The organism is Sphingobacterium sp. UBA6320 (assembly GCF_002440335.1).
GTDB lineage: Bacteria > Bacteroidota > Bacteroidia > Sphingobacteriales > Sphingobacteriaceae > Sphingobacterium.
On sequence record NZ_DJTA01000022.1, the window covers coordinates 57,672 to 100,973 of the forward strand.

The following is a 43,302-nucleotide window of genomic DNA, read 5'->3' on the forward strand; positions in this document are numbered from 1 at the left end:
TATGGTCTAAAAAAACGTAATGCCGAAAGTGGAATTTAGATGGATATGCCCGATAAAATATTGGGCATATCCATCTAAATTAAAAATGAACGTTGTTTAACTTTTCGGGTGAAGTCAGATTTTGTATCTGAACCCGTATTTTTCTTTAATTCTTATTGGTGATGAGATCTTTAATTTCTTCTAAACTTTGCAGCACGGATTCTATGACTGTTGGTGTTTCTGGCAAGGATGTAGTGTGATAGCTATGGAATTCCCATACTTCTAATACCTGTTCAAAGGGGATGGAAAAGATTTCGTAAATCTGATTTAATGATCGACACTGTAAAAAGCCGCCTTCTAGTATGCTGATGGATTTGAAGACAATATCTTGCCCCTTGAGGACGACGACGGCCAATGTTTCGGGCTTAACCTGATCCCAGTTTTCGATAAACTTACCCGTGACATCCATTTTTTGTGGAAAAGGCAACATGGAATCCCCATGGATGGGAAAGGTGCGATAGGTGCGATGTTTAGGAAGATTTGGAATCTGATATTTTGGAAGTTCAGCTAGATAGAGCGGGTCTGCATATCCTCCTGTGATATATCCTGCCTTTCCTTGTAAGGGTACGTAATCTGCATTTTCATGATCCGTCTTGTCGACAGTGATGGCAAGTACTCGTAAATTTCCACCTTTAATATAGATATCATTTCCGGCCTGTAGATCGCGAATTTTCAATTCTCCAAGTTTACTGATATCGACCGTCAATAAGGTGTCTAAGCTGATCTTAAAATAATTGGATATGGACAATAGGAAATGCGGTTCCATCGCCTTGGTTTTTCCAATTTCGATCAGCGCAAGTTTGGTGCGCGTTACATTGATGGCATCTGCAAGTACCGTCTGACTCACTTTTTTACGCTCACGAAGGAACTTGAGGTTATTAGTGAAAAATATTTTTGGTTCTTTATGTTTCATTTGTTATTATTAGAAACATATGATTGTTTCTAATGGAAACAAATATAGTGTAAAATATTGAGAAATATTGGATTGGGTTTAGCGTTATAAGGTAGAGAGATGCGTTGAAGGAGATCTCTTTCTTATAGTGAAATAATAGGGGATTCATACCGTGTCAACTCATTTAATTGGATGAAGGTGAATAAATTTAAAAATATGGAATACGCCATTGTCGATATCGAAACTACGGGCGGACATGCGCGAAGTAGCCGAATGACAGAAATTGCTATTTTGATACACGATGGTCATCATGTTGTCGAGCGTTGGGAATCATTGATCAATCCTGAGCAGGATATTCCACTGGCGATTTTTGCATTGACGGGTATTGATAATGATCTGGTCGCAAATGCTCCGGTATTTGGTGATATTGCCCAGCACGTATTTGATCTGCTTGAGGGGCGCATATTTGTTGCTCATAATGTCAATTTTGATTACTCCTTTATTCGTCATCAATTGGAAGAGGAGGGTTTTAAATGGGGGGCTAGAAAATTGTGTACTGTCAGGCTGAGCCGAAAAATCAAACCTGGTTTTCCATCCTACAGTTTAGGCAAGCTGTGTGATGATTTAGGCATTCCAATTTCCAATCGTCACCGTGCTGGTGGTGATGCTGAAGCAACTGCTTTATTATTTGCATCTCTTCTAGAATCAGACCATGAAGGAGTGCTGGAGGAGATGCTGAAAAAAACTTCAACGGACCAACGTTTTCCTCCTAATCTTGCTATCGAGGATTTTGAAGCGCTTCCAGCAGAGCCCGGGGTTTATTATTTTTTGAATCAGCAGGGTAAGGTCATTTATGTAGGAAAGGCAGTTCATCTTAAAAAACGCGTCGCTTCTCATTTTACAGGACATAGTATCCATAAGCAAAGACAACATTTCTTAAAGGAAATTTACCATATCACTTTTGAAGTCTGTGCGACCGAATTGATGGCCTTATTGCTCGAATGTACTGAAATAAAAAGGCTATGGCCGGCGTATAATCGTGCTTTAAAGCGTTTTGAACCAAAATTTGGTTTGTTCAGATATGAAGCACAAAATGGATATCACTACCTTGCTGTCGGGAAATTGAAAAAGCATTGTCCATGTTTGCAAACCTTTAATGTGGAATATGAAGGAATTCATGTCTTACGCCAGTTGATGATCAACTTTGAATTGGACCCGCGCATGTGTATGTTTGCGGCATCTGATACGCCGTACGCCAATAGAATTAAAGAGACTGATGTCTCTCTTCCTAATATCGAAGCGCATAATGCGCAAGTTGATTTGGCGGTCGATCATCTTTTGGGTCAGCAGCAGACTTTTGTAATCGTGGACAAAGGTAGAACGTTGGATGAAAAGAGTTACGTCTGGGTGGAACAGGGTAATTTTTACGCCATGGGTTATCTCGATCACGATGCACAGCTAGCCTCAATGGAAGATATCCGCTCGAGTTTAAAGCGTTATTATGGTAATCATTATATGATGCAGCTGATCAATTCATATGTCAGTAAATACCCCAGAAAGGTGACATATCTGAATGATTGTCACAAAGCTGTCGTTTTACCCGAAGTGACCGATGATTGCGATGGAGAATCTTTGATCTTGTTTTAAGTATACCTATTATTGAATTAAAATAAAAATGAACGGATGGATTACATATTATCAATAGCGAATAGTGTTATTTTCTTATTTCTGGCATTGATGCATTTATATTGGGTCTGTAATGGCCAAGTGGGTATCGCAGCAACAATTCCAACCAAGTTGAATGGGAAGCGCGTCTTTACTCCCAGTCGTTTTGGTACTTTTGTCGTGGCCGCAGGATTGTTTATGTTTGCGGTCACCAACTTGATTTTTGGAGGAATGATTGAATCGCCTATAGGGCTTTCTTATATAAATTATGCCATGTGGGGTATTGCTGGTATCTTTCTGATCCGTTTTATTGGTGATTTTAAATATGTCGGTATTACCAAAAGGTTCCGACAATCTGTTTTCGCTCAGAAAGATACTTTTTTCTATAGTCCGTTATGTTTTTTACTGGCCGTATCTCATGCTATTTTGCTTATGGATTAGCTAGATCTGATCAATTCCACCTTTAAATTGTGGTACAAAGTCTACTTTACTGTAAATATGAGGGGCGTTCATTTCAATACCAGCAGCTAGGAAGTCGTTCAGGATCAACTGAAATATTTCAGATTTGGCGAGCTCAATTTCCCCAGATTGGGTGATGTAGACATTCAATTCATATAATACATAAAAATCATCTAATTTCTTTTGTAATACAAAAGGAGCTGGGGTTGTATTGACTCGAGCGACGCGGGGTGGTATACTCAGTAATAGCTCATGGATCCGCTCCCAGGGTTCTTCATATCCCACAGATAATTCGACTTGAAAGCAAATACCTTGATCTGAAAAAGTGGAATAGTTAACCGTGTTGCCCGATAATATAGATGAATTAGGGATTGTAATTTCTTCGTTTTTAATGGTTCGAAGCCGTGTTACTAGTGGAGACTTTTCAATGACGACTCCTGTTTTATCGGCTATGGTGATTCGATCTCCTATGCGGAAGGGTCTCATGTAAGTGATAACAAGACCGGCAATAATGTTGGATATCGCAGATGAAGATCCTAACGAAAACAATACCCCGATAAATACCGATATACCTTTGAAAATATCGGAGTTTGATCCTGGTAGATAGGGAAATATGAGAACGAGTGTGAAAGCCTGTAATAGAAAGCGGACAATGGTAAAAGTGGGCATGGCAAATTCTCGGTGAAAACCATTGATCTCTAATTTTCCTTTATCGATTTCAGTGAAAATATACTTCACAAAACGTACCGCATAGCGCATGACAAATAGGATCACAAATACCGTAATCAGATTGGGAATGTAAGCCCAGATCGCTAAGATTGCTTTTTTTAAGGGTTTGGTGAAAAGGCCTATTAAACTGTTTGCCCAGCTTTGTGTAAACGGAAATACACTGAATATAATAGGTAGCATGATAAAAGCCATCACAACGATCAATATCCAGCGCAACATGTCGATGCTGCTGATGAGTATGCGTGTTTTCTGAACGGAACTGATCAGGACATAGTTTTTAATTTTTACATCCTTGATCCGTTGGGTACGCTCGGTCATGATCCGTTGAATGCTGTAATTTTTAATTCTGTTGATCAACAGAATTAAAAGATAAAATACAAATAAAATGAGGATAATAAGTCCGATACGGATCATTACTTTGGTGATGCTGTTTTCTTCTTTTTCTTGGGAAATGGCTTGTTGAATGCTTTTTAAATATTGGTTGGCTACTTCTTCTTTGCTTTTCCCTTCCAATAGGGCATCGAGTTCTGTAATTGAAGTAATGATCAAATCTTTGTATACAATATCGGAGCTGATTTCATTGTTTTCTATCTTAAAGGAATCAACACGAACAAAGTCATCTTCGTACAGATTATGAATACGATTGACCACGTTGGCAGCACGGTCTTTTGCTAAAGATGAACCTAGTTTATTGTAAACGTAAAAAAGGGTATCCTGAAAAGGAGCAACGGCATAGCCTTTGGTATTTTTCTTAATGGAATCGACTTTAAGCTTTGCCTGTTGGTTGCGGATGAGATTTTCTTCATCCAAATTATTCAATTGCTGTTTGAGATTTTCTTTTTTAGTGCTGTTTTGAGTCTTTAGATTGGTAATCTCATTTTGAAGCTTCACGCGCTCTAAGGAATCGTTGATCTGCTGTTGTCTAATACCGTTTAATAGGGAGCTCAATCCGAGTTCTTTTGCATCTACGGAGTCTATCTCTTGCGCCGACAGTGGGTTAAGGGCGGTAAAACAGAGTAAAGAAAAAAGGAAACATATGTAAAGTCTTTTCATGTGTACGGGCTTTTTGATGATACTTCCATCTGGATGGTTGTCGATCGGGCTGTTTTAGAAAAATCAAACATAGATAAATTTGCTTGTAAACGCAATCAAATAACCTGATAAAATTTTGAAAGGTATCGCCTTTTCTGAGTTTTTTGGGTTGCACTGATTCCGTTTAGGGAATATTGGCTACTAATAAGATAAGTGATTGAGTTTGGTTCTTGTTATAGCTGGAGAAACAAGTTCAGAAAAGGCGAATAAGATGATATGTCTTTACTTTTTTAATTTCGATAACACAAGATCAAGATGAAGAATGATTAGTATAATGGCCGATAAGATGATGATCGGTATGGCCGAAGTATACAGCGTACAATAGATTTCGCCTTTTAAATCATAAGTACTCCAAGAAGATTCGCGATCCACAAAAATCGTGTAATCCCAGAAAAACCATCCAGCCATTAATAATATCCATTTTGCTGCGACCTTAACGCTATTTTTCTTGATGAGATCCAGCAGTACAAATAGAACAGTCAAAATCAGAGTGGAAAATAAAGAAATGAAAAAAGCATCATGAAAGAAGCTACAGTCCAAACATCCGCTTGATGTGTTATCTGTCAGTACACCCATGGACCAATATATCTGGATGAAGGTGCAGATCCAGATCAGGATGGCAGTTCGTGCTGTGTTTGTCAGTAAGTTGATCATCAGTCCTTATTTAGCAGTCTTTATCAGTTGATGTATTCCTTTTTTTTAACATCTCATGTTGTGTCCGATTTTTTGAACAGGCTAAAATAATGAATAATTAATGAATATCTACTGAGTTGATGACATAAACCCGCAGGATTGCTGAGCAATACTCTGCGGGTGGCAACCGCTAAGTTACAGTTCGTTTTCCTCAAACATCTTGGCGTCGCGGGTATTTTTTTGAACAGCAATAGCTGAAAACATACTTAAGCAAAATGACATGGCATAAAATCCTTTTTCACTAAGCAATAAATCTGCATTCCATAGACCTACAGTGAGTAGGATCATAGCAGCTATGGTAGCAAACCAACTTAATCCATAATAAAGGTCGGTCACGACAATACCTTCAGATCGATCTCTCACACTTTTTTGCACCGAGATCACGGCAAATAATCCAAAGAGTAGGATGGTGAAGTAATATCCTTTTTCGTTGAGTTCCATCGTGGCATTCCATAAACCTATACAGAATCCCACTGTCCCTGTAAGTAAGGCAAACCAAGATGCACCGATAAAAGCACCTGTGGGTTTAAATGGGTTTTTTACTTTTTCATCATGTTTTGTAAGTGGAGCATGCTCCTCAGTTTTGTTTTTTAGCGGTTCCATATTTGTAGTTTTTAGTGTTTTACTGATAGCAAATGTCTGATGTAAGTGAGTATTGCACAAATGAATTATTGTTAAATACTGACGATATAAGTTGTCAATGATGCGTATATTTATTATCAAATTAAAATTGTATGGATACACTTTCTGCATTGGTAAATTTGTTATTAGATGATGATAAAAAGGCTTTTAGGTTATTTTTACAAAAAAGAAATAAGCGAGATGATGTCCGGAATATTATCTTATTTGATTTGATAAATACTGATGATATAAATGGTTTAGATAAGCTGTATAAAAAAGCTAAAAATAGAGATTCTTATCATGCTTTACGTAAGAGACTGCAGGATAACCTGCTATTGTTTCTTTCACAGAAAATATTTGAAAGGAACAGTAGTCAATCTGCAGAAGTGATGCGTCTGATCGTCGTAAGCCGTTACTTATTGGAAAACAATTTGGATAAAACGGCTTTCAAGTCTTTGGCAAAGGCAGAACAGCTAGCCGTAAAATTAGAGGAATATAACCTATTGAACGATGTTTTGCTGCTGAAGATACAATATGCACATAGTGCAGCTGCTGAAAACCTTGAACTGTTGACCGCCCGTTTAGTGACTAATCAGCAGCATATGCAACGTGAGACAAAATTAAATCTCGCTTATGCCTTCTTACGGCAAGAACTGCGGGATGTGAATCTGAATGGTAAAGTTGTTAATCTGACAACACTGATGATGACGACTATTCGTAAATATCAAATCGCTGTCAGTGATCTCATGACTTATAAGTCAATCTATCAGATTCTTTTTATTGCAAATGAGTATGCCGCTATTTATCATGATTATCGTTTTATAGAACGCTATATCAAGCGTATTCATCATTTTTTGAAGAAGCAAACGAAAACTAATGAGCAGCAGTTGTTTTATCATCTTTATGTACTCTATTTTTTAGCCAATTTTCATTTCCGTAATAAAGATTTTGCTCAGAGTGATAAATATATTGCAGAAATGCAACTCTGCATGGATGGCAAAAGCGTTTATAGCGTTCAATTTTATGCAAGGCAACAATTAATGTCAGCACTCAATCTTTATTTTACAGGAAATGATGGGAAAGCTATTTTGCTGTTGCAGCACATGTTGACAGGTGCAACCCAAAAGTATAAGCAGGAGGATGTGGAAGATCTGAGGATCTGTCTGACCATGTTCTTGTCTTTGCGGCAGGATAAAAATTGTCTGCGGCAGCTGGCCATGTTTCAACATACAGATCAATGGTACGAAAAGAAAATGGGTATGCTCTGGACGATCCGAAAGAATCTAATGGAAATCTTGATCCATGCACAGTTTGAACATCTGGATCTTGCTATGTCGAGATTGAATAGTTTTAAGCGTAGGTATAGTGCATATCTTGCAAGCACCCATGAAGAAAGGGTTTTGAAGTTTGTGAGTTTCGTTGAAAAATATTTGATTAAGCCTGATGTTGTATTTCATCCAGCATTTCAACAGGATGTTCATCAGCTCTTAAAAGCTAATCAGGATATTTTCCACCTTTGTTTTCTCTCTTGGCTGATGGCGACTTGGAAGAAGAAGTCTGCCTATCAAATTGTATTGGAACATCTTGCAGTTCATTAATGCTTTCTTAAACTATCTTTCATGATTTTGAAATACCAGTTTTAATTGAGGTTGTGCTGTTTTTATATGGATCTGTTTAGCTTGTGACAACTTATTGTGATATTGCTTGTTTTATAGTTATGGATGCATGGTATTATTCTGGAACAAGCGGTATTCTATTACCGTATAAAAACAAAAACTTTTATCCCGAGAGTTTTCAGGGTAAAAGCAGGCTTACGGTTTGTAGTCACCTTTTCAATTCTTTGGAGGTAAATAGTTCTTTTTATAAAATACCACGTCAAGAAACTGTACAGCGGTGGTCGGAAGAAGTGACTGCCGATTTTCGCTTTACCTTTAAATTATGGCGTGGCATTACGCATGCTAAAGGATTGAGTTTTGATCCTCAGGATGTGCATCAATTTATGGATGTCATTGCTGCGGTTGGAGACAAGAAGGGATGCCTGCTCGTCCAATTGCCGCCATCAATTTCATTGAGTTACAACACTCAGGTAAATCATTTGTTGGAGACGATCATAAAAAATGATCAAAGTAATGGTTGGAGGGTGTGTGTTGAATTTAGACATGAGTCGTGGTATCGGGAGGAAACATACCAACTGTTGGAGGACTATGGAATTGCTTCTGTGATACATGATAAACATGGTCGTGGTATACACCTACAGGATACCGTAACTCCATTTGTCTATGTGCGTTTTCATGGACCTGATGGGAATTATAAAGGTTCTTACGAAGATGCATTTTTGCAAGAATACAGTTATTACATTAAAGATTGGCTTGACGCTAAAAAAGAAGTATATGTCTATTTCAATAATACCATTGGAGCTGCTATTGATAACTTAAATACTTTGTCTGCATATGTTGCGGAAAGTGATTGATTGCTTGTTGCGTCACTTTTTATGAACAGATGAAGTGCTGAAATGCGAGTAGCGCAGATGCTAATTTTTTGCGGAGTAAAGAGGAGCAAAACTTATAGCTCTTAATCAGGCTTTCATGCCATAGGTTTTCGAATTGACCTAAAAACATCTCTTAAAAAGCAATCAATTGTAAGAGATGTTTTTAGTTTATCTATTTTAAGAAATCAGCATACCAATGTCCTGATGATTTAATAATGCGTTGCTGCGTTTCAAAGTCAACATAAACCAAACCAAATCGTGGTTCATAACCCTCTGCCCATTCGAAGTTATCAAGAAAAGTCCATGCAAAATAACCGTTTACTTGAACACCTTCTTGTTTCGCTCGATATACTTGTTCAATAATCGCTTGTAAATACTGTACTCTTTTGGGATCATCTACCCTGTTATTTTCTACTTGATCAGGAAAAGCAGCGCCATTTTCTGTGATAATCAAAGGCGGCATATTTTCGTAGGCATGGAATTTTTTAAGGATGTGATACATGGACTCTGGATAGACTTCCCATTTCATGGCTGTCATGGAGACTTTACGATCCTTGGCACTTACAATTTTTGCTTGTAGGTAGGGGACAAATAAGGAATGGCGGATAATCTCTCGAGTATAGTTTTGTACACCAATGAAATCCATATCAAATTTTAGATCTTGCTCATCGTTTTGTTTGATGTACTTCTCGATTCTTTTTAGAATTTTGATTTCACTAGTCGGATAGCCCTTGCCCAGTAACGGTTCTATAAAGAGTCTATTCAATAGTACGTCTGCTCGTTGTGCAGCACGGATATCTTTTTCCCGCGCCGAGAAAGGTTCTACATGCGAACATGAGAAGGTCGTGCCTACAAAACTGTCTTTTTGTAACGATTTAATGATTCTGGCACCATGTGCCTGTGCTAAAGTGGCATGATGTGCAGCGGCTAAGAAATAATCAATTCCTTTCTTTCCAGGGGCATGTACTCCAAAGAAATATCCTGCTGCGGTAAATACGGCAGGTTCATTGAGCACCATCCAGTTTTTTACCCGATCACCAAATGATCTGACACAGACTGCTACGTAATTGCCAAACCATTCTTTAACATCGCGGTTGAGCCAGCCCCCTTTTTTTTCAAGGGCATGGGGTAGGTCCCAATGGTATAAGGTCACCCAGGGCGTAATACCTAACTCCAAAGACAGGTCGATAAGCCGATTGTAAAAATCGATTCCTAATGGATTGATTGTTACGGTACCTTCTGGAACTATGCGGCTCCATGAAATGGAAAATCTATAGTTTCGAATATTTAAACTGTACATCAAATACAGATCTTGGGTATATTGATTGTAAAAATCGCAAGCTATATCTCCGCTATGGTTTTTGAATATTTTATTTCTTTTCTGAACAAAAACGTCCCATATGGAAAGTCCTTTTCCATCTAGATTATGTGCTCCTTCGATTTGGTAAGCTGCGGTTGAGACACCCCAGATAAAATCTTCACCAAAGGATTTTTTAGTTAAAGGCATTTACTCGTATAAATTTTCAGGTGCAGTAAAAAATGTTCTATTATATCTTCTAGTTTTTATGGAATCTAAGAGGTGAATAGAATGAACTAAACTGTACAAGAAAGAGACGAAATATCATCCTTTGAAATAAATGAGTGATCGTTTTCATAATTCAAATGTTTTAAACCACAGGCTATGTAAATTTACTTGTCTAAATATACATCGTCAGTGTGAACTGTAGGTTAATAACCTATTAATTTTCAAAACATGATGATGGTGGCTTTCTTGTCCTCTATATTAGATCTTATTTTGATTTTAGATCATGCCATAAAGCTTAAAGATACCTTTTTATTTTCCTATTTGCTATGTGTTTGATTTTTTTGATCTTTTGAATAATTTTTATTTCCTAAATGGGCATTAAACTCTGGGCTTAGAGCAGTCCTTGTCTATATCTTTGAGGGCTGATTCCTATTAATTCTTTGAATAGGTTTGAAAAAGTGGGAATACTGTCGTAACCGATTTTGTAAACAATTTCACTAATATGCAATGATTGGTCTTCTAATAATTCTAATGCGAGCTGCATACGGCTTAATTTTATAAACTGAAAAATGGTTATATCTGTTTCTTTCTTGAATTGTCTTGACAAGGTCCGCTCGGGAATATTTACGTGTTGCGATAAGGATGCTATTGTAATCTGTTCACTAATGGATTGGGTAATATATTCAACAACTTTTAAGAGTGATTCGGACTTTGGTGGTTGTGCATGAAGTTTTAGAGGGCTGATTAATATATGTGCTAACATTTTTTTTAAAGACGCTAGCCCAACTTCTTTCAGTTCTTTATCGGACCAATGTTGTACGCCAAATGCTAAAAGATGATCAAGTAAGTTTGATGGAGAGAAAATAGCGATATTTCCCCAATGAGCAGTAGGATACTTTTCCTTATTCAAATCAAGAAAGATCGTCTTGAGTTTTAAATTGGGCGATCTTGATATTAATTTATGTTTGACATGTGCGTCAACATAAGCATAGTGTCGGGCAGGAATACAAAAACTTCCCTTTTCTGAGTAAAGATATACAGCACTCATTTCAGGGGAGATCAGCTGTGCTTTTTCGTGATGATGTATTTCGGTATTAAATTGACCAAAATACCGGATCTCAATATCTCCATCTTCAATAACTTTTGTACAATCTAGTGTTGATATGTAAGCTTTTGGCATAATTAGATAAGTATTGCTTTATTTTCAAATATAACAAAATAAAAACGCTCATTATTTTTGATAAAACAAAAGATCATGAATAAGAAAAAAATAGATATTTTAGATACCACTCTCCGTGATGGTGAGCAGGGGCCTGGGTGCTTGCTGACTCTTCAATCAAAACTAGAAATAGCCGAACAGCTTGAATTTCTCGGTGTTGATATTATAGAAGCGGGTTTCCCTGTGAGTTCTCCTGCAGATTTTAAGGCGGTACAGGAAGTTTCAAAATTAATTAAAAATGCTAAAGTGTGCGCATTGGCCAGAGCCCGTGAGCTAGATATTGACACTGCGGTTAATGCGCTCAAAAATGCGGTGTGTCCTAGAGTACAACTTGGAATCGGGACTTCGGATATTCATATTAAAAATAAATTTAATAGTACCAGAGATGATATTTTAGCTGTAGCATTTAAAATGGTGCGGTATGCCTCTAATAAAATTGAGGAGGTGCAATTTTTTGCTGAAGATGCGGGTAGAGCCGATAATTTATTCTTAGCAAAAATGGTTGAAAATGTGATTGAGGCAGGTGCAACTATTGTTAATCTACCTGATACCAATGGTTTTTGTACTCCTTTTGAATATTATGAAAAGATCAAATTTGTTATAGAAAATGTCCCGAATATGGACAAAGCTAAAATTTCGGTACACTGTCATAACGATCTAGGCATGGCAACCGCAAATACAATTGCGGGGTTGCTGGCTGGTGCAAGTCAGGCGGAAGGAACGATAAATGGTGTCGGGGAGCGGGCTGGTAATGCGGCATTGGAAGAAATTGTGATGACTCTTATTATTAAAGATTTACCCATATTTACTACTGTTGATCCTCGTTATATAAGCAAGTTGAGTAAAATGGTTGAAATAGCCATGTCCAATCCTGTGCAAGCGAATAAGGCTATCGTGGGACGGAATGCTTTTGCCCATTCGTCTGGAATACACCAAGACGGTGTTCTGAAGGATAGGAGCAATTATGAAATTATTGATCCTGCGATGATCGGTTTCGAGTTACCGGATCTTATACTGACTGCCCGCAGTGGTCGTGCAGCTTTACGACATCGGATGGAAATACTTGATATTCAATTTCAGGAAAATGAATTTGAACAGTACTATGCCTATTTTTTGCAAGTAGCAGATACCAAATCTATCGTGGCGGATAGCGATCTTATTGACTTATGCAAATCGCGCTCAAGAAAGGTCTTCTAAGTATCATCAAGCAATTATAGGGCTTTTGTAATTGAATCGTGTTTTTAATCCTATTTTCATCGCGCCGATATATGGAGGAGAAAGAAAGTTTCCATCTTTCCCCTCTATAATCGCTCTCTTTAGGTATTAGGGGGGATCTAAAATTTACATCAGTCCAAATTTTAATCCTAAGAAAAATGTTCTTGGCCTACTCGGACCATAAATATAATTGCTGTCTCTATTTTTGCCCGTATCAAAATCGCGTTGATATTGATTGAACATATTTTGAATACCAATATGGAATTGTAAATCTTGCTTGATTTGTTTTAGTGTACATGTATAAGATAGCTTAATATTGTTTTCAAGGAATGTAGGGGAGGTGTAGAGAACATCCTTATCGATACCTGGAGCACCTGCAAAATGAGGAACTTGCATGGGACCGGTCAAGACACCGGACAATACAGCATTGAATGGATTTTGAGGCCAAAAACTAAGGGTATAATAACCATAAAGATCAGGAGAGCGCAGATATTGTTTCGTGCTAGGAAGATCCGAAGACCAGGATACAGCTTGATCATAGGTGGATTTTTGTAAGGTCAAACCGGTCTCCAGTTGTATTTTTTGATCATAATTTAATCTACCTTCCACTGTTACCCCTCGTACGGATGAGTTTCCTCCGTTTTTTCGTAAGAGTTGCTGATTGTTATTTTGATCAATACCGATTTCTTCCAAAACGAATGTGTTGTACAAGCGGGTGAAAAATCCATCTACTGTAAACCCATAAATCATGTGTTCACTGGCTCTGTTAAAGTCCAAAGAACTATTCAAACTATTGGACGTTTCTGCTATCAAATTTGCATCGGTGCGAATGACGGAAACGCCACCTCCGGCAAAAGCCATATGCATATCGGTTTCTAACGCTTGTGGGGCTTTAAATCCTCTTGCATATGATGTTCTCCATTGGGTTTCATAGCCAATTTTATATAACGCGCTGAGTCTCGGTGTGAGAACCATGTTGTCCATACGGTTGGATTTGTTTAAGCGAAGTCCGGATAGTAATGTTAATTTACGGTTTACTTCCCAGTCACTCTGTAAAAAAGCTGCAAGTAAATTGACCTGTTGGTCAATCAGGTAATCGTATGCTTTAATTTCATCAAACGTGTATTCGTATTGATTTTCTACTCCAGCAGTAAAGGTGTTTTTTCCATTTAGGAATTCCGAACTGATATAATTGTATTGAACTCCGTTTTGTACCGAATAATTTTTTGTATGTCCCCATGCATCGATTTGGTCTATACCTGTGTAATGTGTTCTTTTTGTATTTTGGGCAGAACTATAGATACTGAATGAACTTGATTTGTCTTTTGCCTGACGTTCGTAATTGAAGCCTGCTACCAGAATATGATGTAAGCGGTATTCAGATTGATCGGCTTTGTCGGCTTGAAGATCTAATTTATTTCCGCCTTTTCTTTCTTCATTGATACTCCATCCATTGATCTCCAGTTTATCTTGCGGAGATAACTTAAAAAATGAATTGAAACCGAAAGAGTTGTTTAGTAAGATGGGCATTTCAGAAAATCCATCGCCATTTGCATCATAGGAGTCAAGATTGCGATGAGATGCGAAAAGAGAAACTCCAGCATTCTGCTCATCATTAATTGCTGTTAGATTGGCATTAAAAAAATGATCCCAGGTTTTGTTCCCGATTAATGAGCTGTTATTGGAAAGTGTGAACGAGCTTTTTCGCGGTTCCTTTGTTAAGATATTGACCGTTCCAGCAATGGATGAGGAACCATATAAAACCGAACCACCACCTTTTACAATTTCGACGCGGTCAATCATATTGGCAGGTATCTGTTCCAGTCCATACAGACTCATCAATGAACTGAATACGGGGCGGTTATTAATTAGGATCTGGGAATAGGAGCCCCCAAGCCCATTCATCCTTAACTGAGAATAGTTACACGTCTGACAGTCTGTTTCCATACGCAATCCCGGTTGAAAACATAGACCATCTGCTAAGGTGTTGGATTGCGTGATATCGAAAGTCCTACTGTCTAGAATATGGACTGCTATAGGACTTTCGGATTTTCGGCGCGCTGTTCGGGTGCCGGTAACGACAACGCTATTTAATCGGTTTGAGCTAGCGTTAAGTTCTAGATTTTTTACTTGAACTACCCTCTCTACTATGGTTACAGATAAGAGCCTGGTTTCAAAACCAATAAAACTGACCTTTAATTGATAGGATCCTGCTGGAATAGGAGGTAATTCATAATTTCCAATGCTATCCGCTTTTGTAGCCATACCTAATCGTGGAATGCTTATAGTAGCCCACTCAATGGGGGCTCCTTCGGGATCGGTTATCTTACCTTTTAATTGCCCTGTCTGTGCAGAAAGGGTCAAACTCGATAAGATGAGGGTACCCATTATTAGAAAATGATTGATCTTCATTATGTAAATGTTATTTGTTAGTGTTACAAATCTATAAAGTTTGCATAAACTAACAAATTATTTATAACAATATTGTTAGATTGTACTAATAATTTGTATTTTTGTTATCATGATATCACAGACGGAAGAAAATTATCTGAAAGCATTATTTGCTTTGACGAGTACAAAAGGTGAAGCTAGTGTAAATGAATTAAGTAAAATGCTGGACATTAAAATGCCTACCGTAAATGGTATGATGAAACGTCTTAGTGAAAAAGATTTTGTTATTTATGAAAGTTATAAACCTTTGAAACTAACGGAAAAGGGAAGAAAAGAAGCATCATTAATTATTCGGAAACATCGTCTGACAGAAATGTATCTGGTGGAAAAAATGGGATTTGGTTGGGAGGAAGTACATGACATTGCTGAACAAATTGAACATATACAGTCTCCGGCTTTTTTTGCTAAAATGGATGAAATCTTAGGTTTTCCTGAGGTGGATCCACATGGTTCGCCTATACCTGATGAAAATGGTAAAGTGATCGTTAAAGATTTTGATAGGTTGAGTGATTGTGAAAGTGGCGATGTTGTAAAATTTATGGCAGTGAAACCGTCTTCGGAAGAATTGCTTAAATTTTTAAATAGCCGCGAATTGGTACTGGGAGCTGTGATTACTATACAATCTGTTGAATTGTTTGATAAAAGCATGTCGGTCAATTATGCGCATAGAGAGATGGAGGTCTTGAGCAATATGGTTTGTGAAAAATTACTTGTGGAGCATGTTGCTAAATAAATGATTTAATTTCCAGCAGCCCTTGATTGATTTGAATAGCTGCTGGAAATGTTTATTTATTGTTTCTCTAAGACCCACCTTTGATTGTTGCTGCCAAGATTATTATTGATACTGTATAATACGACTTGCGTATTGTCGCTTATACTGCTTCCAGGGTTGTCTATGATCAATCCTTTGCTCAGTATACTTCTTATAAAGACTGTATTGCTGATATCTAAAAAGTTAAAGGTCCATTGTTGATTTTGATTTGTTGAGCTACTGTACTGAATCAATCCGGTATTGAGATCATCTGTACTGGCCGGCATATCGACGGATTTGGAACTTCCAACATTAACTAATGCATATCCGGAACTGCCACTGACAATTTTCCATTTTTGAAAATCGCTTGTATGAGCACTGTATTGTACAATTTGAGCAGAATTGGCTGTACTATTATCCCGAACTGTGAGATACTTACCGCTACTGACATTTTTAATCTTATACGTATCATTAGTATTGAAAACTGTTATAGGAACTAATTTTGCCGGAGCTTGTTGATTAAAAATATCTGTCAATGTGATCCTAATGGTATAATTTCCATTTGCTAAAGTACTGGAAAGGGTATCTATTCTTTTCTCTGGTTGTATTTTTTCTTGTGTCTGTAAAACGGAACCTGAAGCATTTAATAGTTCAAGTTTATAGCGTAGTTGTGGAGATTTGTTCTCGTTGATTCCCCAAGAAACAATAACTTTAGTATTATGATAGCGGGCGGTACTATAGCTATTTTCGATAGTTGTCAATACGGGAGCAGTTCCTTGTCCTGCCTGTTCTGGTAAGTTTAATACACGACCAGTACCAAAAGCGGGATCTGGAGTCGTGGAACCTCCATGCTCCATAAAATACGCGTCCTCGGCACTATTGTAACCGACATTAAATGCTCGATCAAATTGCCCATTTCGTGCAGCATCATTATCATTGGCCGAGAAATAACGACTACTCGATTTTTCCCAAACATTATTCACACTGAGGTTCCAATTATCTTTCAACAATGCTTTTCTATGGAATCTGCCATCATAGCTCGGATTGTCGCCTACCCAGTTTTCTAAAAATGTACCACTGCCCGAACCTAAATATCCTGCGCTAGCTTCTCTACCGATGGTGGAGGTGTGTAACCATTTTCCCGTTGAGAGGTCTTGAACGAAATTGGCAATGTATATTTTTCCGTTTTCTTTCCAAGAACGGATGACCATATTGTACCACGTATTGATGCTCCAATGATATGGATTTAATGTTTTTTGACCATCTCCTTCACCTCCGAAACGACTAGCAACTGTTTTGCTATCTAAATATGAATAGAAAGCGAGATTATTTGTTGCGGTATTTTTATCCCACAGCGAAGCAAGCATAATGTTGGATGTTCCATAACGCAGATCTGGTGTGTCTTGTAAACCCATATATCCACCATCATAATTGAGCACCGAGAAATATTCCGTTTTAGCTGTATTTGTAATCTTTATTTTGCCCATCTTCAATACCGCATCATTTGGAAAACTATAGACGAGATGCTGTGAGGGTGCAGCATTACTTCCTGTTAATATCAGATTGGGTAGATCTTTATCATTCTGTGAGATAGTCGCAGAGGGTTTTTCTAATCTTGATTTTACAATTTCTTTTGAGCAGGAAATCGTAGCGAGTGTTGCGAATAGTACGCCTGTGAGATGTGTTTTTTTCATAACTGGAATGGATTCATAAGGGTTTATTATTGATTTTGGTTAACATAATAGTATTAAGTTAGCCGTTTTGTTTGGATAATTTATGGGCTTATTAAATGAAATCGATTGCGTAATTTTTATTGTTCATGATATCTATTGTAAGGGGTAACTGATTGATAGCTAGATTTGAGCGTGATGTATGCTTCACATTGCTTATCTCTTAAAATCAAGCTGGTTGGAAATTACTTTCGATAGGGCATTTTTATCTTGCTTCTGGTGGATTAATTATTTTACGTTATCTGGATTGATCAAAAACATTAAAAGCTGCTGTGTCTGTACGCTGTTTTTTTCGATTTGTAAGAATTAATCAGCGTCTATTTTTATATTGGAGAGGATCATAAAGCTTTTTTTATAATTTTTTGTTTAGTACCACAAACCAATATCCCATTTCAATTGTTATATAAGCAGGTTACTAAATATTTAAACATCATAAACTACATTATACTATGGGAAATTTATTATACATCATCGCAGTAATTTTAGTCATTATCTGGGCGATCAGTTTTTTAGGAGGATTTTACAGTGGAGGTATTATTCACGTATTATTAGTAATTGCTATTATTGTCGTGTTACTACGTGTTATTCGAGGAAATGCATAAAATTTTAGCTTATTCATAACATTCAGAATATTTCAAGTTAGTAAGCTATAGAAAAAGAGACTTTTAAAGTCTCTTTTTTGTTTTGTATGACAGCATCTACATGCTGATCAGTAAGTTTTATATTTTGCTCTGCAAATGGTATTTTAAAATTATAGTGATACATTTGATATCTATATAACAATAGACTTTTTATGAAATTTTGCTCATCTGTTTGTTTTCTCCTTTCATTGTATGCTATTCATCCTGTATTTTCACAATCATCGATTCGGGATCTGAATCGAGAAAAGATCAATAAAAATCTTAAGATCTTGGTCTTATCGGATTTAAATGACGGCTATGGGTCGACCACTTATAGTCAAGAAGTATTGGATGTGGTAGACCGAATTGCTGAGCTGAAGCCCGATCTTATTTTATGTGGCGGAGATATGGTCGCTGGTCAGAAAAAAACTTTGACGCGAGTAGATCTAGAGGCCATGTGGGCAGGATTTGATCGGGTTGTTTTACAACCAATAAAGACAGCTGCTGTACCTTTTGGATTTACCATGGGCAATCATGATGCTTCTCCTGGTTACGCTTTAGATCGTGAAGTTTCAGCGTTATTTTGGAACAATCATAAGCGTGATGTGAATCTGACTTTTATAGACAGTAATCATTTTCCATATTATTATTCCTACTTGAAAAATAATGTACTGATCATCTCATGGGATGCCTCTTCTGCTCAGATACCAACTGAAGTAAAAAGTTGGATGAAAGAACAATTGAACTCTTCCTTGGCTAAAAAAACAAGATTTAAAATTGTACTCGGGCATCTTCCTTTATATGCTCTCGTTGAATCCAAGAACAAACCTGGTGAAGTATTGGAACAAGCTGATGAAACCTTATCTTTTTTAAAGGAAAATGGGGTTGATCTTTATTTGTCTGGACATCAACATGTGTATTATCCCGCACAGAAAGAAAGTGTCATATTATATCATAGTGGATGTTTAGGTGGGGGACCACGATCTTTATTAGGAGATGATCAAGTGCCTTATAAGGCATATGGTCTGATTGAAATACCGAAGAAGATCAATAAAAAACAGGATGTCAAAATCAGTGGTATAAAGGCGGTTGATCATCAGGAAATTGAACTTCACAAGTTACCTGTTCAGGTGTCGGGTTTTAATGGTACATTGAATCGGATAGATGTTGTTAAGTAGAGCAAGGAACATAAAAAGCTAGTCTTTTTTCTATTTGAGTTGTCATCATAGGTTGTTTTACAGCTGTGTTTGTAGAATTACTACAATATCGATTACTTCCTCTTTTTAGATCCCTCATCGGCTCGATGTACACCATAATAAAAATGTTTAGCTATTTTTTTAAATTAAGTGCTATTTTCCTGTTTTTTAAAGAAAATCATTCCGTATATTTGGCCATATTGAAAAAAAACTAAAAGGTTTTGAAACGTATCTGTACTTATATTCTTCTGATAACATTGACATTGCAGTCCTTCTATCGCAATGTCATGGTACTTGAATATGAGATACACTTACCCGATTATATTGCTCAATGTATCAACAAGGATCGCCCTCAGATTCATTGTAATGGGCAATGTGTATTTATGAAAAAAATAAGAGAAGAAGAGCAGAAGGAAGCAAAAAAGAATCTGGTAGTAAATGAGCGTAACGCTTTTTATATGCATAAGGAAAGTATCTTTTTTACTATGCATCCACCAGAAGAAAATCTTTTTGTTAAACATTTTTCTCCTTATTTGGCGGATTACAGATTTACATTTACCACGCCTATTTTTCGTCCTCCTATCCCGTTTTTGCTTACCAGCGAAGCTTAGTTATTAACGTCAGCTATTTTAATTTAGTGATCTGATTTTATCCCGATATTATCGAGACGGATACTGATATCCTATATCATGAATTTCTTGATGTATTGTTAAAGACAGATTTTTATCGGATCCTATTCATGTCGTTGTACCTGCGATAGATCAATATTGAAAATGATGCTCTGCATCATGAATTTTATTGATCATTTTGGAGAACAGACTTCAACATGTTGACTAGTGGTTGAAACAGGAATGGATTGAAGTATAGCATTTATTAAAGTACTATCAGATCATCAATTAATGATCTCGCATAAATTATTTCTGCAGGATACGCTCCATATCATAGTCGGTATGTAGCAGTGGAAGATTTATAGTGGGTAATTGTTATATTTTGATAACCTCTTTTCTACCTGCTGATGATTACGATGAATCAAAGTCATTCCCAACTCTGAGATCGAGGTGAAGATAGTCCCTATCTATAGATTTGACGTTGTACTACATATATGTAGAAGCTAAGCTGGATTTCCCATTTTTTTTCACAAAACAGTAGATAATAATGAAAATACTATTATTTATGGCCGCGCTATGCGTTGTGGTCATGTCATGTACAAAGGGTAAAACGGATTACGAAGCTGAAATCGATACTGTAGTAACGGAACATGTCGAGTTTAAAGAGGCTGCAGCTGTTACTACTAACGGTTATCATATTCGTATTGAAGCTTTGAATGGAACATTCTATAAGGGTTATAATGAAATCCGTTTAAAAATCACCAATAGTCAGACTGGCGAAATATCTAATACTTCTGAAGTTACATTTTTGCCTATTATGACTAATAACATAGGGGAACATCAATCTTGTCCTCATCGGTATCAATTGATGGAGAGATCTGATGAAAAATATTTTTTTGGATATGCTGTATTTACAGAGCAAAGTAGTTTAAATGGCAGCTGGAATCTATACCTCAGTTTTACAATAAATGGTCAAACTTTCCAGGTCACAAAAAGCATAAATGTACAGGAGCAAGCGAATAAAAATCTCAACATGACGGTTTTTACGGGGAAGGATAATGAACAATATATCATCGCTTTAATATCTCCTCAGAAGCCAAAAGTTTCTGAAAACGAACTGTTAGCTGGAATCTATAGATATCAAAAACCTATAGATAATCCATCGGGAGTATTTCCAGATCCGACACAGTTTTCCTACACTGAGGTTAATGGTTATATGTTACAGCTGGATCCGCGTATGCCAGAACCTTCTATGGGGAATCATTCGTCACCCAACAATAAAGATCTGACGCAACAGAACGACGGGTTGTATCATGGCGTAGTGAATTATACCATGACCGGAAACTGGACATTGAATTTTATTATGCAGAACCAAGATGGACAGATCATAAAAGGAACTGTTGTACCGGATGATTTTACACCTGGCATTGCAGGTGCTAAAAGCGACCTGCATATTGATATTTTATTTTAACCATGATGAAGAAATTAAGTGTTGGCTTAGTGCTTCTGGTATTTGGTATATATGCTAAAGCGCAAGATTCGCAGATAAAGCAAGATAGTACGCGTCGTATCGATGAAGTACATGTAAATAGGATGGTCAAAAAGAAAATAGAGACTGAAATGAAAATGTCCGTGTCGGTTGATGAATTTTTGGCATCCTCGGAAAATATAAGTTTTATCAAACGTGGTGCTTATGCTTGGGAGCCCTTGTTGAATAATATGAGTTCAGAACGGACGAATTTGACCATTGATGGTATGCATATCTTCGGAGCTTGTACCGATAAAATGGATCCGATCACCTCTTATGTGGAGAGTAACAACCTCTCTGCGATTGACATTACATCGGGGCAGGCTGGAAGTATGCATGGATCTACCGTGTCGGGAAGTATTGATCTGAAGCGAAAAAGTACCCCGTTTAGTCTGGATCCGACGTGGAGTGGTACCTACCAAACAGGATTCGAATGGAATAATAAACAGTTTTTCAATATGGGAAATTTGTCTTATTCAGATGACAAATTTGTAGCAGATGGAAGTATTTCTTTTAGAAAAGCGGGTAATTATGCTGATGGACATAACGATGAAGTCAAGCATTCGCAGTACAATAAATTTAATACATCTTTAGGTATGGCTTATAAAACAAGTCCATTGTCTGCATTAAGAGTGGATGCTATTTTTGATATGGCCAAGGATGTCGGTTTCCCAGCATTACCGATGGACCTATGGTTATCCCGAGCATTGATCACATCTGCTTCCTATAAGCAAATGTTTGAGGATGGGCCAGTCAAAGTGTGGGATTCAAAAATCTATCTTAATGCAGTAGAGCACTATATGGATGATACAACTCGGCCTGAAAATCTAGTGCATATGGATATGCCGGGATGGAGTACGACTTACGGACTTGTGAGTAAGATTAATCTAAAAAAAGATGATTACGCTTCCGAAATACAGTTGAATGCTTACGAGAATGTATCGATCGCTGAAATGAGAATGTATCCTCAAGATCGAAGCAACCGTACCATGTTTGCCTACAGTTGGCCATGGGTAACGACTCGATATGGAGGACTTTCGATGAATAATGCATGGGAAATCTCCGACAAGAGTCAAGTAAATGTTGGTGGAACATTGGGGTTGAACTACAATCATGCTAAGTACGTGGAATTTAATTGGATTTTCCATCCGGGTACACCACAAGAAAAAACAAGAGTCTTGCCAAGTCTTCATGCAAATTATCAGCTTAATTTTGACAGTTTTCATTTTTCTGCGGGAACGGGTTATGGACATAGGGCACCATCTGTTTCCGAAGGTTATGGTTATTATATCTACAATAGTTTCGATCGATACGATTATATCGGAAATCCGGATTTGAAAAATGAAATTTCATATGAAATGAATGCGAGTTTGGGCTTTAAGAAAGAAAAAGTCGGGATTGACGTTAAGGCAAACTACTTCTATATCCAAAACTATATCGTTGGTCGCATTTTAAGTATGGGTAGCCCAATGAATTACCAATCGGTAGGTGTCAAAGGTTATACCTCTTTGGATCATGCTACACTTTTCAATTTCTCTATTGGTGGTCATTACGACATCTTGCAAAATCTGCAATGGAAAGGTCTGCTGACTTATGCTCGCGGTCAAGATGACAGAGGTGGAAATTTACCCTTTATACGTCCCCTAAGTTATCAGACATCAGTCCATTTTACACATCATAAAATTGGGTTTCAAACCATTTTGAATGGTGATTTTACACAAAATAATTACAGTCCGGAGTATGGAGAAGATAAAACTTCCTCTTATAAGATTTGGAATGTTTCGGCAGACTATCGATTTAATATCAAGAATTGTAAAGCTGTTGTACAGGTAGGTGCCGAAAACTTATGGAATGAATACTACAGTACATACGCTGACTGGGGAAATATTCCTCGAATGGGGCGTAATATATTTACATCCTTAAAAGTGGGTTTTTAGAAAAACCCATAGTGCTAACAATAAATAATGTTTAATTAAATAAAAATTGAAATGAAGAATCTAAAAAACTATCTATTATTATCAGCCTGTACACTGGCCATGGTTTCATGTAGTAAAAGTGATGACATGCCTGTGGCTAATCATGTAACCTTACATTTTAATAATACCTTTAAAAATACAACGATAATCTTAGGGGGTGCGAGTTCAACTACTGCTACAACAAATACTTCTGCAGTAGGACAAGTCCATCATTTATCTGAATTGAAATATGTGATTAGCAATATCCGTCTTATCAAAGCTGATGGTGGGGAGATACCTTACCATGTTAATGATCTGGATAAGGGAGCAACAGTTATTGATCAAGCGAAGCAACCTAGTCTCGATTATGTCTTAACGAACATTCCATCGGGTACCTATAAGCAGATCAAATTTGGTTTGGGTGTAAAACAGGATTTGAATACCATCGATCAAGTAAGATTTCCAACATTTTATGCCACTGCTGGTGCTAATGATACTAAAATGATGTGGGAGTGGGGAACAGGTTATCGATTTACAAAATTGGAAGGCTTTTATGAAGTCGATAATAAGACCATGTCTATACACACCGGTAGCACTATTGAAGGAAAGGAAGGAGCATATACGCAAGGAGTGGATGCATACCGGGATATCACCTTAGATCTGACAACAGATGCTATCGTGGGTCAACGTGCCCCTAAAATAACCATCACCGCAGATTTTAATAAACTCTTGAGTGGTAAAACCAATATTACGCTGTCAACGGGGACAGGTATGGGGAATAATGCTACACCAAATGTTCATACTGCTGTTCAAATGCTAAAATTTGTGGACAATCTAGGCGGTAATGGTTCTAGTGATATGTCTGGAATGTTTTCTATAAGTAAAGTAGAAAACTAATTTTTAGCACGAGCTGATCAAATGAGCTGATTTGGGCAGCTCGTGTATTGTTTAATTTAAAAATAGGCATGCAAGTGAAAAAAATAGTAGGGATTATAGTCGTGCTCGCATTGTTGCTCTCTTGTAGTAAAGAAGATGATAAAACTTCCTTTTCTTTTGATAACCCAGAGCTTTCATTGGAAATTCCTGGTGGGTTTCCTATTTTAAATAATAGTGTGAAAAATAATAGGCCAACAAAATATGGAGCAGAACTGGGAGAAAAGTTATTTAATGAAAAAAAATTAAGCGGAAATAATAGCATATCCTGTGCGAGCTGTCACCATAGGGCCCATGCTTTTGCTGATCAAAATCCTAGAGCTATTGGTATCTATGGACGGATCGGTCTGAGAAATACTCCACCAATACAAAATATGGCCTTTATGCAGTTTTATAATTGGGATGGGAATGTTCTGCAGCTAGAAAAGCAACCTTTGGTGCCTATTATAACACATGAAGAGATGAATTCTTCTATTGTGGAAGTTATTGGGAAATTAGGAGGAGACGTGGTATATCAAGATATGTTTAAAAAAGCCTTTGGTGACGAGCATATTACACCTGATCGCATTTATCGTAGTATTGCTCAGTACGCCTATACGCTTATCAGTGCTAATAGTAGATATGATCAAGTAATGCGAAATAAGGGGGGGAAATTTACTAAAAGTGAAGCGCAGGGTTATCAGATATTTAAACAGAAATGCCAGAGCTGTCATAGTACGGAGCTTTTTACGGATCAAACTTTCAGAAACGTGGGCTTTCCGCTACACAGTAGTTCTGAAGAAGCGGGACGAGCTCGGGTGACGGGGATACTTTCCGATTATATGAGCTTTCGTGTTCCTAGTTTAAGGAATATTGAATATACTGCGCCTTATGGCAGCTTCGGACAGTTTGCAACTTTATTAGAGGTGTTGGATTACTTTGATAAAGGTGTTATAGATGCTGAAAATCTGGATCCTATTTTAAAAGAAAATGGCAATCGGATTCCATTAGCGGATCAAGAAAAACAAGATATCATTTCATTTTTGAAAACGCTAAGTGATCCTGAATTTTTAAGATCAGGATCCTAACTTTGGATAATATAATCTACTGGGGCTTATAATAAAAATAAGTGAAAGTTATGATTGATAAATTAGGATATTCCTCTTGTCTTGAGTTCTTGATTGATTTTCTTTAAATTTTTAAAATTAATGATAGTGATGGGTGACAAAGCAAAAGGAATAGCTACCAATGCACTGAATTTTTTGGTTACGGAAATATAGATTCCCATTCCCAATAGGATAAGTAACATAACGGTCAATAGAACTGCAGCTATTGTTGTTACTTTTTTAGCATTGATTAGTTCTTCATTGCTCATTTCATGGTATGATTTCTTATTCATGGTAGGTTGTAGTTGATTGATTGTTAGTTAAAGATAAAAACCTTTGTTTATTAATTTGATTTTTTTATAAAAAAATCAAATCATATAGCATTTTTAAGAATTGTTTAATGATGATTTACTAGTTTTTAAAAGTCGTTTTGTTAAATACTTTCTTACTGGTATGTCGTAAAATTTTAAACAGATATAAGCGAGTATAATACTTCCAATAAGAACAGCGGCTGCACCAGGTAATGACTCTTCAAATGTAAGTTTATGATTTTTTACCCAGGCATAATACAGATAGATAAAAGGATAATGAACCGTATATAAAGGATACGAAATATCGCCTAAAAATTTACATATCTGAGTTGTAAACTTATCGCTGGTTTTTCCAGATGCTCCAAGGTAAACTAATATTGGGAAAATCAAGATACAGCATAAGGTATCATATAGCCCGTTGATCCATAAATACTCTGCTCCGCCAATACGTGGTACGGCAAGAAGAGCAACTAATAGGAGACTACAAATCCAAAAAGCTCTTTTTATATGAACGGGATTGAAAACACGTGAGAGTAATAAACCTGCAGAAAAAGAAAATAGCATCCTTAAAAATCCAGCAGTAAATTCGATTTCGGTCAGCGAGAATCCAGCACATAGATCTCCGTATGGGCCTACTATTGCAAATGTTGCTAAGCCACAACCTGCAATAAAGACTAAACCTGCAAGAATCTTGGTAGAAAATCTTCGGATAATCAAGGCATAGAGTATATTTCCGATATATTCAAAAAATAAAGACCAGCTTGGGCCATTCAAAGGGAACATTTCACCTAGACCGCGTACTTCATGCCCTGGCATTGCCGGGATCAAAAATGCGTTTAATAATGTCGCACCGAGCAAAGCCATGATACTCACAGTAGAAACATCCCACACCGAGCAGCCTTGGAAGTAAAATAGAATAGCGCCAATGATCGCACCTATAAAGACCATGGGATGGAGTCGAATTATTCGGCGTTTGATAAAATCTAAGGTCGATGTTGTTGCCCAACGATCATCATAAGCATAACCAATCACAAATCCCGATAGCATAAAGAAAAAATCGACGGCTAAATAACCATGATTGATGATCTGATCCAAATGACTCGTTGCAAAAGCTTCAAATATGTGAAAACATACCACCGTAATCGCTGCCACTCCTCGTAACCCATCGAGTATAGCGTAATGTGGCTTTGTATTACTGAAAGTTGCTGTTGAAATTTGCATATGGAGCATAACATATAAGTCGGTTGTTCGTATTGTTGGTTTTTGTAAGAGAAAGATGGTGAATATAGGAAATTATAACAATTTATAAAATAATTATTTATAATCAGATACCATCAACTTGTTTGGACTTGTTTATCTCAGCGTATTAAGAGCTAATAAAAACGGTGTATAGGAATATTTAGGTTGATATCTTAAGATTGAGGGAGGCTCGTTGTAATGATGCTGTAATGGTATTATGCATGTAGATGTTAGAATACATCAAATATGATATCAAAGGAATGAAATTAGGTCATGATAAATAGAACAGGATAAGAATATTGCTCGACTTGCAAAAGTTTATATATTCATCTTATTACGTTAATGAATACGTTAAGGGAAATAAAAAACTTATTTTAAAAACACAATTAGGAATGGAAATATCGGTATTTTATCTATAGACTGTATATGCTATAGATAAAATACTTGATGATATCACAACAATCAATTTTTATAAACTCATGATGTAAAATTAGTTTGGAATAGTGCCTTTTTAGTGCTTTGACCGATCTAAGACAAGCTACCCAAACTTTTTGCTTCAAATGTCGACAGTTCATCGAACTTCTCTGCATGTACTTTTTTGACCCAATTTGGATCTTGTAAAATTGCTCTACCTACGGCAACAAGATCAAAATCTCCTCTTTCATATCTGCGAACCAATTCATCTAAGGCAACTGGAGCTGATTTTGATTCGGAATTGGTAAATACATCCCCAAAATCTTGATCAAGACCTACAGAACCCACGGTAATAGTGGGTTGTCCAGAGACTTTTTTCAGCCAACCTGCAAAATTTAGGTCACTGCCTTCAAATTCCGGTTCCCAATAACGGCGTTGGCTACCATGAAAAATATCTACTCCAGCATCGACCAGTGGTAAGATCCAATCTTCTAAAGATGTAGGTGTTGGAGCCAATTTAGCAGTATAATCCTGTTGTTTCCATTGCGACAGGCGTAGGATAATAACAAAATCAGGGCCTACTGCTTGGCGCATCGCTTTTATGACCTCAACAGCAAATCTAGATCTTTCTTTGATTGTTTTACCTCCAAATTCGTCAGTTCTATGATTCATACCTTCCCAGAAAAACTGGTCAATTAAATAGCCATGTGCACCATGAATTTCAAATGCATCGAATCCTAGATCTTTCGCTGCTTTCGCCGCATGCGCATAAGCTTGTATCGTATGTTCAATATCTGCTAAGCTCATCGAGTCTGGACTTTCAAAAGGTGCTGGAGGAGTCCATTGCATCGGTGTATAGCCTACATGCCATATTTGAGGGGCTATTTTTCCACCTTTTTGGTGTACGGCATCAGCAATATTTTTCCAAGCTGCTAATGCTTGGTCACCATAAAAATTTGGAATATCCTTTAGGTTTTTTGAAGAAGGTCTGTCAATGACGGTACCTTCTGTCAGGATCAATCCAACTTCAGCAGCAGCACGACGTTCGTAATAACCTTTGACATCATCACCAGGAATACCATCAATAGAAAATGCTCTTGTCATCGGTGCCATAACAAAGCGATTGTTCAGAACGAGTTTTTTGTACTGAAATGGATTAAATAGTGTTTGTATACTCATTATCTTTTTATTTTAAAATTTGATTGTTGCAAATATATTTCAATTAGTATACTTTTGTAACTATTAATAGTATAAAGTAGTTACCTATATGTAACTATTCAAGAATTTGTATATGAAAAGAACTGATTTGAAAAGCTGCTCGTGCGCTATGCAGCGTTCGATGGGAATTTTAGGAACAAGATGGAAGCCTGTCATCATCTATACTTTGCGAGATCGAAAAGCACGTTTTGGACAATTGGATGCTTTGATAGAACATATATCAAGAAAGGTATTGACAAGCTCGTTGAAAGAGTTAGAAGAGGATGGTGTTATTTTTAGAGAGGAGTTTAAAGAATTGCCCCCTCGAGTCGAGTATTCTTTAACCGAAAAAGGAAAAGCATTGATTCCAATCATGTGTCAATTGGCAAAATGGAATGAAGAATATCATGAAAAGCCAGAAATGGAAATGGTTTAGTTGGCTTTTTTGTTGTATAGGTAGATGAAATTAATGATTCATCTTGTCTTTTCACATCTTAACTATATCCGCAACAATAGGAGAGCTGCGTGTTTTTCAATAAATTGAAAAGTTCATGGAAAAATATAAAATATAAGGGATTCAATCTTCAGTTTTTAAGCGATCGTTTGTGTATTGATTAGTGATTTTTTAATTATATTAGTCACTGGTTTCTGATATTTGAAAAAGTTAATGCTTAATTTATAATATAGCCTTACCTCTTAAATAGTTTCTTAAGATTACCACAATAAATTTTAAAAATTAGCAATTTATGCGTCAATTGGAGTGTCATCAAGAAGAAATACATTTATGTGGTAAGATTCAGTTTGGAGGATTTCTTTTTGTTTTTAACAATAGTGGTTGTGTGGCTATTAGTGAAAATATAACAGATCTTTTAAATAGGACTATAGATCAAGTATTGGGTTTACAAATTGAAGATATATTAAGTTTACTGTCTCAAGAAACGGAATGGAATCTTGCAGAAATAGAGCGTCAGATCAACGGGCAGGTGTTTATACGTTTTGTTGAACGGATCCAGATCGACAAAATAGAATATTACTTAAGTATATATAGCTATGATGAAAAGAAATATATCGAAATAGAACCTTGTAATGAAACTCATTTAAAGGAAACACGATTATTTTACTATGCTAAATACCTGGAAGAACAGCATGATCGCGCATGGCAATCTTTGACGGTTCTAATAAGACAAATCATTGGATTTGATCGGGTGATGGTTTATCAGTTCCTTGAAGATCACAGTGGTCAGGTTATTGCGGAATCCATTTCTGAGGATATGACTTCTCTCATTGGTTATCGATATCCTGAATTTGATATTCCCGAGCAAGCACGAGCACTATATACCAAATTTCTGGCTCGAAATATTGCAGATATTGATGCGTCTACAGTTAATGTAAAGGGGATAGATCCAAAGGAATTAGATCTTACAAGATGTAGTCTCAGAGCTTTATCGCCGATCCATTTGCAGTACCTACGAAATGCTGGGATGCGCGCTAGTGCAAGTTTTTCCATTATTATGAATGGAAAGCTTTGGGGATTGGTTGCTTGTCAAAATCGGCAACCACTGCATGTTGACCTTGCGCAACGACATTTAGGCGCTTTCCTTACGCAATATGCCGTGAACTATTATCTTTCGGAACATCAGAAAATAAATCTGTTCAATCAGGAAGTCATGGGAGCGATGGAGATTGACCTCAAGTCCGAGCTTCTAATCAAAACAGATATGTATGCTGTTCTTGAAAAGTTTGCACCACAAATTATGAAAATTGCCGAAGCTGATGGGTTGATCATTTTACATGATCGGGGACGTAAATCATTTGGAGATGTACCGACTGAGGAGCTTCATGCGCAAATCGATCAAAGTTTAATAAATCATGAAGAAAATTTATATGCCACTTCAAATTTTGTTTATGATATACCAGCTCACATAATAGATCCGATTATCTTTCCAGGTGTGATCAGAATAAATGTTCAGCCTGGGAGTAAAGTATATATGTATTTGTTTAGAAAGGAGCATGTATATGAAGAGATATGGGCAGGCAAACCGGAGAAAATATTTAAATATGATCCAGAGAATAATGTAAAATTTCCTTCACCCAGAACATCGTTTGATGCATGGATCGAACACACAAAAGGTAATGCTCCGAAATGGAAACAATCTGAACTGTCGTTTATGGGCAGAATCGTACAGATTATACAGCAGGCCATTGCGCAGCGAAGTGTCGAAATAGCCAACTTAAATAAAGAGCTTGTTCGATCAAATAATGCACTAGATACATTTAGCTATACGCTGACACATGATCTTAAAAACCCACTTTCTTCAATACAGCTTGCAGCACAAATGATTCTTTTAAAAAATGACATCTCCAAAGAACTGTTGCATAAATTAGGTGAAAATATTTTGGATGCTACTCGTTTGATTACAGAGATGATGGATAAAGTATACCAATTATCTCAGTCTAACTATGTGGCATTCAAGAATGAATTGATCGATCCGCGAACAAAAATTCTGAGTATTTTAGAAAGTTGTAAGCAACAGTATGGTGTTGTAGATCTTGACTTTAGGCTTGGTCCTACGATTCCTATTTTAGGAGAAAGAACGTTACTATATCAATTGTTTTTAAATTTGATGGGTAACGCTATTAAATATAGGAGTACGATTCAAAAGCCATTTGTTGAGATATCCAGTGAGAACGTAGGCAACTCTGTTTTTTATTATATTAAGGACAATGGCATAGGTATGGACCTTAGAGAAGGCGTCAATATATTTGATATCTTTAAGCGATTGCCTAATTCTCAGGGATATGAGGGATCGGGTATTGGACTTTCTATTGTCAAGCGTATCATTGATCGTTTAAATGCTGAAATTACTGTTAAAAGCGAACTTCATGTTGGAACTACTTTTTGTATTGAATTTAAAAAAGAATAATCGACATCTGTAGTCGCTTTGCGCCAGAGATAATCGAAATAAAGATAACTTGAATATCTTTATCTGGTCAACTATATCTACTGTTTAAATAGGCTGGGAGGGACGCAGGTTAAGCTTGGGCTAAACAAACTTATTAAAGCTTATCAAAATATTGGAGTTCCTACTCATATGATTTATTCATGTATAAATATCTATTCATCAAATAGATGTTTTCAAGATGTCTTTAGTGGATCTGAGTTGGACGTCTAAAAGCGAAATTATTATATCCACGACCCAACCACTTTTTATTGCTGGAGGTAAATACGTTATCGCAGTGTTAATACCCGAAATGAATTTAATACTGAACCTATTGCTGATGTTGTTGTTTTCAATGCAATGATTTACAACTCAAATAACATAATTGCTATGGAAAATCAAATTAATAATCCAGAAATTATCAATGATCTTATCAAGATCAACAATGATCGCATAGAAGGATATAAAACAGCATCTGATCTTGCAAACAATATGGGAGTGGATAGCTTAGGTGGTATTTTCGGGAAATATATGCAGCAATCAAAACAATTTATAGAAGAGTTAACACCTTATGTTAAACTCGAGGGTGAGGAACCAACGGAAAGTACGATGATGAGTGGTAAACTTTTTAGAATGTGGATGAATGTTAAAGTAAATATTTCAGGAAATGATAAGAGAAGCTTATTGGAAAGTTGTGAAAAAGGAGAAGATGCTTTTAAGGAAACCTATAAAAACACACTAGAAGAGGATGCTGATCAGTTATCAATAGAAGTGAAAAATATGGTGTTGAACCAACTGGGTAAGCAGCTAGCTGCGCATAATGATATTAAAATGTTACGTGATAACGCATCGTTATAAAACAAGACTTTATTATGTAATTGTAGTTTGAATATAAATATAGTATATTTAAATTACTGAATTAAATGAAAAGGGGACCCATGTCCCCTTTTCAACATAAGGCTTATATCACCTGATGGTATGCTGCACAACATTCATTTTATAAACTTAGAAATTGGAATATAAACATCATAATTGGAGAGAATATGGGAAAACGTTTTTTTGTGTGTGTATTTTTTGTGTTAAGTACAATTATTTGCTTTGGTCAAATTGATATTGATAAAATAAGATCTGACTATTCGGTAGCTGTTAAAGATAAAAAACTCTGTGAGAACAATCTAAAAACCTTAGAATCTGGAGCCAAAACTGCAACAGAACAAGGATATCTCGCAGCATATGAGATATTATGGGCAAAGCATAAGAACAATCCATTTACAAAGCTAAGCCAGTTTAAAAAAGGTAAGAATAGACTAGAATCTGTTATATCAAAAAATAAAGACAATATTGATCTGCATTTTATAAGATGGTCTGTCCAAACACATGCTCCCTCATTTCTAGATTATCATAAAGATCGATTAGTGGATAAAAATTTTTTAGTTCAAAATCTTAAAAAATTGCCAAGTCAAGAAGGTAAAAAAATAATTTTCAAATATCTGAAGGAAGCAAATAGTTATTTGAAAGGGGATCATGTATTCACGAAAGATGAACTTGCGGAACTGTCAAAATAGAGACTTTCTGTGGAGTTTTAAAAATATTGTCATTATAAAAAACCTTTTCCCATTGTCGGTTGTACCTATACTGATCGATATTGATAAAATAAATAATATGCTGATGAATCAATCCTATTTTCAAAAGATAAGCAGAATTGCTCTCGGTACGTTTTTAATGACTGCTGGTATCTCACATCTAACATTTGCTCGTAAAAAATTTCGGGCTCAGGTGCCTAATTGGGTTCCTCTTAAAAAAGATGATACGGTGGTGTTTTCTGGACTAGCGGAAATTTCTTTAGGTGCTGCTCTAATTTTTACAAATGAAAAACATAGAGAAACTGTTGGTCAAATAGCGGCTGGATTTTTTACATCTGTGTTTCCTGGCAATATCGCCCAATATGTAGAAAAACGTGATGCCTTTGGTCTCGATACCAATGCTAAAAGATTTGCACGACTGTTCTTTCAACCCGTACTTATTGCTTGGGCATTAGCGAGTACGAAGGATAACAAAAGCAAATAAAATAACTTTCTTTTTTTATTCAAAACATATTATTTTATCTCAAATAGTAATATGATGGATATATTATTTTTAATAAAATTCCTGTATTAATTTCTTAATACCATTTTCAACAATATATACCTAGCCTTTATGCTATGTTTTGAGTCACATTGGTTCAGTACAAGGAGTATAATGGATCCAATTATTCACAACATGCCTAAGCATGATTAATACGTGCTGATATTATCAATTGGTTATAATTTGTAGATGCTCCTTTCCTATGGATATATCTACTTTGGCATGTCTTAGTTTTGCAATCTACGGTATGCTGAATTTACTTGGATGTGTTGAGAAAGTGCCTCATTGCCATTTACAAATAAAGGGGTAGAGTCTGAGTGAAAATTTTGGATTTTGATAGGCGACACTAGTCATCTCATGATGGATTGAAATTTCATTTGCCAATTCTTCATAAATTTCCATTTTTAAACAATTTTCTGTGCTTTTATCAGTTTCGATCTTTCTTCCCCGAAATTTTCATTTCAATATAGTGTTCATTAAATTAGAACGGTTAGATTAATACTTTTGATCATGTTATAGTGATGTGGCCAGAGTATCATGGTGGATTAAAAATAGATATTCTACCCTTCTAAAATGGTCATATCCGATTGTCATAGATGGTTTATCATGTTCATTCATGTATCAAGATTGTGTATGATAAATTACTTACTAAAATGGCTTAGGGATTGTATTAAATACCGAAAGGGCAAGCATTATGCGAAAACGCATAACCTTGCCCAAATCGTAATCATATTAATTAAATATGATACATGGAATATTATTATTTACTGGAGTTACCCTCTTGTCAACCATCCGCTGCGTCCTGCTGTAGCAATTGCATATGGAGTAATCCAGAATAGAGAGAATGTATAGAATATACTGTAAGTATAAGCCCAAAATGCTTCTTTTTTATTGTCACTTTTTGAGGCAAAGAAGAATGCTTGAATACTTGAAAAAATTAGTATTCCTACAAAAGTTGAACTCAAGAACATTAAAGGATAATGAAATATTGTCCACATCATTAACAAAAGCAGCGGATAGGAAAGCAATACTTTTTTCCATTGCATAAGTAATAAAATACGCGTTCCTAATTTTTTGCCTTCACGGAAATTAGTAAAAGCAAAACGGCTCATCATAATATTTTCACGCACATTACTTCTTTCCCAACGAATAAACATCTTATATAAGTTTTTATAACGTACAGGAGTATCGGTATAGACATATGCATTGGATTGAAACAAAACATGGAAACCTTGTTTCAAAATCATGTTGGTCATAGCCCTGTCTTCTCCAATATCCGAAGGTTGATTCATGAATGTTTGATTCATCCAATCTTCTAAACAAGTCATGACGGCATCTTTTCGATATGCTGATAAAGCCCCCGGTGTACACATGACCGAACCTAATACACTTTGTGCGGAGCGGACAAATTCAAAACTGAATATAAAACTCACACTAAGCATGCGTGGTATTATAGCTTTTTTATTATTGAGTACACGAACATTTCCAGCAACAGCACCACAATCTTTATTTTTCACAAAAGGAGAGGCCATATTTCTAAGTGTATCTTTTTTTACCACAGAATCACTATCAACAGTAATGAATATATCACCTTTACCTAATTTGAAACCACGGTAAAGCGCATGTCGTTTTCCCATATTCTTAGGTTGTTGATAAATTTCGACGCGATCACCCAACTCTGCTTTAGCGCGTTGTATCCACGAGAATGTATCATCTTTACTACCATCATCGATTGCTATTAATTGGAGCTTGTGACCAGGATAATCGCTATTAGCAAGACTACGTAAAGTATCATAGACAAGATGTCCTTCATTGTAAGCTGGTACTATAACTGTACATGAAGGCAATTCTTCATCAGATACAGAGGCAATAGGCTTATATTTTGTATGTAAAATTATTAAATAGACCAAGAAACTGATACTGGATAGTAAAAGGAAAATACCGAATCCAATAATTATAGTTCCGCCAATGCTATCTAGACGTTCAAAACGTAATGCTTCGAATTCTGTCTGAAGCATATATAGGCCAAATACTGACGTTAATAAAATCAAAAATGTTATGCCCCATATACTATACTCTTTGAGACCATATTGAATTGATTTGCGTAACAAACTGTTTTTTTGTTGTTTTAATTGCTGCTCGTTTGAATTTAATACAGCTGGCTTTACTAGCACCTTAACCTCCTTTGTAGGAGTGAGAACTTCTTCCATGTAATTCATATCCTATATTATTTAGTGTGTGTTAATGCATTTGATCTTAGATACAAATGACAAACTTACCTTTGTAATAAAAATATTACGATTTGGTATTTACAAAAGACATGCCTCAATAATTAGCACGAATTGAACTAAATTTATAATTGTAACAAACTTGATATAATAAGTGGTGTTGTAAATAGTTGATTTACAGTGATATTTATGTGAATATTTTTATTTAAATCTTTTTTAACATGATATATGGTATGTGCGTTTTTTAAGGTTTTTTAACATTTCGATCATTTTTTCATTATATTCTTTATGGTTATGATTTCGAATTTGTACTGTAATTTGGGATAATTATCCATAGATCTTATTCCATTGTGACGAATATTTGGATGGTTTTTCTTTTAGAATTGCTGTTCTAGTAAACAAGATCATCCTACCTAAATTTGTCAATTAGATGGCTCTCCTTAATATAATTTGATGTTCAAATAGATATTTCCACTTTACAGATGCAAATAGGGTGGTTTGATGATGAAAAATGAACTAATGCCAATGTAAAAGAATGATAGAGTAGTTGTAGGTCCCTGCCAATATAAAAAAGATAGATAGATGATTTCTAGGTACCCATCTGTTACTGGGTCTGGTAGTAAAGAATTTGCTGCTCTTTCTGTTTTTTAGAAAGTATAATTAAAACTTATGTCAAATGTTGCTATTTCAGCTACATATGAAACGGGTCGAGGTTCTAAGGTGACTTTTGTGAAATAAAAAAACTAGTCTTATATACGAGAAATAGAAAACGGATTGGCCCTAAGGGATCAATCCGTTGATTAATAGTTTAAAACTGTATTGCATTAATATCTATTTCGATAATAGGGCGAGTAATTCCTTAGCCGTTTCTTCTGAAGAACCTGGATTTTGACCTGTGATCAAATTGCCATCTTTTAAAACATAACTACCCCAATCTTCTCCTTTACTATAATCACCACCAAGTTTTATAAGTTCATCTTCTACTAAGAAGGGAACAACATCTGTCAATTGAACAGCCTCTTCTTCAGAATTCGAAAATCCAGTAACTTTTTTACCTTTTACTAATGGGATACCATCGCTGTCTTTAACAAACCGGAATACACCAGGAGCATGACATACCGCGGCAACAGGCTTATTGTTTTTCCAAAAATCTTCTATAAGTGTTATAGAGGTTTTATCATTCGCCAAATCCCAAAGTGGGCCATGTCCTCCGGGATAAAAAATAGCATCGTAATCCTGTTCTTCTACTTCACTCAATATCATGCTATTGGCCAATTTAGCTTGTAATTCTTTGTCCCCATCAAATCGTCTTGTCGCTTCAGTCTGGAATTCTGGAAGTGCGCTTTTAGGATCTATCGGAGGTTGTCCCCCTTTTGGAGAAGCGATTGTCACATCGACTCCTGCATCAGCCATAACATAGTAGGGTGCAGCAAATTCTTCGATCCAAAAACCTGTTTTATTTCCTGTATCTCCAAGTTGATCATGAGAGGTAAGTACGACTAATACTTTCAAATTTTCTTTTTCCATCTTTAAAATTTTTTAAATGATATCACAAAATAGGGTATAAATTATCGAACCCTTATGTGATATACATCACATTTTAAAGAATGTTTGTTTTGGTGACATATATCATCCTATCTGGCATAATACAGGCGGCTGAGGGTTTCGCGGGATACACCAAGATACGCCGCAATTAAATGCTTTGGAACCAGGTTGTAGAGTTCTGGATATTGTTGCATCAATTCTTCATACCGACTTCGGGCATCGTTGTTAAGTAAGGAGAGGATTCTTTTTTGTAAACCTATATAACCCTTATTGGAACGCCACCTTAGAAAAGTTTCCACTTCGTGTATTTCTTTGCACACTTTTTCTCGGTCTTCACTAAACAGGCAAAGGGTATCTGCATCACTTACACAATCCAGATTAACTGTTGCTTTTTTATTGTTATGTAACGCATTATAATCAGATGCCCACCAGGTTTTTGTTGCAAATTGTAGGATGTGCATCTTTTGTTCATCATTAACAAAAAATGTTTTAAGACAGCCATTTAAAACAAAATACTCGCATGGTACATCATCACCAATTTGGATGATGGATTGTTTCTTCTTAAATGATACGGGTTTAAAAAAAGAAAAGAAGTAATCAAACTGTTCATCGTTGAGTTGAATAGTTTGATCGATATGTCGTCTAAGAATTTCGCGATCCTTCATGAGTAGAAGATACATTTTTTATAGCAAAGTTCAATAATATCTCGATTATTGAACTTTGCTCTTTCTTATTATTTAGAATGATCATCAGCTTCTAAACGATATTTTGATCTTTATTTTTGTTTTTAAGTTTGTTCTTTAGATTTTTCCCGAGTATGTAAATGGAAAATATAAAGACAACGCTGTAAACAATAGCTAGTGCTGGTTTCTCAAATTTTAGATTTTCAAAGTCGAATTCTTTATATAATCTTACCCCAATTATGATCGCTATAATACCAAAAATAAAGGATGATGCTTTTTTATTTTCCATATGTTAATGTTTTATAAGTATGTCAATTAATGTTCCTATTGCAACAGCTAAAATTGCAGCACTCACGACCCCTAACATATATGCAGCAAATCCTTTTAGATAATTACTGAGTTTCTTGTCAAAAAATTGTCCAATAGCCCAACTGAAATATGCAATTCCAATAATGCCTCCATATTGCATGATGTCAATTTTTATTAAAGCTTGCAAGAGTGCGCAACATGCAAAAATGAGCATTTCTATCCCCATGACAAAACAAAGTAAGATTAGAATCTCAAATAAATTGTAGTTATAGTTTTTAAAAAATATTTTAACCCAGAAAGCAATGAATATTCCAAGTATAATATTGGAATAACCATAGTGAGCTTGCACCCAAGTAAAAATTTTTCCTGTCGTTGTTTGCTCGATTTCTTGATAATTTATATAGCCGTCTTCTATATGGAAAAAACCATTAATCAACGAATAAATAAGAGAAGTTACAATAATAAATATGATTGGTTTTACAAGTCGAGCACGATTTTCTGAAATATAATGCCTGACATTATCACCGGGTTTGGTTAGTAATTCTCTTATCGTATATAAAATCCCTCTTTCGAAATGTAAAACATGCTCGATTTGGTGCGTAATGTAGTGTCTATCAATTCTTTTAAGGATTGCGGGTTGTCCACAATTTGGACAATAGTTTTGAAAGACTTCGGTGTTGCAGTTTTTACAATTCATTTATTTTTTAATATTTTACACAATATGTAGTTAAGGTTAGTTCGGTTAAAACTGCTATTTATATACAAATATGTAAAAGTTTCATCAAATATGCAATTGCAGTTAGGTTTTTAAGATACCAACGATAAGTAGATTGTTTAAGCAGATTATTGTAGATATGATTATGCTACTTATTGGTTCCATTTTGTGTGTTAGGTCGGAGATTGGTTATTTGAAATCATTAACTATTGTGAGCATAGATTTAATTGATTAATCATTAAGCACCAAGTAGTCTATTTTTCCATCTTCATGAAACATTGATCTATTCCCTTTCCAAAACCATCCTGTACAATAGCTATGGTATGAAATCCATTTTTTTCGTAAAATGCTGCAGTATGCTGTGAGGTTTCCAATACATATGTTTTATTCGGGTAGCAGTTTTTCATGATCTCTAGCCTATATTGAGTAAGGAGTTTACCTATTCCTTTTTTATGATGCTGGGCATGCACCATTCCCCATGCTAGACTGGCTTCGCCTTTTATTTCGTCAATAAAAATTCCTCCACAGGCTAATATCTGCTCACCTTCTTTAATCAGGTAGTAATTTTCATGAGTATGGTGATCTAAAAAGTTTTCAAATAATGGCAACTCTTGCTGGTCAAAAAAGATCGGTAAATTACTTTTAAATATTTCGATACATTTTTCCCTGTAAAATGCTGTATAGTTTATGAATAGCATGAAAATAAAAAATTTAAGCAATTAAGATACAGCAAAAGTAGTAGAATACCTAACAGGTCATGGTTTTTTAAGAGATTGTATTATCTTCCAATTGATTCCAATAGCCTTTTAATGAAGAGTGTATTAAAAATGGTTGTTTACCATAACGTTAGTAGTACGATAGGAGTAATAATCAATGGATATGGTAATTTTTAAATATTGGGTTTGATTATCTATTATCATCATTTAATAATGGCATCATGAATAAAGGTATGGATCGTGTTTATTTACTTTCAATTCTCGTTAAGATCATGATATCTCGATCTATGGAATCAATTTTATATAAATTGTTTGATGGATAAAATGCACTGTCGAAATGGATCATATTCTTTGAAAATTTAAATCTTCCCTTAGTCGTTTGCTGATTATTGGGAATGGTATAAGACTCCCGGTACATGCGATCGTATTCCTTACGGTGACGCCATGCATTTTGATATGTAATTGTTTTTTTTCCTTTATAGGTTCCATCTTTGCTTAATTTAATTAAATAAGAAGTTTCTATATCATAAGATTCGGGACTCCATGCCGTATCGGGTTTGACCGGATTCTCAAATCGATGGAGTAATCCGCCATTGAATTTGTTGTCAAAATTAGGATTATTGGTGATTGGGTTTTGAAGACGATAATTTTTATTGATCCCAAATAAGGTATCGAGATTTTTATTTGCAACAAATTGCCAGTTGTCGTAAATATAATCTTCAGGTTGGATTACTTCACTTATACGTTTAATATATAGGGTATCTAGATTGTCTATGGCACCCTTTGTTCTACCGCCACCATATCTGCTAAAAAAATCTTTGCTATAACTTTGATAACCTGGCTTTTCTATATCCAATTCAAAAAATAAAGGCGGAGCCTCCATAACCATGATCTCTGATAATAAAAATCTACTTGACCTGATTTCTTTTAAATAAAATTTTCCGTTTTCATCAGTATGTGTTTCTCCAACTTTACAGCCAGGGATAGGCTTGTTGTCATAATCATAAATATAGCCTGTGATAGCGGGGCGGCTTAATCTTGAAATACAAGAATTAAAGAAGCATAAGATTGTACTTAAACACAAGATAATGATGATGCTTTTTTTCATGATTTTAATTTATTTGTATCTAAGCCTATTTTCTTTCAACGAATAATTGACTTATTTGTTTTCCAAAGTAATCGATTTTGAATTGGGTAATGTATTCTCAACATAATTTTTTATTTATCAGGTTCGAATAGATTTTAATATCTATTTTGTAGATATTATCTTATCGATTTATAATCGATCCATTTGTCTGGGGATATACTAATTCTATATATTTTTGAGATCAAAAGATTTTATATAACCTGTTCCTTGAAAGGAAACACGTGCACCTACAATTTTACCAATACTTTTTGCAAAACGATCTTCATAAATCTTCGTTCCATTCAAATCAATTTTTATAGATTTTGATTTTGAAATACAGCTGATTTGTACTGGTTTTTTAAAATCAGTCGAGAATGTTGATAAGTCATTTGTCATCCCATCAACTAACTTTTCACCAATCCTTAATTTAAGTTCCCCAACACATCCTGGTGTTGATAAAGGAATGGTAATCACACCTTCAGTTCCTAATAACATAATACTTGCTTGTTTGCAAGGATTATTGTAATGGTTAGCAGTATTTTGTAGTTCAAGCTTTAATGCAAAATTTTCACTGGAAACATTGAATTTTTTACTTACATGAGTAAGAATAAGCGTTGGTACTTCTTTTTGATTATCCAATTGCTCATTCTTTAAATCACTTTCTTTAATCCCAACCCAATCGCCATGATTAACCGTCTTTTCTGGTAAGTAAATGAGTATTGGTTCCCTACGAAGCATTCCCATCCAATCTTTAGATTCTATCAGAATATCATGTTCACGAACGATCGAATCATTGAGAATCAATTTAGCTCGGTAATAGCCAGGCATGTAATAGGTACTCGTATATTCATGTTTATTTTTATCTACTTTAAATCTTCTTTTAGGATCCCAGCTTTGTTGGATAAAAACACTGTCCGCATTACTTTTGCTCACATTGTATTTGAATATCACTGTATTTGGCACGCCAAAGGTGACAGGTCTACTGGAAAAAGTGATCTGACTATAGATTAGTTTTTTAGCATCTTTAATGAAGAATGCAAAGCTGATCAACAGTGTACATGCTAAGATTAAAAAAGCAAGAAAGAAAGGATGCTTGAAATCATATTTTTTACGATTTATTGGAGTATGGCTTATATTTAACGAATTTGTAAAAGATCGCCAGTTAGGAAAATCAGCAAACTTTGCTAGAGCATCCAGTGTACTCAAATTTGGAGTACTATTATATTGAATTTTACCCCAAATACGTTTTAAAGTACTGGCACTTAGCATGACATTGGTCTGCTCGAATATCAGATTGCTCAGATTCTCAAAATCTTGAGATTGCCACAAAGAGCTATTTCCCCAACCAAGTTTGTTTTCGATCAGTTCTTTGCATTTATCTATAACCTGTTGATTTTTAAACATATATTTCTTGTGATCAATCTTGAAATGACTTGAATGGCTTTGAATATACAACTTATCCAGCATATAAATATCTTAGTTGCCGAACAATAAATTAATTAAATATAAATTTCAAACCCTAACACATGTTAAAGATGAATAGATTTAAAATTTTTCTATGTATCATAACTTTTATCAGTCTTACGTTAAGCACCCGTGCACAAGAAATTATTCTTAAACCAGTTCTCTCGCATCAGGCATTAGAAGTGATCAATAGAACAATAGTTGTTTTAAAAGATCAGCATAATAGGCCGATCGTGAATGTAAAGGCTCAACCTTATCCTGGTATTGCTTGGATAAAAGGAATTGAATTTCAAAATGGGATAATTGAATTTGATGTAAAAGGAAAGGATGTTTTACAGGAGAGTTTTGTAGGAATTGCCTTTCATGGCATGCGTGATAGCATATATGAAGCAGTTTATTTTCGTCCGTTTAATTTTCATGCCAAAGATCCAATAAGAAGAAAACATGCTGTACAGTACATTGCAGTCCCTGAAAATGATTGGCCTTATTTAAGGGAGAATTTTCCGGATAAGTATGAAGCTCCTTTGTCAATCCCCGTCGATCCTAATGACTGGTTTCATGTCAAAATTATTATTCATAATAACAACATTAAAACCTTTATAAATGGAGATCCTAATCCTGCTCTTATTGTTGAATCTCTTCATCCGAATACAGGTGGCAAAATAGGTTTTTGGACTGGACACAAATCGGATGGTTATTTTTCGGATCTGGTTATTACTCGTGAAGGCAATAGTGTCTTAGTAGAATAATAAAAGATGAGTTAAATATATTTTAGTAAATAAATCCCATGTATAAGTT

Annotated in this window: 38 protein-coding genes; 19 read left to right on the forward strand and 19 right to left on the reverse strand. The window is 35.7% G+C overall.

What is annotated here, in order from left to right; genetic code table 11:
• Window positions 1–145 precede the first annotated feature (145 nt).
• Window positions 146–952, reverse strand: coding sequence for a helix-turn-helix domain-containing protein (locus tag B3P23_RS14055; protein ID WP_293927184.1), 807 nt, complete (start codon window positions 950–952; stop codon window positions 146–148).
• A 195-nt stretch (window positions 953–1,147) separates the two neighbouring features.
• Here B3P23_RS14055 and B3P23_RS14060 point away from each other — a divergent pair, with 195 nt between their 5' ends.
• Window positions 1,148–2,578, forward strand: coding sequence for an exonuclease domain-containing protein (locus B3P23_RS14060; protein ID WP_293927187.1), 1,431 nt, complete (start codon window positions 1,148–1,150; stop codon window positions 2,576–2,578).
• A 36-nt stretch (window positions 2,579–2,614) separates the two neighbouring features.
• Window positions 2,615–3,037 carry a DUF3995 domain-containing protein gene (locus tag B3P23_RS14065; RefSeq protein WP_248753098.1) on the forward strand — a complete coding sequence of 141 codons (423 nt, stop codon included), beginning with the start codon at window positions 2,615–2,617 and terminating at the stop codon, window positions 3,035–3,037.
• On the opposite strand, the gene B3P23_RS14070 is transcribed toward B3P23_RS14065, so the two are convergent.
• The 3 genes from B3P23_RS14070 to yiaA form a co-directional block, all read right to left on the reverse strand.
• The gene (locus B3P23_RS14070) at window positions 3,038–4,837 is read right to left on the reverse strand and encodes a mechanosensitive ion channel family protein (RefSeq protein ID WP_293927192.1); all 1,800 of its coding nucleotides are present in this window, start codon (window positions 4,835–4,837) and stop codon (window positions 3,038–3,040) included.
• Between the two features lie 261 nt (window positions 4,838–5,098).
• Window positions 5,099–5,530, reverse strand: coding sequence for a hypothetical protein (locus B3P23_RS14075; RefSeq protein WP_293927195.1), 432 nt, complete (start codon window positions 5,528–5,530; stop codon window positions 5,099–5,101).
• A gap of 174 nt (window positions 5,531–5,704) precedes the next feature.
• Complete coding sequence (gene yiaA, locus B3P23_RS14080) at window positions 5,705–6,172, reverse strand: inner membrane protein YiaA (RefSeq protein ID WP_045754864.1); 468 nt, start codon at window positions 6,170–6,172, stop codon at window positions 5,705–5,707.
• 131 nt (window positions 6,173–6,303) lie between these two features.
• Here yiaA and B3P23_RS14085 point away from each other — a divergent pair, with 131 nt between their 5' ends.
• Window positions 6,304–7,788 carry a hypothetical protein gene (locus B3P23_RS14085; RefSeq protein WP_293927199.1) on the forward strand — a complete coding sequence of 495 codons (1,485 nt, stop codon included), beginning with the start codon at window positions 6,304–6,306 and terminating at the stop codon, window positions 7,786–7,788.
• Window positions 7,789–7,907: 119 nt separating this feature from the next.
• Window positions 7,908–8,660, forward strand: a complete 753-nt coding sequence (locus tag B3P23_RS14090) for a DUF72 domain-containing protein (protein ID WP_293927201.1) — start codon at window positions 7,908–7,910, stop codon at window positions 8,658–8,660.
• Window positions 8,661–8,850: 190 nt separating this feature from the next.
• Here the strand turns inward: B3P23_RS14090 and B3P23_RS14095 are convergent, their stop codons facing one another.
• Window positions 8,851–10,185 (reverse strand): GH1 family beta-glucosidase, encoded by a 1,335-nt coding sequence (locus B3P23_RS14095; protein ID WP_293927204.1) that lies wholly within the window; start codon window positions 10,183–10,185, stop codon window positions 8,851–8,853.
• A gap of 409 nt (window positions 10,186–10,594) precedes the next feature.
• Complete coding sequence (locus B3P23_RS14100) at window positions 10,595–11,383, reverse strand: helix-turn-helix domain-containing protein (RefSeq protein ID WP_045754860.1); 789 nt, start codon at window positions 11,381–11,383, stop codon at window positions 10,595–10,597.
• Between the two features lie 57 nt (window positions 11,384–11,440).
• Between B3P23_RS14100 and B3P23_RS14105 the strand changes: the two genes are divergently transcribed.
• Entirely contained in the window at window positions 11,441–12,619 is a 1,179-nt protein-coding gene (locus tag B3P23_RS14105) for a 2-isopropylmalate synthase (RefSeq protein WP_293927207.1), read from the forward strand.
• Window positions 12,620–12,763: 144 nt separating this feature from the next.
• Here B3P23_RS14105 and B3P23_RS14110 read toward each other — a convergent pair whose 3' ends face one another.
• Entirely contained in the window at window positions 12,764–15,049 is a 2,286-nt protein-coding gene (locus B3P23_RS14110; protein WP_293927210.1) for a TonB-dependent receptor, read from the reverse strand.
• A 109-nt stretch (window positions 15,050–15,158) separates the two neighbouring features.
• On the opposite strand from B3P23_RS14110, the gene B3P23_RS14115 reads away from it, so the two are divergent.
• Complete coding sequence (locus B3P23_RS14115; protein ID WP_108158843.1) at window positions 15,159–15,821, forward strand: metal-dependent transcriptional regulator; 663 nt, start codon at window positions 15,159–15,161, stop codon at window positions 15,819–15,821.
• Window positions 15,822–15,877: 56 nt separating this feature from the next.
• Here the strand turns inward: B3P23_RS14115 and B3P23_RS14120 are convergent, their stop codons facing one another.
• The gene (locus B3P23_RS14120) at window positions 15,878–17,533 is read right to left on the reverse strand and encodes a DUF3472 domain-containing protein (RefSeq protein WP_293927215.1); all 1,656 of its coding nucleotides are present in this window, start codon (window positions 17,531–17,533) and stop codon (window positions 15,878–15,880) included.
• A gap of 485 nt (window positions 17,534–18,018) precedes the next feature.
• Between B3P23_RS14120 and B3P23_RS14125 the strand changes: the two genes are divergently transcribed.
• The 7 genes from B3P23_RS14125 to B3P23_RS14155 all read left to right on the forward strand — a co-directional run bounded on the left by B3P23_RS14125 (window position 18,019) and on the right by B3P23_RS14155 (window position 25,476).
• Window positions 18,019–18,171: a lmo0937 family membrane protein gene (locus B3P23_RS14125; RefSeq protein WP_248753110.1), complete on the forward strand. Its 153-nt coding sequence runs from the start codon at window positions 18,019–18,021 to the stop codon at window positions 18,169–18,171.
• Between the two features lie 191 nt (window positions 18,172–18,362).
• Window positions 18,363–19,367 carry a metallophosphoesterase family protein gene (locus tag B3P23_RS14130; protein WP_293927219.1) on the forward strand — a complete coding sequence of 335 codons (1,005 nt, stop codon included), beginning with the start codon at window positions 18,363–18,365 and terminating at the stop codon, window positions 19,365–19,367.
• Between the two features lie 401 nt (window positions 19,368–19,768).
• Complete coding sequence (locus tag B3P23_RS14135; RefSeq protein WP_260948767.1) at window positions 19,769–19,996, forward strand: hypothetical protein; 228 nt, start codon at window positions 19,769–19,771, stop codon at window positions 19,994–19,996.
• A gap of 544 nt (window positions 19,997–20,540) precedes the next feature.
• The gene (locus B3P23_RS14140; protein WP_293927224.1) at window positions 20,541–21,464 is read left to right on the forward strand and encodes a hypothetical protein; all 924 of its coding nucleotides are present in this window, start codon (window positions 20,541–20,543) and stop codon (window positions 21,462–21,464) included.
• A gap of 2 nt (window positions 21,465–21,466) precedes the next feature.
• Window positions 21,467–23,458, forward strand: a complete 1,992-nt coding sequence (locus tag B3P23_RS14145; RefSeq protein WP_293927227.1) for a TonB-dependent receptor plug domain-containing protein — start codon at window positions 21,467–21,469, stop codon at window positions 23,456–23,458.
• 51 nt (window positions 23,459–23,509) lie between these two features.
• Window positions 23,510–24,373 carry an MbnP family protein gene (locus tag B3P23_RS14150; protein ID WP_293927230.1) on the forward strand — a complete coding sequence of 288 codons (864 nt, stop codon included), beginning with the start codon at window positions 23,510–23,512 and terminating at the stop codon, window positions 24,371–24,373.
• 74 nt (window positions 24,374–24,447) lie between these two features.
• Window positions 24,448–25,476 carry a cytochrome-c peroxidase gene (locus tag B3P23_RS14155; RefSeq protein ID WP_293927232.1) on the forward strand — a complete coding sequence of 343 codons (1,029 nt, stop codon included), beginning with the start codon at window positions 24,448–24,450 and terminating at the stop codon, window positions 25,474–25,476.
• Between the two features lie 62 nt (window positions 25,477–25,538).
• Here the strand turns inward: B3P23_RS14155 and B3P23_RS14160 are convergent, their stop codons facing one another.
• The 3 genes from B3P23_RS14160 to B3P23_RS14170 all read right to left on the reverse strand — a co-directional run bounded on the left by B3P23_RS14160 (window position 25,539) and on the right by B3P23_RS14170 (window position 28,637).
• Window positions 25,539–25,787: a redox-active disulfide protein 2 gene (locus B3P23_RS14160; RefSeq protein WP_248753116.1), complete on the reverse strand. Its 249-nt coding sequence runs from the start codon at window positions 25,785–25,787 to the stop codon at window positions 25,539–25,541.
• A 93-nt stretch (window positions 25,788–25,880) separates the two neighbouring features.
• Window positions 25,881–27,026: an acyltransferase gene (locus B3P23_RS14165; protein ID WP_349681567.1), complete on the reverse strand. Its 1,146-nt coding sequence runs from the start codon at window positions 27,024–27,026 to the stop codon at window positions 25,881–25,883.
• Window positions 27,027–27,572: 546 nt separating this feature from the next.
• Entirely contained in the window at window positions 27,573–28,637 is a 1,065-nt protein-coding gene (locus tag B3P23_RS14170) for an NADH:flavin oxidoreductase (protein ID WP_293927238.1), read from the reverse strand.
• 112 nt (window positions 28,638–28,749) lie between these two features.
• Here B3P23_RS14170 and B3P23_RS14175 point away from each other — a divergent pair, with 112 nt between their 5' ends.
• The 5 genes from B3P23_RS14175 to B3P23_RS14195 all read left to right on the forward strand — a co-directional run bounded on the left by B3P23_RS14175 (window position 28,750) and on the right by B3P23_RS14195 (window position 33,661).
• Window positions 28,750–29,091, forward strand: coding sequence for a winged helix-turn-helix transcriptional regulator (locus tag B3P23_RS14175; RefSeq protein WP_248753118.1), 342 nt, complete (start codon window positions 28,750–28,752; stop codon window positions 29,089–29,091).
• A 310-nt stretch (window positions 29,092–29,401) separates the two neighbouring features.
• The gene (locus B3P23_RS14180) at window positions 29,402–31,579 is read left to right on the forward strand and encodes an ATP-binding protein (RefSeq protein WP_293927241.1); all 2,178 of its coding nucleotides are present in this window, start codon (window positions 29,402–29,404) and stop codon (window positions 31,577–31,579) included.
• 405 nt (window positions 31,580–31,984) lie between these two features.
• Window positions 31,985–32,452 (forward strand): ferritin-like domain-containing protein, encoded by a 468-nt coding sequence (locus B3P23_RS14185; RefSeq protein ID WP_293927244.1) that lies wholly within the window; start codon window positions 31,985–31,987, stop codon window positions 32,450–32,452.
• Between the two features lie 185 nt (window positions 32,453–32,637).
• Window positions 32,638–33,159 carry a hypothetical protein gene (locus B3P23_RS14190; protein WP_293927247.1) on the forward strand — a complete coding sequence of 174 codons (522 nt, stop codon included), beginning with the start codon at window positions 32,638–32,640 and terminating at the stop codon, window positions 33,157–33,159.
• A gap of 103 nt (window positions 33,160–33,262) precedes the next feature.
• Window positions 33,263–33,661, forward strand: a complete 399-nt coding sequence (locus tag B3P23_RS14195; RefSeq protein ID WP_293927250.1) for a DoxX family protein — start codon at window positions 33,263–33,265, stop codon at window positions 33,659–33,661.
• Between the two features lie 830 nt (window positions 33,662–34,491).
• Here B3P23_RS14195 and B3P23_RS14200 read toward each other — a convergent pair.
• The 8 genes from B3P23_RS14200 to B3P23_RS14235 all read right to left on the reverse strand — a co-directional run bounded on the left by B3P23_RS14200 (window position 34,492) and on the right by B3P23_RS14235 (window position 42,444).
• Entirely contained in the window at window positions 34,492–35,937 is a 1,446-nt protein-coding gene (locus tag B3P23_RS14200; RefSeq protein WP_293927252.1) for a glycosyltransferase family 2 protein, read from the reverse strand.
• Window positions 35,938–36,777: 840 nt separating this feature from the next.
• Window positions 36,778–37,458, reverse strand: coding sequence for a type 1 glutamine amidotransferase domain-containing protein (locus tag B3P23_RS14205; RefSeq protein ID WP_349681569.1), 681 nt, complete (start codon window positions 37,456–37,458; stop codon window positions 36,778–36,780).
• Between the two features lie 122 nt (window positions 37,459–37,580).
• Complete coding sequence (locus tag B3P23_RS14210) at window positions 37,581–38,171, reverse strand: Crp/Fnr family transcriptional regulator (RefSeq protein ID WP_293927256.1); 591 nt, start codon at window positions 38,169–38,171, stop codon at window positions 37,581–37,583.
• A gap of 76 nt (window positions 38,172–38,247) precedes the next feature.
• On the reverse strand, window positions 38,248–38,463 hold the full coding sequence (locus tag B3P23_RS14215) for a hypothetical protein (RefSeq protein ID WP_045754847.1): 216 nt from the start codon (window positions 38,461–38,463) through the stop codon (window positions 38,248–38,250).
• A gap of 3 nt (window positions 38,464–38,466) precedes the next feature.
• Complete coding sequence (locus B3P23_RS14220) at window positions 38,467–39,180, reverse strand: DUF3667 domain-containing protein (RefSeq protein ID WP_293927260.1); 714 nt, start codon at window positions 39,178–39,180, stop codon at window positions 38,467–38,469.
• Between the two features lie 272 nt (window positions 39,181–39,452).
• A complete protein-coding gene (locus B3P23_RS14225) occupies window positions 39,453–39,896 on the reverse strand; it encodes a GNAT family N-acetyltransferase (protein ID WP_293927263.1) in 444 nt (147 codons plus the stop codon).
• 262 nt (window positions 39,897–40,158) lie between these two features.
• Entirely contained in the window at window positions 40,159–41,022 is an 864-nt protein-coding gene (locus B3P23_RS14230; protein ID WP_052627684.1) for a hypothetical protein, read from the reverse strand.
• A 204-nt stretch (window positions 41,023–41,226) separates the two neighbouring features.
• Window positions 41,227–42,444 (reverse strand): hypothetical protein, encoded by a 1,218-nt coding sequence (locus B3P23_RS14235; protein ID WP_293927266.1) that lies wholly within the window; start codon window positions 42,442–42,444, stop codon window positions 41,227–41,229.
• A 131-nt stretch (window positions 42,445–42,575) separates the two neighbouring features.
• On the opposite strand from B3P23_RS14235, the gene B3P23_RS14240 reads away from it, so the two are divergent.
• Window positions 42,576–43,253 (forward strand): hypothetical protein, encoded by a 678-nt coding sequence (locus tag B3P23_RS14240; RefSeq protein ID WP_293927269.1) that lies wholly within the window; start codon window positions 42,576–42,578, stop codon window positions 43,251–43,253.
• Window positions 43,254–43,302: the final 49 nt, after the last annotated feature.

Coding starts and splice junctions, on each gene's coding strand:
- B3P23_RS14055 (WP_293927184.1), bottom strand. CDS start 952: ATGAAACATAAAGAACCAAAAATATTTTTCACTAATAACCTCAAGTTC.
- B3P23_RS14060 (WP_293927187.1), top strand. CDS start 1,148: ATGGAATACGCCATTGTCGATATCGAAACTACGGGCGGACATGCGCGA.
- B3P23_RS14065 (WP_248753098.1), top strand. CDS start 2,615: ATGGATTACATATTATCAATAGCGAATAGTGTTATTTTCTTATTTCTG.
- B3P23_RS14070 (WP_293927192.1), bottom strand. CDS start 4,837: ATGAAAAGACTTTACATATGTTTCCTTTTTTCTTTACTCTGTTTTACC.
- B3P23_RS14075 (WP_293927195.1), bottom strand. CDS start 5,530: ATGATCAACTTACTGACAAACACAGCACGAACTGCCATCCTGATCTGG.
- yiaA (WP_045754864.1), bottom strand. CDS start 6,172: ATGGAACCGCTAAAAAACAAAACTGAGGAGCATGCTCCACTTACAAAA.
- B3P23_RS14085 (WP_293927199.1), top strand. CDS start 6,304: ATGGATACACTTTCTGCATTGGTAAATTTGTTATTAGATGATGATAAA.
- B3P23_RS14090 (WP_293927201.1), top strand. CDS start 7,908: ATGGATGCATGGTATTATTCTGGAACAAGCGGTATTCTATTACCGTAT.
- B3P23_RS14095 (WP_293927204.1), bottom strand. CDS start 10,185: ATGCCTTTAACTAAAAAATCCTTTGGTGAAGATTTTATCTGGGGTGTC.
- B3P23_RS14100 (WP_045754860.1), bottom strand. CDS start 11,383: ATGCCAAAAGCTTACATATCAACACTAGATTGTACAAAAGTTATTGAA.
- B3P23_RS14110 (WP_293927210.1), bottom strand. CDS start 15,049: ATGAAGATCAATCATTTTCTAATAATGGGTACCCTCATCTTATCGAGT.
- B3P23_RS14115 (WP_108158843.1), top strand. CDS start 15,159: ATGATATCACAGACGGAAGAAAATTATCTGAAAGCATTATTTGCTTTG.
- B3P23_RS14120 (WP_293927215.1), bottom strand. CDS start 17,533: ATGAAAAAAACACATCTCACAGGCGTACTATTCGCAACACTCGCTACG.
- B3P23_RS14125 (WP_248753110.1), top strand. CDS start 18,019: ATGGGAAATTTATTATACATCATCGCAGTAATTTTAGTCATTATCTGG.
- B3P23_RS14130 (WP_293927219.1), top strand. CDS start 18,363: ATGAAATTTTGCTCATCTGTTTGTTTTCTCCTTTCATTGTATGCTATT.
- B3P23_RS14135 (WP_260948767.1), top strand. CDS start 19,769: ATGAAAAAAATAAGAGAAGAAGAGCAGAAGGAAGCAAAAAAGAATCTG.
- B3P23_RS14140 (WP_293927224.1), top strand. CDS start 20,541: ATGAAAATACTATTATTTATGGCCGCGCTATGCGTTGTGGTCATGTCA.
- B3P23_RS14145 (WP_293927227.1), top strand. CDS start 21,467: ATGATGAAGAAATTAAGTGTTGGCTTAGTGCTTCTGGTATTTGGTATA.
- B3P23_RS14150 (WP_293927230.1), top strand. CDS start 23,510: ATGAAGAATCTAAAAAACTATCTATTATTATCAGCCTGTACACTGGCC.
- B3P23_RS14160 (WP_248753116.1), bottom strand. CDS start 25,787: ATGAATAAGAAATCATACCATGAAATGAGCAATGAAGAACTAATCAAT.
- B3P23_RS14165 (WP_349681567.1), bottom strand. CDS start 27,026: ATGCAAATTTCAACAGCAACTTTCAGTAATACAAAGCCACATTACGCT.
- B3P23_RS14170 (WP_293927238.1), bottom strand. CDS start 28,637: ATGAGTATACAAACACTATTTAATCCATTTCAGTACAAAAAACTCGTT.
- B3P23_RS14175 (WP_248753118.1), top strand. CDS start 28,750: ATGAAAAGAACTGATTTGAAAAGCTGCTCGTGCGCTATGCAGCGTTCG.
- B3P23_RS14180 (WP_293927241.1), top strand. CDS start 29,402: ATGCGTCAATTGGAGTGTCATCAAGAAGAAATACATTTATGTGGTAAG.
- B3P23_RS14185 (WP_293927244.1), top strand. CDS start 31,985: ATGGAAAATCAAATTAATAATCCAGAAATTATCAATGATCTTATCAAG.
- B3P23_RS14190 (WP_293927247.1), top strand. CDS start 32,638: ATGGGAAAACGTTTTTTTGTGTGTGTATTTTTTGTGTTAAGTACAATT.
- B3P23_RS14195 (WP_293927250.1), top strand. CDS start 33,263: ATGAATCAATCCTATTTTCAAAAGATAAGCAGAATTGCTCTCGGTACG.
- B3P23_RS14200 (WP_293927252.1), bottom strand. CDS start 35,937: ATGAATTACATGGAAGAAGTTCTCACTCCTACAAAGGAGGTTAAGGTG.
- B3P23_RS14210 (WP_293927256.1), bottom strand. CDS start 38,171: ATGTATCTTCTACTCATGAAGGATCGCGAAATTCTTAGACGACATATC.
- B3P23_RS14215 (WP_045754847.1), bottom strand. CDS start 38,463: ATGGAAAATAAAAAAGCATCATCCTTTATTTTTGGTATTATAGCGATC.
- B3P23_RS14220 (WP_293927260.1), bottom strand. CDS start 39,180: ATGAATTGTAAAAACTGCAACACCGAAGTCTTTCAAAACTATTGTCCA.
- B3P23_RS14225 (WP_293927263.1), bottom strand. CDS start 39,896: ATGCTATTCATAAACTATACAGCATTTTACAGGGAAAAATGTATCGAA.
- B3P23_RS14230 (WP_052627684.1), bottom strand. CDS start 41,022: ATGAAAAAAAGCATCATCATTATCTTGTGTTTAAGTACAATCTTATGC.
- B3P23_RS14235 (WP_293927266.1), bottom strand. CDS start 42,444: ATGTTTAAAAATCAACAGGTTATAGATAAATGCAAAGAACTGATCGAA.
- B3P23_RS14240 (WP_293927269.1), top strand. CDS start 42,576: ATGAATAGATTTAAAATTTTTCTATGTATCATAACTTTTATCAGTCTT.